General features: G+C 28.8%; 51 protein-coding genes (2 of these 51 running past the window's edge). 7 read left to right on the forward strand and 44 right to left on the reverse strand.

What is annotated here, in order from left to right; translation table 11 throughout:
• The 11 genes from ACZ5TJ_RS10305 to ACZ5TJ_RS10355 all read right to left on the reverse strand — a co-directional run.
• On the reverse strand, positions 1-1,040 hold the beginning of the coding sequence (locus ACZ5TJ_RS10305) for a dynamin family protein (RefSeq protein ID WP_464199414.1). The gene continues 1,198 nt to the left of window position 1, outside the view; the window shows 1,040 of its 2,238 coding nt (coding positions 1-1,040); the start codon lies at positions 1,038-1,040; the stop codon falls past the left edge of the window.
• Complete coding sequence (locus ACZ5TJ_RS10310; RefSeq protein ID WP_464199416.1) at positions 1,030-2,682, reverse strand: dynamin family protein; 1,653 nt, start codon at positions 2,680-2,682, stop codon at positions 1,030-1,032. Before ACZ5TJ_RS10310 ends, ACZ5TJ_RS10305 begins: the two co-directional genes overlap by 11 nt.
• Positions 2,683-2,966: 284 nt before the next feature.
• Positions 2,967-4,160, reverse strand: a complete 1,194-nt coding sequence (locus ACZ5TJ_RS10315; RefSeq protein WP_464199418.1) for a hypothetical protein — start codon at positions 4,158-4,160, stop codon at positions 2,967-2,969.
• Positions 4,161-4,577: 417 nt separating this feature from the next.
• The gene (gene purD / locus ACZ5TJ_RS10320) at positions 4,578-5,828 is read right to left on the reverse strand and encodes a phosphoribosylamine--glycine ligase (protein ID WP_464199419.1); all 1,251 of its coding nucleotides are present in this window, start codon (positions 5,826-5,828) and stop codon (positions 4,578-4,580) included.
• A 168-nt stretch (positions 5,829-5,996) separates the two neighbouring features.
• Complete coding sequence (purH, locus tag ACZ5TJ_RS10325; RefSeq protein ID WP_464199421.1) at positions 5,997-7,499, reverse strand: bifunctional phosphoribosylaminoimidazolecarboxamide formyltransferase/IMP cyclohydrolase; 1,503 nt, start codon at positions 7,497-7,499, stop codon at positions 5,997-5,999.
• 17 nt (positions 7,500-7,516) lie between these two features.
• Positions 7,517-8,128 (reverse strand): phosphoribosylglycinamide formyltransferase, encoded by a 612-nt coding sequence (gene purN, locus ACZ5TJ_RS10330; protein ID WP_464199423.1) that lies wholly within the window; start codon positions 8,126-8,128, stop codon positions 7,517-7,519.
• Positions 8,116-9,117 carry a phosphoribosylformylglycinamidine cyclo-ligase gene (gene purM, locus ACZ5TJ_RS10335; RefSeq protein WP_464199425.1) on the reverse strand — a complete coding sequence of 334 codons (1,002 nt, stop codon included), beginning with the start codon at positions 9,115-9,117 and terminating at the stop codon, positions 8,116-8,118. Before purM ends, purN begins: the two co-directional genes overlap by 13 nt.
• A 12-nt stretch (positions 9,118-9,129) precedes the next feature.
• The gene (gene purF, locus ACZ5TJ_RS10340) at positions 9,130-10,566 is read right to left on the reverse strand and encodes an amidophosphoribosyltransferase (RefSeq protein ID WP_430862114.1); all 1,437 of its coding nucleotides are present in this window, start codon (positions 10,564-10,566) and stop codon (positions 9,130-9,132) included.
• A 3-nt stretch (positions 10,567-10,569) separates the two neighbouring features.
• Positions 10,570-11,283 carry a phosphoribosylaminoimidazolesuccinocarboxamide synthase gene (gene purC, locus ACZ5TJ_RS10345; protein ID WP_045724215.1) on the reverse strand — a complete coding sequence of 238 codons (714 nt, stop codon included), beginning with the start codon at positions 11,281-11,283 and terminating at the stop codon, positions 10,570-10,572.
• Positions 11,283-11,762, reverse strand: a complete 480-nt coding sequence (gene purE / locus ACZ5TJ_RS10350) for a 5-(carboxyamino)imidazole ribonucleotide mutase (protein ID WP_346026031.1) — start codon at positions 11,760-11,762, stop codon at positions 11,283-11,285. Before purE ends, purC begins: the two co-directional genes overlap by 1 nt.
• An 18-nt stretch (positions 11,763-11,780) precedes the next feature.
• Positions 11,781-15,542 carry a phosphoribosylformylglycinamidine synthase gene (locus tag ACZ5TJ_RS10355; RefSeq protein WP_464199430.1) on the reverse strand — a complete coding sequence of 1,254 codons (3,762 nt, stop codon included), beginning with the start codon at positions 15,540-15,542 and terminating at the stop codon, positions 11,781-11,783.
• Positions 15,543-15,932: 390 nt separating this feature from the next.
• Between ACZ5TJ_RS10355 and ACZ5TJ_RS10360 the strand changes: the two genes are divergently transcribed.
• From ACZ5TJ_RS10360 to ACZ5TJ_RS10370, 3 genes are read left to right on the forward strand one after another with little or no spacing between them, the layout of a single operon-like run.
• Positions 15,933-16,850 carry a DUF5685 family protein gene (locus ACZ5TJ_RS10360; RefSeq protein ID WP_464199432.1) on the forward strand — a complete coding sequence of 306 codons (918 nt, stop codon included), beginning with the start codon at positions 15,933-15,935 and terminating at the stop codon, positions 16,848-16,850.
• Positions 16,837-17,448, forward strand: a complete 612-nt coding sequence (locus ACZ5TJ_RS10365; RefSeq protein WP_464199434.1) for a J domain-containing protein — start codon at positions 16,837-16,839, stop codon at positions 17,446-17,448. The genes ACZ5TJ_RS10360 and ACZ5TJ_RS10365 overlap by 14 nt, the downstream gene beginning before the upstream one ends.
• A 22-nt stretch (positions 17,449-17,470) precedes the next feature.
• Positions 17,471-17,971 (forward strand): hypothetical protein, encoded by a 501-nt coding sequence (locus tag ACZ5TJ_RS10370; protein ID WP_464199436.1) that lies wholly within the window; start codon positions 17,471-17,473, stop codon positions 17,969-17,971.
• A 47-nt stretch (positions 17,972-18,018) separates the two neighbouring features.
• On the opposite strand, the gene ACZ5TJ_RS10375 is transcribed toward ACZ5TJ_RS10370, so the two are convergent.
• From ACZ5TJ_RS10375 to ACZ5TJ_RS10415, 9 genes are all read right to left on the reverse strand, one after another.
• On the reverse strand, positions 18,019-18,666 hold the full coding sequence (locus ACZ5TJ_RS10375; RefSeq protein WP_464199438.1) for a hypothetical protein: 648 nt from the start codon (positions 18,664-18,666) through the stop codon (positions 18,019-18,021).
• A 76-nt stretch (positions 18,667-18,742) separates the two neighbouring features.
• Positions 18,743-19,390 carry a hypothetical protein gene (locus ACZ5TJ_RS10380; RefSeq protein WP_464199440.1) on the reverse strand — a complete coding sequence of 216 codons (648 nt, stop codon included), beginning with the start codon at positions 19,388-19,390 and terminating at the stop codon, positions 18,743-18,745.
• A gap of 73 nt (positions 19,391-19,463) precedes the next feature.
• A complete protein-coding gene (locus ACZ5TJ_RS10385; protein WP_464199442.1) occupies positions 19,464-20,111 on the reverse strand; it encodes a hypothetical protein in 648 nt (215 codons plus the stop codon).
• 12 nt (positions 20,112-20,123) lie between these two features.
• On the reverse strand, positions 20,124-23,846 hold the full coding sequence (locus ACZ5TJ_RS10390; RefSeq protein WP_464202315.1) for a VWA domain-containing protein: 3,723 nt from the start codon (positions 23,844-23,846) through the stop codon (positions 20,124-20,126).
• 314 nt (positions 23,847-24,160) lie between these two features.
• Complete coding sequence (locus ACZ5TJ_RS10395) at positions 24,161-24,982, reverse strand: pyridoxamine kinase (protein ID WP_464199444.1); 822 nt, start codon at positions 24,980-24,982, stop codon at positions 24,161-24,163.
• A gap of 18 nt (positions 24,983-25,000) precedes the next feature.
• The gene (locus tag ACZ5TJ_RS10400) at positions 25,001-25,531 is read right to left on the reverse strand and encodes an ECF transporter S component (RefSeq protein WP_055207139.1); all 531 of its coding nucleotides are present in this window, start codon (positions 25,529-25,531) and stop codon (positions 25,001-25,003) included.
• Between the two features lie 162 nt (positions 25,532-25,693).
• Positions 25,694-27,574, reverse strand: a complete 1,881-nt coding sequence (gene tdc / locus ACZ5TJ_RS10405; protein WP_464199447.1) for a tyrosine decarboxylase — start codon at positions 27,572-27,574, stop codon at positions 25,694-25,696.
• A 2-nt stretch (positions 27,575-27,576) separates the two neighbouring features.
• Positions 27,577-28,995 carry a tyrosine-tyramine antiporter gene (gene tyrP / locus ACZ5TJ_RS10410; RefSeq protein WP_464199449.1) on the reverse strand — a complete coding sequence of 473 codons (1,419 nt, stop codon included), beginning with the start codon at positions 28,993-28,995 and terminating at the stop codon, positions 27,577-27,579.
• A gap of 263 nt (positions 28,996-29,258) precedes the next feature.
• Complete coding sequence (locus tag ACZ5TJ_RS10415) at positions 29,259-30,635, reverse strand: peptide MFS transporter (RefSeq protein WP_464199451.1); 1,377 nt, start codon at positions 30,633-30,635, stop codon at positions 29,259-29,261.
• Positions 30,636-31,196: 561 nt separating this feature from the next.
• Here ACZ5TJ_RS10415 and ACZ5TJ_RS10420 point away from each other — a divergent pair.
• Positions 31,197-31,562, forward strand: coding sequence for a single-stranded DNA-binding protein (locus ACZ5TJ_RS10420; RefSeq protein ID WP_464199453.1), 366 nt, complete (start codon positions 31,197-31,199; stop codon positions 31,560-31,562).
• A 46-nt stretch (positions 31,563-31,608) separates the two neighbouring features.
• On the opposite strand, the gene ACZ5TJ_RS10425 is transcribed toward ACZ5TJ_RS10420, so the two are convergent.
• The 11 genes from ACZ5TJ_RS10425 to ACZ5TJ_RS10475 all read right to left on the reverse strand — a co-directional run bounded on the left by ACZ5TJ_RS10425 (position 31,609) and on the right by ACZ5TJ_RS10475 (position 40,278).
• Entirely contained in the window at positions 31,609-32,385 is a 777-nt protein-coding gene (locus tag ACZ5TJ_RS10425) for a nuclease-related domain-containing protein (protein ID WP_464199455.1), read from the reverse strand.
• Between the two features lie 87 nt (positions 32,386-32,472).
• Positions 32,473-34,056: a ClC family H(+)/Cl(-) exchange transporter gene (locus ACZ5TJ_RS10430; protein ID WP_464199457.1), complete on the reverse strand. Its 1,584-nt coding sequence runs from the start codon at positions 34,054-34,056 to the stop codon at positions 32,473-32,475.
• A gap of 234 nt (positions 34,057-34,290) precedes the next feature.
• Positions 34,291-34,896 (reverse strand): DUF3793 family protein, encoded by a 606-nt coding sequence (locus ACZ5TJ_RS10435; RefSeq protein WP_464202317.1) that lies wholly within the window; start codon positions 34,894-34,896, stop codon positions 34,291-34,293.
• A gap of 23 nt (positions 34,897-34,919) precedes the next feature.
• Positions 34,920-35,345: a flavodoxin gene (locus ACZ5TJ_RS10440; RefSeq protein WP_464199458.1), complete on the reverse strand. Its 426-nt coding sequence runs from the start codon at positions 35,343-35,345 to the stop codon at positions 34,920-34,922.
• Between the two features lie 166 nt (positions 35,346-35,511).
• The gene (locus ACZ5TJ_RS10445; protein WP_464199459.1) at positions 35,512-35,934 is read right to left on the reverse strand and encodes a flavodoxin; all 423 of its coding nucleotides are present in this window, start codon (positions 35,932-35,934) and stop codon (positions 35,512-35,514) included.
• A 127-nt stretch (positions 35,935-36,061) separates the two neighbouring features.
• Positions 36,062-36,730, reverse strand: coding sequence for an amino acid ABC transporter ATP-binding protein (locus ACZ5TJ_RS10450; RefSeq protein WP_464199461.1), 669 nt, complete (start codon positions 36,728-36,730; stop codon positions 36,062-36,064).
• An 11-nt stretch (positions 36,731-36,741) separates the two neighbouring features.
• Positions 36,742-37,383, reverse strand: coding sequence for an amino acid ABC transporter permease (locus ACZ5TJ_RS10455; protein ID WP_464199463.1), 642 nt, complete (start codon positions 37,381-37,383; stop codon positions 36,742-36,744).
• Entirely contained in the window at positions 37,383-38,192 is an 810-nt protein-coding gene (locus tag ACZ5TJ_RS10460; protein ID WP_464199465.1) for an amino acid ABC transporter substrate-binding protein, read from the reverse strand. The genes ACZ5TJ_RS10455 and ACZ5TJ_RS10460 overlap by 1 nt, the downstream gene beginning before the upstream one ends.
• Before the next feature lie 87 nt (positions 38,193-38,279).
• Complete coding sequence (locus ACZ5TJ_RS10465) at positions 38,280-38,618, reverse strand: hypothetical protein (protein WP_464199467.1); 339 nt, start codon at positions 38,616-38,618, stop codon at positions 38,280-38,282.
• 278 nt (positions 38,619-38,896) lie between these two features.
• Positions 38,897-39,841, reverse strand: coding sequence for an SPFH domain-containing protein (locus ACZ5TJ_RS10470; protein ID WP_045724192.1), 945 nt, complete (start codon positions 39,839-39,841; stop codon positions 38,897-38,899).
• 2 nt (positions 39,842-39,843) lie between these two features.
• Positions 39,844-40,278, reverse strand: coding sequence for an NfeD family protein (locus ACZ5TJ_RS10475; protein WP_464199470.1), 435 nt, complete (start codon positions 40,276-40,278; stop codon positions 39,844-39,846).
• A gap of 272 nt (positions 40,279-40,550) precedes the next feature.
• Between ACZ5TJ_RS10475 and ACZ5TJ_RS10480 the strand changes: the two genes are divergently transcribed.
• Positions 40,551-42,458 (forward strand): NAD(+) synthase, encoded by a 1,908-nt coding sequence (locus ACZ5TJ_RS10480; RefSeq protein WP_464199472.1) that lies wholly within the window; start codon positions 40,551-40,553, stop codon positions 42,456-42,458.
• A gap of 110 nt (positions 42,459-42,568) precedes the next feature.
• On the opposite strand, the gene lacG is transcribed toward ACZ5TJ_RS10480, so the two are convergent.
• From lacG to ACZ5TJ_RS10500, 4 genes are all read right to left on the reverse strand, one after another.
• Positions 42,569-43,996 carry a 6-phospho-beta-galactosidase gene (gene lacG / locus ACZ5TJ_RS10485; protein ID WP_054200112.1) on the reverse strand — a complete coding sequence of 476 codons (1,428 nt, stop codon included), beginning with the start codon at positions 43,994-43,996 and terminating at the stop codon, positions 42,569-42,571.
• A gap of 51 nt (positions 43,997-44,047) precedes the next feature.
• Positions 44,048-45,700, reverse strand: coding sequence for a PTS lactose transporter subunit IIBC (locus tag ACZ5TJ_RS10490; protein WP_054200113.1), 1,653 nt, complete (start codon positions 45,698-45,700; stop codon positions 44,048-44,050).
• Positions 45,701-45,775: 75 nt separating this feature from the next.
• On the reverse strand, positions 45,776-46,090 hold the full coding sequence (locus ACZ5TJ_RS10495) for a PTS lactose/cellobiose transporter subunit IIA (RefSeq protein ID WP_054200114.1): 315 nt from the start codon (positions 46,088-46,090) through the stop codon (positions 45,776-45,778).
• Between the two features lie 174 nt (positions 46,091-46,264).
• Positions 46,265-47,020 (reverse strand): DeoR/GlpR family DNA-binding transcription regulator, encoded by a 756-nt coding sequence (locus tag ACZ5TJ_RS10500; RefSeq protein ID WP_054200115.1) that lies wholly within the window; start codon positions 47,018-47,020, stop codon positions 46,265-46,267.
• A 499-nt stretch (positions 47,021-47,519) separates the two neighbouring features.
• On the opposite strand from ACZ5TJ_RS10500, the gene ACZ5TJ_RS10505 reads away from it, so the two are divergent.
• A complete protein-coding gene (locus ACZ5TJ_RS10505) occupies positions 47,520-49,085 on the forward strand; it encodes a glycosyl hydrolase 53 family protein (RefSeq protein ID WP_464199476.1) in 1,566 nt (521 codons plus the stop codon).
• 160 nt (positions 49,086-49,245) lie between these two features.
• On the opposite strand, the gene ACZ5TJ_RS10510 is transcribed toward ACZ5TJ_RS10505, so the two are convergent.
• Together ACZ5TJ_RS10510 and ACZ5TJ_RS10515 are read right to left on the reverse strand one after the other, a co-directional pair.
• Positions 49,246-49,623, reverse strand: coding sequence for a PH domain-containing protein (locus ACZ5TJ_RS10510; RefSeq protein ID WP_045724189.1), 378 nt, complete (start codon positions 49,621-49,623; stop codon positions 49,246-49,248).
• Positions 49,624-49,682: 59 nt separating this feature from the next.
• On the reverse strand, positions 49,683-50,339 hold the full coding sequence (locus ACZ5TJ_RS10515) for a deoxynucleoside kinase (RefSeq protein WP_464199478.1): 657 nt from the start codon (positions 50,337-50,339) through the stop codon (positions 49,683-49,685).
• A gap of 269 nt (positions 50,340-50,608) precedes the next feature.
• Between ACZ5TJ_RS10515 and ACZ5TJ_RS10520 the strand changes: the two genes are divergently transcribed.
• Positions 50,609-52,180, forward strand: coding sequence for a DEAD/DEAH box helicase (locus tag ACZ5TJ_RS10520; protein WP_464199480.1), 1,572 nt, complete (start codon positions 50,609-50,611; stop codon positions 52,178-52,180).
• 33 nt (positions 52,181-52,213) lie between these two features.
• Here ACZ5TJ_RS10520 and ACZ5TJ_RS10525 read toward each other — a convergent pair whose 3' ends face one another.
• The 7 genes from ACZ5TJ_RS10525 to ACZ5TJ_RS10555 form a co-directional block, all read right to left on the reverse strand.
• Positions 52,214-53,146 carry an alpha/beta hydrolase gene (locus ACZ5TJ_RS10525; RefSeq protein WP_464199482.1) on the reverse strand — a complete coding sequence of 311 codons (933 nt, stop codon included), beginning with the start codon at positions 53,144-53,146 and terminating at the stop codon, positions 52,214-52,216.
• 113 nt (positions 53,147-53,259) lie between these two features.
• Positions 53,260-53,391 carry a hypothetical protein gene (locus tag ACZ5TJ_RS10530; protein WP_464199484.1) on the reverse strand — a complete coding sequence of 44 codons (132 nt, stop codon included), beginning with the start codon at positions 53,389-53,391 and terminating at the stop codon, positions 53,260-53,262.
• A 96-nt stretch (positions 53,392-53,487) separates the two neighbouring features.
• The gene (locus tag ACZ5TJ_RS10535) at positions 53,488-54,339 is read right to left on the reverse strand and encodes an NAD(P)/FAD-dependent oxidoreductase (protein ID WP_464199486.1); all 852 of its coding nucleotides are present in this window, start codon (positions 54,337-54,339) and stop codon (positions 53,488-53,490) included.
• A 12-nt stretch (positions 54,340-54,351) separates the two neighbouring features.
• Positions 54,352-54,666, reverse strand: a complete 315-nt coding sequence (trxA, locus tag ACZ5TJ_RS10540) for a thioredoxin (protein WP_464199488.1) — start codon at positions 54,664-54,666, stop codon at positions 54,352-54,354.
• A gap of 182 nt (positions 54,667-54,848) precedes the next feature.
• On the reverse strand, positions 54,849-56,561 hold the full coding sequence (locus ACZ5TJ_RS10545; protein WP_464199490.1) for an ABC transporter ATP-binding protein: 1,713 nt from the start codon (positions 56,559-56,561) through the stop codon (positions 54,849-54,851).
• A 10-nt stretch (positions 56,562-56,571) separates the two neighbouring features.
• Positions 56,572-57,243, reverse strand: a complete 672-nt coding sequence (locus ACZ5TJ_RS10550) for an ABC transporter ATP-binding protein (protein WP_464199492.1) — start codon at positions 57,241-57,243, stop codon at positions 56,572-56,574.
• Positions 57,236-57,671: the 3' portion of an ABC transporter permease gene (locus tag ACZ5TJ_RS10555; protein WP_464199494.1), read on the reverse strand. The gene runs 326 nt beyond the window's last position; only the last 436 of its 762 coding nucleotides appear in the window; its start codon lies beyond the right edge, outside the window — the gene reads right to left on this strand; the stop codon is at positions 57,236-57,238. Before ACZ5TJ_RS10555 ends, ACZ5TJ_RS10550 begins: the two co-directional genes overlap by 8 nt.

The following is a 57,671-nucleotide window of genomic DNA, read 5'->3' on the forward strand; positions in this document are numbered from 1 at the left end:
ACTATCTCATTAATATTATCCTCGGCTTGTCTTGAAAAGTTCTTTGCACTTTCTCTAAGTGCTTTTTTTATAGTTGCATTTCTTTCATTATAATCTAGAACTCCTGAATCAAATTTACTTCCTAATAATATAGCCTTTTTAATTCCCTCTTTCGGCAATGTATTTTTCAAAAATTTCATATCCTCTTGCCCTAAAAATTGTCCTGTATAACTTAACATGAAAACTACATCACATTCCATAAGAAATTTCTTAGTTTCTTCACTTCTTGACAATATTGGATCATTTAATCCTGGAGTATCAATAACTTCAATTCCATTTAAAAATTCATTATTTATATGTAGTTCTGTATGTTTAACTATTGGTGTTAACTTGCCTTTACTTCCTATATATTCATCTAAATTTTGCATATATTGCTTATCATTTTCTATTCCTGTAATATATTCAGTTTGATCTAAATATTTATATACATCTATTCCATTTTTTTTAGCCATATCAGTTAACTCTTTACATGATGCATATTCTTTAGGAATTTCACTTCTATATCTTTTCTCTACACCTTCTAATGTTATTTCTTTCTTTCTATAAACTTGTACACTTATAGAATTAAATTTTCTTTTTTCCTCTTCTTCCTTCTTTAATTCTTCAAGCTTTTTCATTAAAAATTCATCATATTTTTCTGAAAGCCTACAAATATTTTCCCAATCATACTTTTTATAGAATACTATTTTAGCTTTCTGCTCTTTACTATATGCTATCTTAGTTAAAGCTGCAGTCATAGGTGTTGCAGCCTTTGGTAAAATATTTTCTCCATCAAAAATCAATGCATTTAAAAAAGAAGACTTACCAGCCTTAACTTCTCCAACTATACCTATTTTTAATGTTCTATTTACTTCAATTATATTATTTAATTGTTCTTTTATATTAAAACATTTATTTTCAAACTCAGTTGCTAATCTATCACCTATTAAGTTCTTGTTCTTTTGTATATCCTTATTTATTTTTTCTATAAGTTCTATAAATTTTTCATTTTTAGTTTTCATCGTTATTCCCCTCGATTGATTTACTTAAATTTGCAATATCCATTTCTAGTTCTTTAGCTAAATCATTATATAAAGTTTCTTTTTCTTGCTTTTTTTCTAATGCTAACTTAAGCCCCTCTTCCTCCACTTGAATATATTCCCCTATTTTTTCTTCCATTTCATTAATTAATTCCTCTGATAATGCCATTAAAGAGTTATCTACTTCACTTTCTAACTTTTTTATTATATTAGGTATAATTTCAGTTCTAACTTTTCCTTTGATTTCATCTTTTTTAGAACTTTCTGCTATTCTACCAAATACATTTAATATATCTGGTAAAAATAATATTATAAGCTCTATCCATGGTGCTACAATCGTAGTTGCAATTGATATACTACCTACAATAGTTTTATAAATCTTATTTCCTTTATCGATAGTTTCAGATATCTTACTTATTTGTCCTTTTGTTTTATGATACTTATCTGAAATATCTCCTGCAACACTTTCATTCCATCTATTTGTAATTAACTCTTCCATATTAATTTCATTCACAAACTCTTCAAAAGATTTTGCTGTATATCGTTTTGTAGAATTTATTAAAATAGGTCTTAATATATCATTTATTATTCTATCAGTATCACCATTATCTAATATACTTGCTGCTATTTTTTCTGAATTAGAACTTAATGCATCTCTTACATCAGATAGTATTAGAGGTTTTACGTTATTTTTTATATCAAAATTTAATTTTCCCTTTTCCTTTAAAATCTTTTCATTTAACTTAATTCTAGCTTTTTGTCTTTCATATATTTCATCTTCAATTTCTTTAGTATCCACGCTTAAATTATCTAACAAACTCTGTAATGTAATAACACATAATTCCCTTGCCTCTTTAACCCTAGTTTCAAAAGCTTGTTCTACTAGTTCTTCAGCATTAAAATTACCTAAAATTCCATCAAAATCATTATCATCATTATATATAGATGTTGTATATAATGGTACCTCTCTATCTAAAACATCCTCTGCTATTTCTTTTATTTTTTCAACAATTTCTTGTACATCCTCTTCGGTCTTCTTATCAATTTTAGATACTACAATAACAATATTATCATGATACATATTGACTTCTTCTAGAAACCTTATTACATTGGGCTTTAAAATACCATCTTCGCAATCTATAAGAACAACATATCCACTTCCCTTATCTACATATCTGAAAATAGCTTTGTTATGCTCATCAATTCCAGAATTAATCCCAGGCATGTCTACAAGTGTAATATCCTTTAAATTTAATACAGCTTCACTATTTACATGATATCTATAAAAATCATAATTCTTTACATCATATTTTTTTATATTTTCTAAATCAACTTGCTCTACCTCATTCCCCTTAATAAGTTCTGCATAATCTTCATAATCATAAACGATTTCAGTAGCTATAGCAGTTTCTCTTTTTTGATCTTCTTTCAAAATATCTTTTTCAATGAACTTATTCAGTAAAGCACTTTTTCCTGCACTAAAGCAACCTACAAATAAAACTCTAACTTTAAACTCTTCAAGTTCTCTGCTTAAAGTATTTATTGTTTCACTTCCTTCTATATTATATTTTTTATAAATATCCTTTAACTCAATAATATTTTCTTCTACTTCTCTTCTCCCCATATTGTCCTCCTAAAAAACTTCCAATATAAATTTACCATATTACCATAAAAATTCAATAAATTCCTTTTAATTATCCTAATGATATTATAATATACTTTTCAACATTTAATAATTTTTGTAAATAATAATAATATAAGTGTTATTTATATTACTAATACTTATAAAATAATTAATAATATAATCGTTAAATTTTAATATTTGTTTCATTACTTATGATACGGTATTTTTGCTTATAAAAATAGTCTTAGGCTAATTATATAAATATCTAAGACTATAAATATTATTTAGTATTCCCACTCCATGTAACTTCTCATTTCCATTTCATAATCCTTTATATTATCTAACCATGAATCACAACTATCAATAAAATGGAAAAGTCCTAATAGATAACTATAGAAATTCTCTACATCAATCTCTTCATCATTAAACTTATATTCATTACTAAATGAACACGGATACCTAAACATATCCCCGTTCTTATCTACACCGCTCAAAGTCTTTATATATCTCTCGGCTAAATCTAGTGTTTCTTCCTCCTGATTGTCTTCTTTCGAATAATGGACCAGCATTGGTTTAATTGAATTCCATAAGTCTTTATATAACAAATGTGAGTTCCTTTTTCTTCGGATAATATGCTCATCAACACCTTGTTCCATCTGTATGTGAAGAAGTCTTTTTAATCCTATCTCAATAGCATTTCTCATTAAGAAAACTATCGGATAGAATAACATTTCATCTTTTGATTCTTTAAACTTTTCGAACAAAAACGTTGCAACATCACTATATCCTGTTACCTGCTTATGGAATCCATCACCCCATGGTGAATCCCATAGATAGCAATTATTTATGCCTGTAATGGCCAGGTGTATAAACTGTGGCTCTTCTTCAAGGTCTAATTCGTCTGCATCAAACCACTCACCAAATATCATTTTATTCAAGGTGCTATAACAATATATAAGTTTATTACCCATATGCCAAACATCTAAGGCCTTATTACCATATTGTTGCATGAAGTCATCTTTAAATGGGTATCTGAAAAGATCTGAACTTGAATCTACTATCTCTATACTACCTAAATACTTCTCTAGCCACATTTCTTCATCTAAATTTAGCTCTTCAATACCGTATCTATCTTTAAATGTGTTATACAACTCCTTTACATTATGTTTATTATCTTTAAATATTGCCTGTAGCTCACTCTTAGTAGCTCCCTTAACAGCTAATCCTGCCTTGAGCAATAATTCTATAGCCTGTCTCATCATATAAACACCAGGCAAAAACCACATGTCATACTTGATATTATCATTGTGTGGAACTTCTATAACCTCTCTTAAGGTGATATAACTTGCGTTCATATACTGTCTAGATAACTCTAAATAGTCTTTATCAGGTTTTTCACTCCATTTTATATGTATTTTCATCTCTTCATTCATTATATCTTTAATATTTTTATCTTTTTCTATCCAAACATATTCCACTTTAAATACCTACTCCCTTTCACACCATTTTCTCCAAGAGTTTTCTAAAAAATATTCACTCATCTCAATATTTTCATTAAGTTAATTAGAATAACCAATCCCTATAAATTCCTATTTTACCTTTAACTATAAACTTATTATAACATGATTTGTAAATATAACCTTGCTTATGATACAGTATTTTCACTTATAAAAATAGCCTTAGGTATGTTATTTCAACGCTTAAGGCTATAAACCTCACTTATTTAAAGGAAACACGCTACTCACATTCGTTCGTAGGTGTAAGTTCGCCTGACCAAATCAAAGATTTGGAGGCTTACTTATGATACGGTTCACCATTAATTATTCTAAACCCCAACAAAAAAAACTGATAAACTAAGAATCTAAATCCTTAGCTTATCAGTTTCTTAAAAATCCTTATTTAGCTATTCCAATATCTTTTCTAAAATAAGCTCCATCAAAACTTACTTTATTAACATTGTTATAAGCATTCTCTCTAGCTTCCTCTACAGTATTACCTCTTCCTATAACAGATAAAACTCTTCCTCCACTAGTTAAAAGCTTACCTTCTGTAAGTTTAGCACCTGCAATGAATAAATTATCAAGAACTCCTTCTTCAAAACTTATCCCCTTATTAGTTTCATAAGAAGCTGGATATCCTTTTGAAGCCATAACAACATTAACGCATACTTCATCTTTAAACTTAACAGTCTTTTCACTTAACTTTCCTTCGATACTAGCTTCAATTAAATCTAAAAGATCTGTTTCCATAAGTGAAAGAACTGATTGAGTTTCAGGGTCACCCATTCTAACATTATATTCAAGAAGCTTTACTCCATCATCTGTAATCATAATTCCAAAGAATATAATTCCTTTAAAATCAAATCCCTCTTCTCTAATTCCAGCTAAAGTTTTGTTCATTATCTCTTCTTCGAATTCTTTTAAAACTTCGTCTGTTACATAAGGATTTGGAGCAACAACTCCCATTCCTCCAGTATTAGGGCCTTTATTATCATCATAAATTTGTTTATGATCTTTTGCTGATATAAAAGGAATTATTGTCTTTCCATCAGTTATTGAAAGAATTGAAGCCTCAACACCTTTTAAAAATTCTTCTATAACAACTTTCTTACCTGCTCCTTTAAATATATCATTAACCATAAATAAATCTATATTTTCTATTGCTTCTTCTTTAGTTTCACATATAACTACCCCTTTACCTGCTGCAAGTCCATCTGCCTTTATTACTATAGGGTATTTACATTCATTTAAATATTCTTTAGCCCTTGTAGCTTCATAGAAAACTTCATATTCAGCAGTAGCTACTCCATACTTTTTCATAAAATCCTTAGAAAAACTTTTACTTCCTTCAAGCATTGCACCATCTTTTTCTGGTCCAAATATTTTAAGTCCTTCTTCTTTAAACCTATTAACTATTCCATTTATTAAAGGTTCTTCTGGTCCAACTACAGTTAAATCTACACTTCTACTCTTTGCAAAATTTAACAATTCTTCTATATCAGTAATTCCAACATTCTCACACTTTTTCTCTATTGCAGTTCCACCATTTCCTGGCGCAACATATATTTTACTAACCCTCTCACTTTTAGAAAGCTTCCAAGCAATTGCATGCTCTCTTCCACCAGAGCCAATTAAAAGTATTTTCATATTCCTATAATCCCCTTTTAAATTTCAAAATTTAACTTCTTATTCTTTAAAACAGTAGTGCAAATGAAAGTGAGAATAATATATTCTATGAACGCCTTGAAAAGCAAAGCTTTTCCGAAGTAAGTAGAGCATATTATCTCACTTTCATATTTGCACGATACTTGTAAACTAGTGTTTGAAATGTCTAAGACCAGTAAACACCATTGCTATTCCATGTTCATTACAAGCATCAATTGATTCTTGATCTCTCATTGAACCACCTGGTTGAATTATTGCTTTTATTCCCCCTTTAAAAGCTTCATCTACTACATCTCTAAATGGGAAGAATGCATCTGATGCAAGTATTGTAGCTCCAGCCCCTCTTTTTAATGCATCTTCTGTTGGCCATATTCTATTAACTTGACCTCCACCAATACCAAGAGCAACTCCATCTTTTGCTACAACTATAGCATTTGATTTAACATACTTAACAACTTTCATTCCGAAGATTAAATCTTTCATTTCTTCTTCAGTTGGATTCTTTTCTGTTACTACTTTTAATTCTTCAATTAACTTTTTATCTTCTTCTTGAACTAATATTCCACCATCAACTGTAACCATGTATTTCTTATCTTGTGGAGTGTTATGACATTTTAATACTCTTAAATTCTTTTTAGTCTTTAATATTTCTAAAGCATCTTCATCATATTCTGGTGCTGCAATTACTTCTAAGAAAATCTTAACCATTTCTTCTGCTGTCTTTTTATCTACCTTTCTATTAAAGGCAACTATACCACCAAATATTGAAGCTTTATCTACTTCATAAGCTTTCATGTAGGCTTCATAAGAATCTTTTCCTATTGCAACTCCACATGGAGTATTATGTTTTAATGCACAACATGTTGGCTCTTCAAATTCTGATACACACTTCCATGCAATATCCATATCTTTAAAATTGTTATATGATAATTCTTTACCATTTAATATATCAAAAGTATTCATAGCTCCATCTACAGTAGTTGATTCATAAAATGCTGCACTTTGGTGTGAGTTTTCTCCATATCTTAATCCTTGTTTCTTTCTGAATGAAACTGAAAGATATTCTGGATATTCTTCATCTTCTAATAAGAAATTTGAAATAGCAGCATCGTAAGCGCTCATTAAGTTAAACACTTTACCTGCAAGCTTCTTTCTAAATTCTAATGAAACTTCACCTTCATTTTCTATTTCTTCCATCACTTTTTTATAATCAGCTTTATCAGATAATACTACAACATCTTTGAAGTTTTTAGCCGCTGCTCTAAGCATTGTTGGGCCACCTATATCTATAAATTCTACCTTTTCATCAAAGCTTAAATCTTCTCTAACTTTCTCAAAAAATGGGTAAAGGTTAACTACTACGTAATCAATAGTGTTTATGTCTCTTCCTTGAATTGTTGCCATATGTTCTTCATTATCTCTTATTGCAAGTATTCCAGCATGAATTATTGGATGAAGTGTCTTTACTCTTCCATCTAACATTTCTGGGAAGTTTGTTACTTCATTTACTTCTATTACTGGTACACCATTTTCTTTTAAGTGCTTGTATGTTCCACCAGTTGAAATTATTTCAACTCCTCTATTATTTAAGAAATTAGCAAGTTCTAATACTCCTTCTTTATCAAATACACTGATTAACGCTCTCTTTTTCATAGAATTTTTACCCTCCATTATTTTAAGATTCTAACTCTTCCATTTACTACTGATACTTTATCTTCTATTAAATACTTAATTGCCTCTGGCAAAAGCTTATGTTCTTCTTTTAATATTCTTTGTTGAAGTGATGAAGCATCATCTTCAAATAAAACTTCAACTGCTTTTTGAAGAATAATTGCTCCTCCATCAACTTCATCATTTACAAAATGTACTGTACATCCTGATAGTTTAACTCCTTTTTCTATTGCAGCTTCATGTACTTTAATACCATACATATTAGGACCACAAAATGAAGGAATTAGTGATGGATGAATATTAATTATTTTATTTTTAAACCTTTTTAAAATTTCTCCATCTAGGATGGAAAGGTATCCTGCAAGTACAATTAAATCAACCTTTCCATCTACAAGTTTTAATACTTCATCTGAGGTATTCTTTCCATACTCTTTTTTTGAAACAACGAAAGTTTTTATACCTGCACTTTTAGCTCTTTCTAATGCGTATATTCCTTCTTTGCTTCCTATAACCATCTCTATTTTACAATTTAAATTCTCATTTTTTATATTATCTATTATTGATTGAAGATTAGACCCTGAGCCTGATGCAAGTACTGCTATTTTAAACAAATACCTTCACCTCCAGATGTAACATGTCCAATTTCATAAGCTACTTCACCCATTTCTAGTAAGTCTTTTAAAATTAGATTAACATCTTCTTCCTTAACGCAAAGTACAAATCCTATACCCATGTTGAAAGTGTTATACATATGATCTCTATCTACTCCTAAAGCTTCCATTTCTTCGAATATTTCAGGTAGTGGATAGCTATCTTTTCTTATAACTGCTGTAAGCTCTCTTCCATTAAACATTCTTGGAACATTTTCTATAAATCCTCCACCAGTTATATGAGCCATACCTTTAATTTCATATTTTTCTAAAAGTGCTAATACTGGCTTAACATATATTTTTGTTGGAGTTAAAAGTGTTTCCCAAATTGGTCTTCCATTAAATTCTCTATCTAAATCTTTAAATACTTTTCTAACTAAAGAGTACCCATTTGAATGAATACCTGATGACTTTATTCCAATAAGTTTATCCCCTTTAGCTATTTTTTCTCCGCTTATTATTTTATCTTTATCAACTATTCCAACTGCAAATCCTGCAATATCATAATCCCCTGCTTTATAAAAGCCTGGCATTTCTGCTGTTTCTCCACCAATTAATGCACAATCTGAATCTAAACATCCATCTGATACACCTTTAACTAAACTAGCTGCAACTTCAGCTTCAAGCTTTCCACATGCAATATAGTCTAAGAAAAATATTGGCTTTGCACCATGGCATAAAATATCATTTACACACATTGCAACACAGTCTATTCCTACTGTATCGTACTTTTTCTTTTTACATGCAATATCAAGTTTAGTTCCAACACCATCTGTTCCTGAAACTAAAACTGGCTTTTTATATCCTTCTGGAAGCTCTAACATTCCGCCAAATGAACCAAGTCCATTTAATACATACTCGCTCATTGTCTTTTTTGCATAATCTTTTATAAGCTTAACTGACTTATAACCTTCTTCTATATTTACTCCTGATTCTTTGTAAGTTAACATAAATTCTTTACCCTACCTTTCAAGATTTTCATTTAAAGCTTCCATAGGTGCTGATACTGGATATACCCCATTAAAACATCCTACACAGAAATTTCTTCTCTTCTCTAAGCTTTCATATATCCCTTCTAAGCTTAAATATCCTAAAGAATCGCACCCAATGTTTTCTCTTATTTCTTCTAGACTTTTATTAGCTCCAATTAATTCACTTCTATATGGAGTATCTATTCCAAAGTAACAAGGATATTTAACAACAGGTGATGCAACTAGGAAGTGTACTTCTGTAGCACCAGCTCTTCTAAGTGATTCTATTAAATGCTTTGATGTAGTTCCTCTAACTATTGAATCATCAATCATTATTACCTTTTTACCACTTACATTAACTTTAAGTGGATTAAGTTTGACTGCAACTGCTCTTTCCCTAAGTTCTTGTGATGGTGATATGAATGTTCTTCCTACATATCTATTTTTAACAAATCCAACATCATAAGGTATTCCTGAAGCTCTTGAATATCCAAGTGCTGCTGGTATTCCTGAGTCTGGAACTGCAATTACAAGATCTGCATCAATTGGATATTCCTTAAATAATTGCTCTCCTTGTCTAACTCTTGCTGTGTGAACATCAATTCCATCCATAACTGAATCTGGTCTTGCAAAGTATATATATTCAAAAGAACATGTTCTACATGTTGTGTTTTCTGAGTAGTTTATTGACTTAATACCATTTTCATCAATTATTACAATTTCACCTGGTCTTACATCACGAATAAGTTCTCCTCCAATTGCATCAATTGCACAACTTTCTGATGAAAGAACATATCCTTCAGCAATTTTCCCAATGCATAAAGGTCTTATTCCATGTGGATCTCTAACTCCTATAAGTTTATCTTTGCTCATTATTACCATAGCAAAAGATCCTCTAACTGCTGATATTGCATCAATTACTGCTCTTTCAATTCCCTTTTTTGACCCTCTTGCAATAAGAGTTGTTATTACTTCTGAATCAACAGTTGTATTAAATACATGTCCACCTTCTTCTAGCAATTCACGAATAACATCATAATTTACTAAGTTGCCATTATGAGCTGTTGCTATTTGACCAAGTTTTGTTGTACTTAAAAGTGGTTGTGAATTTTCAATAGTTTTAGCTCCAGCTGTTGAGTATCTTACATGCCCTATTGCAATATTTCCATTATGCTCTTTAAGAAAATCTAAATTTTCCTTTGTAAAAGCTTCTGTTATAATTCCAAGACCTTTATGAATTTTTACTTCTTCTCCATTTGAAACTGCAATTCCAGTACTTTCTTGACCTCTATGTTGAAGTGCATATAATCCATAATAAGTTACAGATGCAACATCTACAGGTTCATTTGCATATACTCCAAATACTCCACATTCATCTTTGAACTTATCATTTTGTGGATCCATAATATCGAAATTTGCATGTATCATACATTATTCTCCTTTAATTCTATTTAATATCTCGATGTATGCTTCTTCAACGTTGCCCATATCTCTTCTAAATCTATCTTTATCAAGCTTTTCTCCAGTTTTACTATCCCAGAATCTGCATGTATCTGGTGATATTTCGTCAGCTAATATAACTTCTCCATTTTCATCTCTACCAAATTCTATTTTAAAGTCAATCAAATCTATATTTTGTTTCTTAAAGAATTCTTTTAAAAGGTTATTTATCTTATCTGTCATTTCATAAATTTTATTTAATTCTTCAAAAGTTGTTGCTCCAATTCCTACTGCATGATAATCATTTATAAGTGGATCTCCAAGTTCATCATCTTTATAAGATAATTCAAATACTGTAGTTTTAAGCTTGTATCCTTCTTCAAGACCAAGTCTCTTTGCCATACTTCCTGCTGCAACATTTCTTACTATAACTTCAAGTGGTACTATTGAAACTTTTTTACATAATTGATCTCTTTCATTAAGCTTTTCTATAAAGTGAGTTTTAATACCCTCTTTGTTTAGCATTTCAAAAATCATTGATGTAATTGCATTATTTAAAATACCTTTATTATCTATTTGAGCTTTCTTTTCTCCATTAAATGCTGTTGCATCATCTTTATAGTGAACTATAACCTCATTTTCATTTTCAGTTCTAAATATTTGTTTTGCCTTTCCCTCATATAACATCTCAAACTTTTTAACCATTATAAATCCACTCCTTCTCCGTTTTCTTCAATAAATCTTTTCTTCATTCTAATTCTAAAATCTATTAAATCCTTTTTTATTTCTGGATATTTTAATGAAAGCATTTCTACAGCTAACATTCCTGCATTATAACTATTATTTATTCCAACTGTTGCAACTGGAATTCCCTTTGGCATTTGAACTATTGAAAGTAATGCATCCATTCCTTCAATTGCAGCCTTAACTGGAACTCCAATAACAGGAAGTGTTGTTTGACTTGCTATTACACCTGGAAGATGTGCTGCAAGTCCAGCACCTGCAATTATTACTTCACATCCATCTTCTTCTACTTCTTTTAATGTTTCTGTAAGTTTTTCTGGAACTCTATGTGCTGATAATATATAAGCTTTGTAATCTACATTAAATTCTTTTAGTGCATTAGCAGCACCTCTCATAACTTCTATATCTGATTTACTTCCGAAAAATATTGCTACTTTCATATAATTAACACCCCTTTTTTAATCTCTGAAATAATTTACTCCTGCTTTAAATATCTTTTGATCAAAGTTTCCTATAATGTTTTTATAAAGATTTTCTCCAATTCTTTCTGAGTGGCCCATCTTACCAAGTACTCTTCCACATCTGCTTGTTATTCCTTCTATACCAAACATTGATCCATTTGGATTGTATGGCATATCCATACTTACTTCTCCATCAAAATCAACATATTGAGTTGCTACTTGTCCATTCTCTAAAAGTTCTTCTAACAATTCTTTTGGTGCTACAAATCTTCCTTCTCCGTGTGATACAGGAATTGTATGAATATCTCCTAAGTTAACTTCACTAAACCAAGGTGAATTTTTAGATACAATCTTAGTTCTTACCATAGTTGACATATGTCTATTTATATTGTTATAAGTTAGTGTTGCCATGTCTTCTTCTATATCGCATATCTTTCCATAAGGAAGAAGTCCTAGTTTTATAAGTGCTTGGAAGCCGTTACAAATTCCAAGTATTAATCCATCTCTATTTTCTAAAAGATCTGTTACTGCATCTTTTATCATTTCATTTCTAAATATTGTAGCTATAAATTTAGCTGATCCGTCTGGTTCATCCCCTGCTGAGAATCCTCCAGGTATCATTATTATTTGTGATTCATTAATAGCTTCTTTAAGTTCTTTTAATGATTCTAAAAGCATTTCTTTATTTAAGTTTCTAATAAGAACTTCTTTAACTTCTGCTCCTTCACGTCTAAATGCTCTTGCAGAATCTGTTTCACAGTTTGTTCCTGGGAATACTGGTATTACTACTTTTGGTGTTGAAGTTTTAAACTTAGATTTTTTTACTTCCTTATTGTCTTTTAAAACTTCTTCTACATTTTCTTTATTTTTATTAGTAGTCTTTGATTTAAATACTCCTTCTAACTTCTCTTCATAAGCTTCTTCTAATTTATCTATATCAAAATTTAAATCATATTCTTTTGAAGTTATTTTATTACTTCCATTTGTTTTTCCTATAACTTTAAAGTTTAGTCCAGTAAATTCTTCATCTATATTTACATCTTCATTTATTTCTAAAATTAATGATCCATAATTAAATCCAAATAATTCTTCTTTAGAAAGATTATCAAACTCTACCCCAATTTTATTTCCAAGAGCCATCTTAGTTAATCCTTCTGATACTCCACCAAACTTAACTGAATATGCTGAAATTATTTTTCCTTCTAATATAAGTTCATGAACTTTGTTTAAGTTGTTCTTAAACTCATTCATTTCTATTGTTCCATCTTCTAACTTTGTAGATTTAAGTAAAACTACATTTGAATTTTCTTTCTTAAATTCTGGTGATATTATATTTTTAGCTTTCTCTACTCCTACTGCAAATGACACTAATGTAGGTGGTACATCTATATCACCGAAACTTCCGCTCATTGAATCTTTTCCGCCTATTGCTGGTATTTCTAAATCCATTTGAGCTTTATACGCCCCAAGTAATGCTCCAAATGGCTTTCCCCATCTCTTCTCATCCTTTGATAACTTTTCAAAGTATTCTTGGAAAGTAAGTCTAGCCTTCTTGTAATCTCCTCCCATTGCTACAAGTTTTGTAACAGATTCGATTACTGAATAAAATGCCATATGGAATGGACTCCACATTCCAAGATATGGATTAAATCCATAAGTCATTATTGAAGCATCTAAGCTTTCGTTACCTTGTACTGGAATCTTTGCAGCCATACCTTCAGCTGGAGTTTTTTGATACTTTCCTCCAAGTGGCATAAGTACTGTATTACATCCAATAGTTGAATCAAATCTTTCTATTAAACCTTTTTTACTACAAACATTTAATTTTTTAAGATTATCTATCCACTCTTTTTTAACATCAATATCTTTAACTTCGTATGGATATTCTGTTGGTGCTGTTACCTTTACTCTAGTTTCTTGTTCTGCCCCATTTGTATCTAAGAAACTTCTCTTTAAGTCAACAATTGTTTTACCTCTCCAAGTCATTGTAAGTCTTTCGTCATCAGTAACATTTGCAACAATTGTAGCTTCTAAATTTTCTTTCTTTGCAAATTCAATAAACTTTTCTGCATTTTCCTTAGTAACTACTACAGCCATTCTCTCTTGAGATTCTGATACTGCAAGTTCTGTTCCATCAAGTCCATCATACTTTTTAGTAACTTTATCTAAATCTATATTAAGCCCCCTACATAACTCACCAATTGCAACTGATACTCCACCAGCTCCAAAGTCATTACATCTTTTTATCATTATTGCTACTTCTTTTTTTCTAAAAAGTCTTTGAATCTTTCTTTCCGTTGGTGCATTCCCCTTTTGCACCTCTGCCCCACAGTTTTCTATTGATTCTTCTGTATGCTCTTTTGATGAACCTGTTGCTCCACCAACACCATCTCTTCCAGTTCTTCCACCAAGTAAAATTACTACATCCCCAAGACTTGGCTCTTCTCTAACTACATTTTCTTTTGGTGCTGCTGCAATTACTGCCCCAACTTCCATTCTCTTAGCTACATAATTTGGATGATATACTTCATCAACTTGTCCAGTTGCAAGTCCAATTTGATTTCCATAAGAACTATATCCATGTGCTGCCCCAAGTGTTATAGTTCTTTGTGGTAATTTACCTTTTAATGTTTCTTCAATTTCAACTGTTGGATCTGAAGCTCCTGTAACTCTCATAGCTTGATATACATAAGTTCTTCCTGAAAGTGGATCTCTTATTGCTCCGCCTAAACATGTTGCTGCTCCCCCAAATGGTTCTATTTCTGTTGGATGGTTATGAGTTTCATTTTTAAACATTAGTAGGTATTCTTCAACTTTTCCGTCTTCCATTTCAACGTTTATGTTTATTGAACATGCATTTATTTCATCAGAAATATCTAAATCATCTAAAAGACCTCTTTTTCTTAATTCCTTCATAGTAATAACTGCAAGATCCATTAACTTAACTTTTCTATTTGTATCTTTTCCGTACACATATTCTCTTGATTTTAAATAAGCTTCGTAAGCTTTCTTTACTGGAATGTTATATTTATTTTCTTCTATTTCTACTTCTTTTATGGATGTTTCAAATGTAGTATGTCTACAGTGATCTGACCAGTAAGTATCAATAACCTTTATCTCAGTTATTGTAGGATTTCTATTTTCTTCTAGCTTGAAGTAATCTCTTATCATAGTTAAGTCTTCAATACTCATAGCTAGTCCTAATTCTTTATGGAAGTTTTTAATCTCCTCTTCATTCTTGTCAATAAAACCATGTAACACTTCTACATCATTAGGTATGCTAAATTCATTAGATATCTTTTTAGAATAAATATCTACTTCTCTTGAATCTACAGGATTTATATAATATTTCTTTATTTTTTGAACTTCTTCTTCTGAAAGGTTTCCTTTTAAGACAATTATTTTTGACCATTTTACATCTAATTTTTTATCTGCTGTTAATAACATTATGCATTCTGATGCTGAATCAGCTCTTTGATCATACTGTCCTGGTAAAAACTCCACTCCAAAAGCAATATCATCTTTATCTATATCAATCTTCTCTTCATATACTTTATCTACTGGTAATTCTGAGAAAATAGTATGTAGCGCTTTATTATAATATTCATCTGAGATATCTGAAATAAGATATTTGTTTAATACTCTAACTTCCTCTAATGAATCTATTCTTAAATTAGTTCTAAAATCCTCAAGTAAAATTTTCCCCTCAATATTAAAGCCTTCTTTCTTCTCAACGAATACCATTTTAATATTAACCATTCTTTCCCCTCCACTGATTTAGATTCCCTAATTTCCATTATTTGTTTTGGTAATTTCAGAATAGCACTACGCTTTAAAAAAGTCAACATTATTGATTTAATTTATTTTATTATTCGTATATTAACGAATAATAATTGTGTATTTTATTTTTATATTATGTGTTTTGGCGTTTTATGAATATATTCACTATGTAATAATAGTTTTATTTTTCCAGTTGAAATAAAAAAAGCTGGCAAAATTATGCCAGCAAGCTCAAACCTACGCAACCCTTACTTTGAAAGGTCACTATTATTTTATGTAAAGTTTTGTAATTTATACATATACTACTGTTTTAAATAGTAAAGTTATTGTATAATGTCTTTATACTAAAAGTTTAAAGGAGTGTTTTTATTGTTTGGTTATGTAACTCCTCTAAAACCTGAACTAAAGATTAGAGAATATAATCAATTTCAAAGTTATTATTGCGGTGTTTGTCTTGGGATTAAAACTCTTTATGGCGAGCTTCCAAGGATGACTTTAAATTATGATATGACTTTTCTAGCATTATTATTAGATGGTTTATCATCTAATGAAGAACTTAATCTAAAGCTTAAAAGATGTATGGCTCATCCTAATAAAAAGAAGCCTATTCTTCTTAATAATAAGGCAATAAATTATGCTGCAACTATGAATGTATCCCTTACATATTATAAACTTCTTGATGATGTTTATGACGATAATTCATTAAAGAGCAAATTTCTTCTAAATGTTATTAAACATTATAAAAAGAAATTCCCCTCTTCAGTAACTAACATAAATTCCTTAATTGAAGAAAAACTTAAAGAGCTTAGTAATTTAGAAAAGAATAAAAATTTTAAATTTATAGATGAAATATGTGATCCATTCAGTGTAATTGTTGGATCTATTTTAAAAGAATATCCTAATGAATTTAAGGAAGATTCAGAAATTCTTAGAGAAAACTTATATAAATTTGGTTATTCTCTTGGTAAATGGATATATTTAATGGATGCATTAGATGATTTAAAAGAGGATATAGAAAAAAATAAATTTAATCCAATAAATTATCTTTATAATAAAGATAATATTCCATATGAAGAATTATTAAAAGAAATTAAGGGAAGATTAGAATTTAGTATATTTAACTTAGCATATACATGCAAAGAAATACTAAATGAACTCCCATTAGAGAGAAATAAAGAAATACTAGAAAATATAATTAATCTTGGAATGATGGATAAATACGTAAAGGTGACAAGCAATTGTAATTGTAAAGAGAAAGGTAGGAGACTTAAAAATGAATCCATATGAAGTACTTGGTATAAAAGAAGGAGCATCTCAAGAAGAAATTAAAAGCGCTTATAGAAAGCTTGTAAAAAAATATCATCCTGATCAATACGGTGATAATCCACTTAAAGAGTTAGCACAAGAAAAACTTGCTGAAATTAATGCAGCTTATGATACATTAACTAAAGGAAATGCAGGAAATTCAAGCTACTCTAATAGTAATACTAGCGGATATAATGCAAATAGTAGCCAAAATGATCAAATTGTTTTCCAAGAAGTTAGAAGACTTCTTCAAGCAAGAAATATTAGTGCAGCTGAAACTAAGCTTAATAGTATCTCAAATAGAAATGCTGAATGGAATTTCTTAATGGGTATTTGTCATGTTAATAAAGGATGGTTTGATTCAGGACTTAATCATCTTCAAACAGCTGTTAATATGGACCCAAATAATTTTGAATACAGACAGGCACTTAATCAATTAAATTCAAGAGCAACTAGTTATGGAAATCCATATAGAACTACACAAGGTGGTAATGCTGATGCTTGTAACTGTTGTCTTAACCTTTGGTGTTTAGATTCACTTTGTGAATGCTTTGGTGGGGATTTAATAGGTTGTTGTTAATTTCTTATGGAGATGATTATTTATGAATAGTTCTAAATCTAAAAATATAGCACTAGGAGGAATATTAGTTGCACTTACAATTATAACTTTGTATTTAAGTTTACTAATACCAATAAACACTTTTGCTATTTTTACAATTTCATCAATATTTCCAGCTATAGCTATAATGCGAAGTGACGTAAAACTTGGAGTTTTTGTATACTTAGCATCTTCTGTAATAGGATTTTTCATCATTCCATTTGATAAAATACTTCCATTCATCTTATACTTTGGAGTATATGGAATAGTAAAATTCTTTATAGAAAAACTTAAGAATATGCCAGTTGAAATAATTTTAAAATTATTGTTTTCAAATATAATGTTTTTTATAGGAATATATGTATTAAAATCATTTATAACTATAGACATTAAATTCCCTTGGTATATTATTATAATTATAGCTCAAGTTGCATTTTTAATTTACGATTATGCATTAACATTAATAATAACTTTCTATTTAAATAGAATACACAAAAGAATTTAAATAACAAAAGGACTTGATATTACTTATCAAGTCCTTTTTCTATTCCTCTACCAGTCTATATAATCTATTCTTGATGGTAGTCCTAATAATTTCATCCCTATTTCGTACCAGTCCCATATCGCTATAACAGTTCCATCTTCTTCTCCCGGACCAACTTTTGCTTCTTTTGCATGACGTTTTATTCTATCAATAAGATTACCAACAGCATCTTTATCATTATTTAATATAGCTCTTGAAAATGCTACTGGATAAATTTCTTCTTTATCTTTACCAAAATCAATACACTTTTCATATTCTTTCAGGAAAAATAATGTACAAAGATATCTTCCCATGTACACATCTCTATAATAAGGATATTTATTTTCTTCTAAAAGTTGTTCATACATTTCTTTTGCTTCTCTATACACAGCTTTTGCCTCTTCAACTTCTCCTGCCAATCTTAAAAAATTAGCTTTCATATGAATAGCTCTAGATAATTCATTTAAATCATCATCCTCTTTACAAATATCTATTAAATTATCAATCATATATGACGCTTTTTCAAAGTACTCCTTAGCTTTATCCTCTATATCAAGATATAAACTTGCTCTAGCACAAACTTCTGCCCTCCTCCAGTTGGTTACTCCTCTCTTTTCATAACTTTTTATTGCTTCTTCTAAATATTTTCTATTAATCTTCTTTGATGCATACCCCATATGTATCCCCCTTATACATATTAAAATTTTATAAAAGGACTTGATATTACTTACCAAGTCCTTTTTTCTACTCCCTCTACCAGTCTATATAGTCTATCCTTGATGGTAGTCCTAATAATTTCATACCTATTTCATACCAGTCCCATATCGCTATAACAGTTCCATCTTCTTCTCCCGGACCAACTTTTGCTTCTTTTGCATGACGTTTTATTCTATCAATAAGATTACCAACAGCATCCTTATCATTATTTAATATTGCCCTTGAAAATGCTACTGGATAAATTTCTTCTTTATCCTTACCAAAATCAATACACTTTTCATATTCTTTCAGGAAAAATAATGTACAAAGATATCTTTCTATATACATATCCCTATAATAAGGATATTTATTTTCTTCCAAAAGTTGTTCATACATTTCTTTTGCTTCTCTGTACACATCTTTTGCTTCTTCAATTTCTCCTGCCAATCTTAAAAAGTTAGCTTTCTTATGAACTTCCTTTGAAATATCCCCAACTGCACTTCCTAATCTGATTCTTTCTATTAATATATCCTCTAATTCAGCAGCCTTCTTAAATGCATTTATTGATTCTTCTTTCTTATCTAAATACATACAAGCTCTTCCGTAAACTTCACAATCTCCTGTATAAACAAATTTTTTTATTCTTTCAGATTTAATCCTTTCTTCTAAATATTTTTTATTAATCTTCTTTGATGCATACCCCATTTTCTCCCCCTTATACATATTAAAATTTTACAAAAGGACTTGATATTACTTACCAAGTCCTTTTTTATTTCCTCTACCAGTCTATATAGTCTATTCTTGATGGTAGCCCTAATAATTTCATCCCTATTTCATACCAGTCCCATATAGATGTAGTACTTCCACTTTCTTCGCCTGGACCGATTCTTACTTCTTTTGCATGTCTCTTTGTTCTTTCAATCATTTTACCTATTGATTCTTTATCATTATTTAAAATTGCCCTTGATAACCATACTGGATAAGTTTCTTCCCATTCTTCTCCAAAAGTAAGACACTTTTCATACTCTTTTAAAAAGAATAATGTACTTATATACCCTCCTATATACCTATCTCTATAGTAAGGATATTTATTTTCTTCCAAAAGTTGTTCATACATTTCTTTTGCCTCTCTGTACACAGCTTTTGCTTCCTTAACTTCTCCTGATAATCTTAAAAAATTAGCTTTCATATGAATAGCTCTAGATAATTCATATAAAGCATTATCCTCTTTACAAATACCTATTAAAGTATCAATCATATATGACGCTTTTTCAAAGTACTCTTTAGCTTTATCTTCTCTATCAAGATACAAACTTGCTCTAGCACAAACTTCTGCCCTCCCCCAGTTGGTTACTCCTCTCTTTTCATAACTTTCTATTCTTCCTTCTAAATATTTTTTATCTATTTTCTTTGATGCATATCCCATTTTTATCACCTTCTACATATCAAACTTTAACATTTCTATACTACTAGCATTATTTTCATTTAATAATTCTTCTATATAATCTGAAATATTGCTTCCCCAATTAATATTAGAATTTTTAACTCCTCCATATACAACAGAAGCTTTATATTTTCCTTTATTACGAATGATATTATCCATTATATTTAAAGCTTCCTCATAATTCAGACCATGGATTTCACTTAATCCTTGATTAGCTAATTTTTCAAAACTATTCATATATCTTTTATCTGCACCAATACTTAACCATTCTCTTGACAAATATGATACTAATATTTTTTTATTCTCATCATTTTTTAGTTCTGCTGTTAATCTTGTCCCTTTTTTCTTTCCATCAGACATTATTGCTTTTTCTGCATAAGATCCTTTAGCCTCAATAATAAGCACATCGTCACCTTTTTGCATTATTATATCAGGTCCATGTACTCCATTTCTAAGTTTTTTTCTTTGAGCATACACTAATTTATATCCTTCATTTTCATATTTTAATATTGCTCCTTCTGTTGCTGTTGCCTCTGCTAAAACTTTTGGAGATAAATTTTCTCCCCAGAACTTTATAACCCTATTATTTATTATTGCCTTATCAGCTGCACTAAATATTTCATCTGATAATTTACATAATCCTCTTTTACTTAAATCACTTATTACATCAAGCTTATTTGCTTTTTTCGCAAGTTCTAATAAAGTATCGTTATCAACTTTATTAAATGATTTTAAGTCTCCAAGTACCTCTGAATTCTTACATGCAATTGGTAGTATTGACTCACTTACAACTTTATATACCTCTGGTGAATCTTCTAATTCTCTAGTAATATAGGTAACCATTTTAGGAATATTATCAACATTTCTACCTCCAAATTCAACTAAATTACTAGCTATTTTACCTGCATCACCAAATGCAGGAACCAAACCTAATAAGTTAAGAATACTACTAACAACATCTCCATTAGCAACAGATGCTATAAGATCTCTTATATCACCAATTGCAGCTAAACCTGAAGCTATATGTCCACCAATATATCCAAGGGAATTCCATGTATAGTCTTCCATTAATCCCCATGATACTGCAAAATTACCTGCATCTCCCCAAAGTGCTCCTGCTGCTACATCTTTTATATGCTCATACCAAACCTTATCATAGAAGAATGGATCTAACTCTTTTTCATATTCTTCTTTATCATCATATGAATCATTATCGCTATTCCTATTTATAGGGTTATATCCCATATTAACTTCATCACAATCAATTAATCCATCAAAATCACTATCAGGGTCATAAGATTTAGTTCCTAATTCTGATTCATCTAAATCTGATAATCCATCACCATCTGTATCTGCAACAGTTGGATCACTATCCATGTAATAATATTCATTGTATTTATTTGAAAGAATATCCCCGACTTCTTGTCCATCTGTTCTACCATCACCATCTGTATCAGGATTATTTGGATCAGTATAATAAATATTTCCTAAACCATCTCTAATTCCTTCAACCTCAACATTATCTGGTACTCCATCTTCATCAGTATCTACCACTTTCCCAGTCTCATCTTGAATTCTATCAAATACATCTGGTAAATCTTCTGAATTAACTACTGGGAAATACATACCTCCTGTTGATTCTGCCATTTCCTTTAATCTTGCTGAATCTACATATCTGCCTAATCCTATTGTGTATATAATAATTTCATTTTCTATTGCATCCTTTATAGTCTTTGAGCTATATGAGCCACTTCCATCAGTCAATAATATCTGAGCTTTTACAGCATCCTTCCTTCCATTTTTTATAAGCTCGTTATTTGCCATATCAGCACCAGCACCAATATTAGTGCCTCCCCACTCCCAAACTCTATCAATATTCTTTTTAACATCTTCTAAATCTTCAGTTAATGGTGATAATAATTGTGCGTAACTTTCAAATGCTACAACTCCAGCTCTATCCCCTTTTATTAAACCATCTACAAATCTTTTAGCAGCCTCTTTTCTATTACCTTGAGAATCACTTGAGGACATACTACCTGAACAGTCAATGGTAAACATCATGTCTATATATTTTAAATCTGCTTCATCTCTATTTCCTTTATTTAATGGTGCTTGCCATAATGTATACCAATTTGGTACATAGAATAATACAAACGTTGTGAAATGATCTGTTTCACCCCAAACCCTATTATTTTCTTTATCTATTCCTTGTTTTTCTAATGGTACCATTGTCATTAATTCTTCATCAAAATAGAAAATTTGTACATTCTCTATATCATTATTAGGTAACTTAGATGAGTCAACTTCTAAAGATACTGTTGCCTTTTCAAATTCTTTATCTAGCTGAATATCAACAGGCTTTGAAACTAGACAATCTAATTTATTAACTACAGAATCTTCACTTACTTCCTTAATTCTTACATCATTTGATATATCTCCATTTGCAACTATATCTACTTTAGCTCCTGTTTGTGAATCCTCAAATGACTGATTATATTTTTCATCACCATCTAATATTCCATTACCATTAGTATCTGGATTTAATGGATTTGTTCCTAGTTTCTTTTCTTCCCCATCATTTAATTTATCATCATCTGTATCTTTCTTTAATGCATTTGTTCCAAATTTATTTATCTCATCTCCATCTAATAATCCGTCATTATCTGTATCTGGGCTTAATGGATCTAATACAAGTCTTTGTTCATCAATATTTTTTAAACCATCTTTATCTGTATCCTCATCTGCATCTGATATTCCATTATTATCTGTATCTTTTTTAGTTCCATCTGTAGCATTTAATAATTTTAATGCCTCAAAATCATCTAATAATCCATCTTCATCTGTATCTGCCTTGTCTTTATTAAGACCTAATTTATCTTCTAAGAAATCAGGACATCCGTCCTTATCCTTATCAGCCAGCTCTAACTTGATTTCTGTTGGCACTAAATCTTTTAGTCCTTCAAAAACTTTTATATTAAATCTACTTCCTCTATAAACTATATTTTTTGCAATTATTAACCCATTCAAATTAAAATTAGCTGAAGTAATTGTAACAGTTCCATTTGGAGCATATATTAATCCATTCATATTTACATTTGAAGATGATATGTTAATATTCCCCTTTTCAGAATAAAGTACAAATCCTTTTTCACTATTATTACTAGTATTTCGAGATGATAAATTTATATCTTGTGATGCTATTATGTATTTATCACCTTTAAATTCCTTTCCATCAATTTTTATATTTCCATTAACTTTTATTGATGTATCAACTTTTTCCTCATCATTAAATAATTTGTCTTCATCATAAGTTTTAAATCCATCTTCTAACATTTTATTTATATCTTTATCTAGAGATGGAATACTTATTTCCCCGTATTCTTCAAGTTTTTCTTTAATATTAATTTCTGCTCCTGCTGTTGTAATTTTATTTTTAGTTATACAGCTAGCTCCAATATTTAATCTACTTCCAAAGAAGTTAAATGTACCATTTGATAATACATTATTACTGATATTACTTTCTGATCCACTAATATCTAAAGTTTTGTCCCCTGTTGATATTAATGAATAATTGTACAAGCTTGTAAAGTCGTTTACTTTTTCTGTTTTTTGTTTTTCATTCCCCTTTGCTTTTGCATAAATTAGGTTTGTAGGTATTAACTGTATAATTAAAGTGAATATAACTAATAATGCCATAAACCTAGTTTTTCTTTTCATCAAAATTCCCCCTTTTTCCCTTTTATACCTTAATTATACATTTGTTTTTTTAAATTTCGTCTATATCTTTTCTTCGTCAAAATTTCTGTTAATTCTTTAGATATACGATATTAATATAAAATATGCTAAATTAAATTTAATACAATTTAAATTAATATTTATTATTTAGAATGTATTATTTAAATTTATTTGACTAAATAATATTTTAATTAATAATAAATAAATCATAAAAAATGTACCAATTATTAATTCACACTCTCTAATAAAATAAAAAAAGAACTATTTCACTCTATATAAAAGCGAAATAGTTCTTTTTATAATAATTTATATATTTGTTTTTCTAATAATACACCCTCACGAGATGGGTAGTCATATTTCATGCTTTCTTTTATACACTCTTTAACAAATAGTGATGAGTAATTAACTGCTTCCATTATATTAGTTCCTTTTAATATTTCAGTACATAATACAGCAGTAAATATATCCCCTGTTCCACCATAAGATTTCTCAAGTTTTTTATGATGTATAATAGAAGTTTTCTCTCCATCACATACAGCAATTCCTATACAATCTTCCTCTGATGGAACTGATGTGATTATAATATTTTTAGCTCCAATTTTCTTTAGATCTTTTATTATATCTATTATTTCATCTTCAGTGTAATTATCTTTTATCTCTCTGTTAGTTAAATATAAAGCCTCTGTAAAATTAGGTGTAATAACATCACTTAACTTAATTAAATTTTTAAGTTCCTCTACATACTCTAAAGTAAATCCAGAATATAATTTATAATTATCCCCAAATATAGTGTCTACTATAGTTACTCCAGTTACTTCTCTTTTAAGGTATTCTATAGTATCTTTTACTTTATCTATAGTTCCTAAATAACCAATGAAATTCAAATCAAAGTTAATTCCATTTTCATCTAAGCTTTTTGTAGCTTCTTTTATAAAGTTTTTGCTATCTAGCTTTGCTATATCCTGAAATCCACCAGTATGACTTGATAATACTACTGATGGCACTGGACAAACCTCAATTCCTCTAATACTCATAATAGGCATTATATTTGTAAGAGATGCTTTACCTACGCTACAAAGACTATGAATAACTAACGCTCTTTTAATAGGCTTTTTCAAAGTCTTATCTCTCCGTTTCTAATGATTCATTTTTTGTAATAATCCTTTTGTACTTGCTTTAACAGCCATTGATAATGGTATTGCTATAACTAATCCTATAGCTGTTGTTATTATTGATGTTGAAAGTGCAACAACAGCACCTTGCCATCCTTTAAATAGTGCCCAATTAAATATAAAATAACCAACTAATGATACTATTCCTCCACATAAAAAAGCAATAATATTAAGTATTGTACTATTTCCTTCTTTTCCATTCATAAATGCAACTTTACCCGTAACATATCCAGTAAGTCCTTTTATTATAAATGTTGGTATAATCCATAATGCAAAAGCTGGTGTTAATGCATCCATAAGAGCACTTCCAATAGCTGCTGGAATAGCTGCTTTTTCTCCAATTAAAACTGCTACTATAAATATTACTGTTGTGCCTAAGTGTACCATTGAAACTCCACCTCCTATTGGAACTTCAATATGCAAATAAGTACCTAAAAATACTAATGCAGCAAACATTGAATACATAACAAGTCTTGGTGTGTTAACTTTTTTCATATTTTTCTTCTCCTTATATTATCTTCTTTTCTATTAATATTATTCCTTAGTTTTAATTTGTGTCAAATGTACCGTTACAATACTTCCAAATTAAAAGAGTGTCATAAAAATTTTATGGCACTCTTTTTTAGTGTAAGTTATTTATGTAATTTTTATATTCTTTTATCTTTTATTTAATATATTATCTAGCTTTTCAACTATAGCAGCATCCATCTTCTTCATATATTCATCAAATACTTCTTCACAATTTAAGAATGGTGATAATACACAAGCTCTTAATATAGTTACCTTCTTAACCTTTTCCCATTCTTCTGTTGGTATTCCACAGCTTTCAACAAACATACGTGGTGAGTCTCCATAATCTCCAACAGTAAAGTCAGTATGAGAAGTTAAGAAATCATTAACGTATAATGCTTCTTTTACATATGAAGCTTCTTCATAGAAGTCATGGTTTAAGTCATTCATAACCTTTAAGTCTGTGTTGCCATGAACATTAAATACAAAGTCAACCATATTAAAGTCTGGTCTAACTAATGGATAAACATCTACTACTTTATCTCCAACTTGATATGATTTTTGGTTTTCTAATTTCTTGTATAATTTATATGCACCTTCATTACCTGCACCAATTAACTTACCATATCCAGTTATGTTAAGAGGCATTGTTCTATGTGCAGTCCATACTGAAGCAGCAGTAGCGCCAGCTTTTGAACCTTCAAGCATAAATGCTCCAAGAAGTGATGGTATATCTGCTCCTTTTTCAAATACGTAAGTTGCAAAGTATGATATTGAATCTCTCATTCTCTTATCTTTTACAATAATCCCTCCAGCTGAGTATGGAATATATCCCATTTTATGAGGGTCAATTGTAATAGTATCTGCTTTTTCCATTCCTTTAAATGCATTATAAACTTCAGTTGTTGGCCACTTCGTGCTTTCATCTAAAATAGCACCATGTTCTAGCATCTTTTCTTTTAATTTATCTTCTGGTATAAATGAATAATCTTCATCTAAGAATATTGATCTTGCATATCCACCATAAGCTGCATCTACATGTATATAGAAATTAATTCCCTTCTTTGAGAATTCGTCTCTTATTTCAGCAATTTGGTCTATATGGTCAACTGCACCTTCTTCTGTAGATCCAACAACACCAACAACTCCAAGTATAGGAATTTGTTTGCTTGTATATTCTTCTATTGTTTTTCTTAATTCATTCATATCCATTCTGTAGTTGTTATCAACCTTTACAGGAACTACAGATTCAACACCAAGACCAAGAATATCTCCAGCTTTAAGCCATGAATAGTGCTTAGTTTGTGGTATTAACCATTTACCTAACTTACCTATTTTATCTCCCATTCCTCTAGCTGAATGTTCTTTTATTTCATCTAGTTTTTCACCTGCTTTATCCATAAGGTCAAGTATTTCACATACGCTCATATTTAAAAGTTCCCATTCTGACTTTCCTTCTACAAGTTCTGGTGTAACTTCTTTCATTGCAAGAGGTATTGATTTAATATTTCTTGCATACCATAAACCTTCATAGTTAGCTATTGAACCGTCAGCACAAATATGTCCCCAACCATTTTCATTGTAGCCAACTAATTTACAGAAATCTTCTCCAACTTCTTCTTCCATTTGTGATGTTGCAGGAGATGATTCATAAGCTACGTTGTTACCATTGTATAACATAGCTGCAAAGTATCCTAATAAAGCTGGCATTAAAGTTTCTGAGTTCATGTGTCCTAAGAATCTTGGTGAATGCCATGGAACTGAACCTGCTCTTAATTTTGAAGATAATTCAATTAAAACTTCTTTTAATTTATCTTTACTTACAAGGAAACTTTCCTTACGTTCATCTGAAACTTTAATTATAGTTTCATCTTCTGGATGGAAATTCTTTCTCCATTCAGCATGGTCATTAAATAATCTTAATAAACTTTCTTCAAAAAAATCCTCATTTTCTGATTTAGGTCCTAAAAACATTGCTTTTAAGTTAATGTCTTCAGTATCATCTACTTTTTTAATATCATCTTTCATTTCTATTTCTCCTTTGCGTTTGATTTTTTCCAAGAGTCCCTCTTAAAGGCATATATTATTAATGGTGATATAAAGCATATTAATGTTCCAATTACTTGGAATAGAATATACATCATTCGTCCTGATTCTGGGACTGAAATTGGTGGTATAAAACTTACTGCTATTGTTAAAAATACACCGATAAATGCTAATATACATGTTATCCACATACCTGTTTTACCACCTGGTATAGTAAATGCTCTATGTACATCTGGTTTTTTGTATTTTAAAATTAATTCAGCAAGTATTATAAATATGTAAACTATGCTATATAAAATAGTTGTTAATATTAGAACCATAAAGAAACTATTATTAACATCTGGTACTACAACATAAACGATAGCAACTAATGAAACTACTATTGCTTGAATAAGTACAAACGCTACAGGAACATCACGTTTAGTTCTCTTTTGGAACATTGGAGGTAAGTTACCTTCTTCGGCAACTTTAATCATTGCTTTTGAAGGACCAAGTACCCATGCACTTAACTGTGCAAGAACTCCAATTGCAATCATACCTGCTATAACATTTGTAAGCCATGGCATTCCAAGTTCATTGAAATAAATTTGGAATGGTTGAGTTATATTTGATAATTCAATTTTATCTGATGGTATTGTATTAGCTTCTGTAAGTCCTGCAATAAGATTGAATATTATAAGAAGTCCCATTGATAAGAAAACTGATATTGGATAATTCCTCTTTGGATTCTCTATATTATTTGCATGAACTGAAGCAATTTCTAACCCTGAGAATATAAATATTATTCCTGAGAAAAATGACAATTTATCAAATGATGCTAAACTTGGAACTGCTGTATTATAATTAAATGGTCCTAAATATACATTTCCATGTTTGAAAGTCCACCATAGTCCTAACACAACTAAGACTACAAAAGGAATATAAATACCAACTACTGCACCAATACTACCAACTACTTTTCCCATATCAAATCTAAAGTTTAGTAATGTTACTGCCCAATATGAAACAACTATAATAATGAATATAAACACATTATTTTGAGCAAGTTCTGGTCTTCCTATGGCATATGCAAGCATTACACCAACAGTAGAACTTACCATAACCATACCAAAGAATAGTTGAACCCATAAAAGCCAAGCAGTTACAAATCCCCATCTTTCACCTAATGCTTCTTTAACCCAAACTTGAGATCCACCTTCTTCTGTCCATCCTGTTGCAAGTTCTGCTGAAATTAATGAAATAGGTATTGCAAAAAGGACTGCAGCACCTATCATAAAGAAGATTTGTTGCCATCCAACAATTGCTAATGTAGGTACGCTTCTAACGCTACCATAAAAAGCTATACTTATACCTATTAATTGAAATAAGGTAAGCTTTTTATTTCTATTTTCTGAATCTCCCATATTATTTTCACATCCTTTTCTTTTGTTTACTCAATTATATTTTTCTTAAGATTCATTTATCTTTATTTATGTTCACCACCTTTTGGAATTATTAAATTACATTTTCTTTGTAACTAAATTTATTATGTGTTAATTTGCTAAGTTAAATACAAAAAAATCCTACCTTTATTTAAGGTAGGATTTTACAATAATTAAAACCTATTTATTTTCAATGCTTATAAAAAAATGACTGCAAAATTTTGCAGTCATTTTTCTTTATTTCTTTATTTCATCATTTTATTGATTTTCTTACTGAATATTAGTAATATTGCCCCAAGTGATATTACTACTGCTGATATTAATGCAAAGATATCTCCAGCACCTAACTTTTCGATGTTTGATGCTATAAATCCTCCAAGGATATTAGCTATACCATTACTTGCAAGCCATAATCCCATTAGAAGTGTTGCGTATTTAATTGGTGCAAGTTTTGATACCATTGATAATCCTATTGGTGATAAACATAATTCACCTACAGTATTACAGAAGTATGTAATTACAAGCCACCACATACTAGCTTTTGCAACTGGATTTTCTGCTCCACCTATTGAGTGTACAGCAAGTACCATAAATAAGAAACCTGTTCCTAATATAATCATACCTAATCCCATTTTTACTGGAATACTTAAATCACCTTTTTTTCTATTTGCAAGTTTTATCCATAACTTAGCCATTATAGGTGAAAGTATTAAAACGAATACTGGGTTTAATGATTGGAACCATGCAACTGGTACAGTCATTCCCATTACATCTCTGTTAGTTAGCTTTTCAGCAAACATTGTTAATGAACTTCCTGCTTGCTCGAATCCAGTCCAGAAGAATATAACAAATGTTGTTAATATAAGTATTGATGCAACCTTTTTCTTTTCTTCTTTTGTTAATGGTTCATTTTTATATGATTTATTACTGTTTTTATCTATTTTTTTAGCTGCTGGCTCTTCTCCTAAATGTCCTAAATATTTAGGTGAGAATACTATATAAATAATTTCTCCAATTACCATTCCAATAGCAGCTGCTAAGAATCCATATTTAAATCCATATGCTATTTGTCCATTTACAGTGCTTGCAAATAAGTTTTCTGCAAAGTATCCACAAATTAATGGAGCTATAAATGATCCTAAGTTAATTCCCATATAGAATATTGTAAATGCTGAATCTTTTCTTTTATCTTCTGGTTTATAAAGTTGACCAACTATTGTTGATATATTTGGTTTAAAGAAACCATTACCGATTATTAATAAAGCTAAACCAGCAAAAAGACCTACTCTGTTACCAACTAAGAATAATGTTAAGTTTCCAAGGAACATTATTCCTCCACCAATTATAACTGATTTCTTTTGACCTAAGTAATTATCAGCTAAATATCCTCCGATTATTGGTGTAAAATATGTAAAACCTGTGTATGTTCCATATATTAAAGCTGCTGTACTAACGCTAAATCCTAAACCACCTTGAATAAAACTTGTTGTTAAGTATAACATTAGTAATGCTCTTAATCCATAATAACTAAATCTTTCCCACATCTCAGTTAAAAATAAGAGATATAAACCTGGTGGATGTTTTAATCTGCTTACTTGCTGAGCGTCTTTTGTAATTTCCATGTTGTATTCCCCTTTTCATATGTTTATGCTTATTTATTCATTTTTATTTTTGCAATTATATCTTTTTTAAAATTCTTTTGTCTTTATTTTGATTACAATAAAACTATACCACTTAGTCGACTAACATTCAAGGAGTTTTTTGATTTCTTTTAATTTAATTAACATTTTAATATAAAACTATTTATTTTTATCTATATCCAATTATTAATTTGTTAATTTAAGAGCTATTTTATGCGTTTTATTTATCAACTTATCAAAATTCTTATGTATTTCCTAATAATACATTTGCTCTTAATTTAGATACATTTGCAAGTTTTATTGCACGAAGGTTCTATTTTACGCCATTTACAAAGAATTTATTTATAATCATTTATGAATTTTTATAAATACTATTCAATTTTAATTAACACTTTGTTCATATTTATCAGATTTTTTATCCTTTATTACCACATGGAGTTGTTATTGTAATAATTTAGAATAATTTATCGAACATTTGTTCGTATATTTTTTAGATATGTGTCAATACTTAAAATAAACACATATATTTAAGGAGTGATTTTAATGAATAAAGTTTTATTAGTAGGAAATCTTACTAGAAATCCAGAAATTAATTATTCAAAGGATAAAGGAGTGCCTTATACTAGATGTACACTTGCTGTAGATAATAAAATAACAAAAGTAACTAATTTTATTCCTTTTGTTATTTTTGATAAAAGTGCAGAAGCACTTTGTGAATATGCAAAGAAAGGAAGTAAAATTGGTATAACAGGTTACATAAAGACAAATAGTTTTTCTAGAAATGATTCTACTATATATAGTACGGATATAATTGCAGAAACTTTTGAGTTTATTAATTATAGTAAGAAATCATCTACTGAAGAAAGCGAAAAGTTAGAAATGGTTTCAAATGATTCTATTCCATTCTAATATAGAAAGGTGACATAGTACTTCTATGTCACCTTTTTACTTGAATTTATTTACTTATTTTTATTATAATATCCAATACACTTTCAAAATCAACATTATTATTTCCTTTATATCCTTTTATATAGTTAACTAAGTCCATTGCAGTATCTTCGTTAAATATACTTACTTCTTTTTCATCATATTTTATATTAAAATTGATATCTTTATTTGAATAATAAATAATTGATTTTACATCAATTAAAAATCCTTCTCTCTTTAAATATTCTCTTAATCTACTTTCTTGTTTTTTTACTATATTAATTGGATTATCTACTTTTTTCTTTTTACCTTCAAATATTACACTCCACTTATTATCACTTTTATTACCTTTAATATCCCCCATATCATTTCTTATATATATAATAAATACAGCATCTTTGTTTATTACAGCAGTATGTATAAAATTAATACCACCACTATTTTTAAATCTTAAATTCTTAATTATATAATTTTTATCACTTAATGTATGTAATTCTTCTGGAAGTAATATATTACTACTTATATCATCCTCTTCTTTTAATAATTTGATAAAACCTTTTTTAGTATGTTCCTTTATTAAATATCTTCTTTTTAAATATATATATGTAAGTAATAATGATATTAATAAAATAACTAGATCTTCAAACTCTCCAAGTAATCCATCCATTCTAAATAAAGTAAATATAAGTTTCACTATGAATATACTTATTATAAAAGCGATTATTGCAGAGAGTTTATTTAATTTAAACTTTTCTCTTTCTTCATTTAAATTTTTAACTTCATCTACTTTTACTAATATGGCCAAATAAATCACATCCAATGCTTTAATATAAAAGGGTTAGAAACTCTTCTAACCCTCTTAGTATATACCAAATTTTATATAATAATCCTTCTATTCTTTTATTTCTGTAGATAATTTTTGAAGTGCCTCCATTGAACTTGCAGCCTTATCATCATCAACTAGTACAACAAGGAAATCTCCTGCTAATATTTCAGTATCACCATTTGGAATTATTTCCTTTCCACCTCTTTTTATACCTACAAGTAGACATTCCTCTGGCCATTCTATATCTTTTATCAAATGACCTTCAACTGTGCTACCCATAAATACTGAAATTTCTAAAATTGTCTTCTTTGGATATGCCTTATGTTCTCCCTCATCATCTTTGCCATATTTCTTTAAACTTCTTTCAAGTAAACTTTCATAAATAGGTTCTGATTTTAGAATATCTGAAGTTACATAAGAAAATATTACTACTATAGTTAATGCTAATAAATGTTCAAATGATCCTGACATTTCAGTAATTAATACTATTCCTGTTATAGGTGCTTTTACAATAGATGCAAAATGTCCCGCCATTGCAAAAATGACAAAATTAATTATATACATAGTAGGAATATTAGCACTTTTGCAAACTATAATACCAAATATATTCCCAACAATAGCTCCAAGAACTAATAATGGGAAGAAAATACCTCCAGGTGTTCCTGAACCAAAACTTAAAAATGTGAAAATATACTTTACTAATAAAAATAAGAATAACATTGTAATTGTAAATCTACCATTTCCAAGACTCATTATTAATGAATGTCCACCACCTAATAAAATAGGTGCTATAAGTCCAACTAATCCTGCACATAAAAATGGTATCATAACCTTAACTTGAATAGGAACTTTCCTTAACATTCCATATATATCTTGTGTTTTTAGTATTCCCTTACTGAATAATACTCCAGTAAATCCTAAAATAATTCCTAAAATACAAAGTGTCCAGTAATATTTAAGTGGCAGAGCAGATACATCTGAAAAACCAAGTGCTGGATTAAGGCCTAAGAAGTTCTTGCACATAAAATCTGCTGCAATTGATGCTGACATTGCAGATAGTAAAACTAATGGTGAAAAGTTTTTATGAACTTCTTCTAATGCAAATATAACACCTGATAATGGAGCATTAAAAGCTCCTGAAAGCCCAGCACTTGCACCACTTGTAATTAAAAATTTATCTTCTATATTTATTCTTTTACATACCTTTGAGAAACCTTGTCCTATAGCAGCACCCATTTGTACAGAAGGACCTTCACGTCCTACAGATAATCCTGCAATTAACGCTGCTGTTCCTCCAATAAATTTGAATACTAAAACTCTAAGCCAGTTAACTTCAAGCCTTTTCATAAGTATGCCTTCAACTTGTGGTATACCACTACCTGAAATCATAGGATCTTTTTTTACTAAACATCCAACAAAAAAACCCATTAAACCAAGTATTACAAATACTAATAATATAGTTAATGGATGCCCCTTTGAATAAGTATAAAATTTAATAAGTAATGGAGATAATTTTTCAACTAACACTCTATTTGCTACTATAACTAATCCTGTAAGTAATCCAATAAGAGCAGATTCCCATATTAATCTAATCTTTAAATTATTTCTATGGGGAAAAATATCACTTACTCCTTCTTTGCTTTTTTCCATTTTCGTCTCCCCTTAATATATTTATATCTATAATTCATATACATTAAAAACTTAGCATATCAAATTAAAGACCACATAATATTATATAACTTTTCCTCCTCATCTTTTTGAATTTTTTGTAAATTTTTTAATGCAAAACAAAATTTTTTATATAATAAAAAAACTACATTATATAGTTATATATTTTATATAAAAAGGAACTTTTATTATAAAAAGTTCCTTTTACACCATATACTATAGCATTGATATTATTTTTTCCGTTTCATATTCTTCTATTATATAGTTTAAAATACGTTCTTTAGATTCATCATACTTTTTAAATATGTTTAAAGCATTTTCACAGTTATTATAAACTTTCCAGTATCCACATAATAAACATTTTTTATTACTACACTCCATAAAATCTACAACATCTGTTAGTGGTATTCCTAGGAATATCCCAAGTTCATGTGGACAATTATATAATTTATATCTTTCTGAAAGCTTATCTAAATAACTTTCTAACTTAGAACTTACTTCATATCCAAGTTTCATTAAAAATTGTTTTATTTCTTTATCTTCTAGACATTTACTTAAATTGCTACTTGAATAAATAAGTAAAATCATTGCTCTATCATCTTCTCTTAAAACTTTATATTTTAAATTTACTTTATTTAAAAATATATCCTTATGATTATTCCATATAAAGTATTCTTTACTATCTTTCTTTAAAGTGATAGTTGAAGATGGTTTAAAACCACTTAAAACTGGTGCTAGTAAAAACAACATAAATTTTTCAAAATATTCAACACCGTTCATTTCCTTTAATTTTTCCATAAATTTTTTAAGCTTCGTCTCCATCTTCAAATCACTACTCCTAATTTTTAATATTTAGATATTTTTAATCCTATATCTATTAATTTCTTTTCATCATCACCTTCTGGTGCTTCATTTACTATAACTTCTCTTTCAATAAGTTCTGCTCCTAGACTTTCCATTCTTTCTTCCCATATATTCATCCATTCACCTGTTCCCCAACCATATGATCCGAATAGAACTAATTTTTTCCCTGAAACTTCTCCTGCTATTTCTTCAATAAATGGTTCCATTTCGCCTTCTTCTATAACTTCATCTCCCATAGCTGGAGAACCTAGTAATAATACATCGCAATTTTTAACGTCTTCAATTGAAGCTTCTGATACTTCTTTAAGAGTTACATCTCCATTACCTTCAGTAATACCTTTTGCTAAAAGCTCTGCCATAGTTTTAGTATTTCCTGTTCCACTCCAAAATATTATATTTGCTTTCATATTAAAACCTCTTTTCTAATTGATATTGATTATCATTATTTATTAATACTATATTATTGTTTTCTATTCTTGTCAATATTTTTTAGTAAAAAAATAGCAAGTTAACCTTAAAATTAACTTGCTAATGTATTTAAAACTTTTGGGGAATTGTTTATGATATAAATTTTTATTTTGCGATTCTCTTTCCTAGTTCAATTAACTTTTCTACATCGTCACCTTCTGGTGCTTCTTGAACAACAACTTCTTTTTCTAAAAGTTCTGCTCCGTTTTCTTCCATTCTATTTTCCCATTCTGTCATGTAAGCACCGCCGCCCCATCCGAATGATCCAAATAGAACCATCTTCTTACCAGATACTTCGCCTTCTATTGATTCTACAAAAGGTTCTACTTCTGACTCTTCTAAATTTTCAGCACCCATTGCAGGTCCTCCTAATAAAACTACATCACAGTTTTTAACATCATCTACTGACGCTTCACCAAATGTCATTAGGTTTACTTCTGCACCTTCTTCTTTAGCTCCTTTTGCAATTAAATTTGCCATTTCTTCTGTATTTCCTGTACTTGAATAGTATATTATATTAATTTTCATATTAATCTCTCTCCCTTTTCTAATGGATAATTATTATTTGTTAATAATATACCTCTAATACATTCTTATGTCAATAGATTTTACAAAATAATTCTTAGTATTTTTATAAGATTTTTTAAAAGTTATTTTAGCTTACTTTTAAATTACCATCTTCTAATTTTAATACTCTATCTGCAACATTATTTGCAAAAGCTATATCATGTGTAATTATCATAATTGCAATTCCTTTTTTACTTAAATCTTTTATTATATTTGAAACTTCAATAGTTGTTTTTGGATCTAGTGCAGATGTAGGTTCATCAAAACATAATACCCTAGGTTCCATCGCAAGAGCTCTTGCTATAGCAACCCTCTGTTTCTGTCCTCCTGATAATTCATTTGGATAGTTGTTCATTTTATCAGCTATAGATAAATTTTCTAAAATTTTAATAGCTCTATTTTTAGCATCTTCTTTTCTCATTTTTAACACCTTTATAGGTGCTTCTATTATATTTTCTAATACAGTCATGTGCGGAAATAAGTTAAAGCTTTGAAATACAACACCAATATCTTTTCTAATATTTTTTAGTTCTTTTCCTTCTTTATATATTCCATTATTACAAAGTTCTTTATTATTTATTTTTATTTGTCCATCATCACATTTTTCAAGTGCAGTTATACATCTTAAAAGAGTTGTTTTTCCTTCTCCTGATTTTCCAACAACAACAATAACTTCACCCTTATCTATAGTTAAATTTAAATTTTCAAATATACTATTATCTCCAAAACACTTTTTTAATCCTAAAACCTCTAGCATAATTTCTCCTCCTATCTATAATAACTAAATTTCTTTTCAAATTTTTTAAATAAAAATGTAAGCACTATAATTATTAAAAGATATATAACTCCAACCAAAAGTAATGGAATAAGAGATGCATCCCTATTTGTAGCTATTTTTCCAACCATTAATATATCTTGAAGTCCTACTATATAAACTAATGCAGTATCTTTAACTAAACTTATAACTTCATTACCAATTGGCGGTATAACTTTTTTAATTGCCTGAGGCAAAATTATTCTTATATAAATATCCCATTCAGATAAGCCAAGCATTTCACATGCTTCAAACTGACCATTATCAACAGCCTCAATTCCACCTCTAAATATTTCTGCAAAATATGCTCCATAATTTAATACAAAAGCAAAAATTGCAGCTGTAAATCTTCCAAATCTAACTCCAACTAAAGGAAGACCAAAGAATATAAAGATTATTTGTAGTAAAAGAGGTGTTCCTCTCATTATTAATATATAAAAATCTATTATTCTCTTTGTAATTACATTACCTTTTATTCTTAAAATTGAAGCTATCATTCCAAGAGGTATTGACATAATTAATGTTAATATAAAAACTGATAGTGTTATTTTTAATCCTCCAAGTAATTGAAATGTTATGACTCTAATATTCTCCATTATTCTTCCCCCTTAATTACAATATCTTTTCCAAACCATTTTTCTGATATTTTTTTAGCTTCCCCATCATCTATAACTTCTTTTAATCCTTTATTTATTTCATTCTTTAATTTAGTATCACCTTTTCTTATACCAATTCCAAAATACTCTCTTCCAAAGTCATCTTTTAAAACTCTGTATTTATCATTTCCTCTTTTATTCATATAATATCTTGCAAGAACTTCATCAGCTACTACTCCATCAATTCTTCCTGAATCTAAGTCCATTAACGCATCATTATTTGACTGATACTCAATTACTCCACCATTACTTAAACTATCTACAAACTTTTTATCTTTCATTAAAGCATCTGAAGCACTAGAAGCAGCTTGTACACCTATCTTCTTTCCTTTAAAATCATTCTTACAATTTATTTTTGAATTACTTCTAACTATTATTACTTGCCTATCACTTATATACGGATTAGAAAAATCAATTTGTTTTTCTCTTTCCTTTGTAATTGAATATCCATTCCAGATTAAATCTATATTTTTATTTCTAAGTTCTGTTTCTTTCATAGTCCAATCAATTGCTCTAAATACTATTTTTTTATTTATCTTCTTTGAAATAGCTTTCGCTAAATCTATATCAAATCCAACAACTTGTCCATCATTATTCACAAACCCCATAGGAACAAATGTATCATCATAACCTACAGTGATTATTTCATCATTTTGCTCTTTATTATTTTCATTTAAGAAATGTACTATTATAAATCCAATAAAAATTATTATTATCCATACTAATAAGTTCATAAAATTCTTCTTCACAGTATCCCCTCCTCACTTTATTACTTTATCATGCTAAAGTAATAAAGTCAATAAAATAGCTTCAAGTTTTTCCCTTGAAGCTTTAAATTATTTACCAAGTATTTCTTTAAGGCTACCACTAATTTGGTCTACATGCCCTTCAACCGTATTTCTATCTTTTAATATTACATTATCTATACTCTCTTTATCTTCTTCTAAATCATGCTTTAAATTTTTATATTCTTTAACTAAATCACTAATGTCTTCTGTACTATCTTTTATATCTTTATCACTTATTTCAGGTAATTTAAAATTAACTGAAACATTCTCATCTTTTGTGTCACTTTTTTTGCTATTTTCTTGCTTTGAAATATTATCTTGAGTACAGCCTATTAATCCAATAGCAAAAATACTTATCATAGTAACAACTAGTACAAGTTTTTTCATATATACCTCCTTAATAAATGAGATATATCTATATTACGATTTTATTTCTCAGTATTTCAACCTTATTTATAAACTTTTACATATTGTTAATATAAAGAATACCTATAAAAAGCAAATTTATAGATTGTATTGAAATACTTTCCACTGCAAGTGTTTTGATACATTTATTCATTCTAAGCAATTAAATGTATTATTTATATCTATTAAATATACTAAAAAATAATATAGGCCATATCAAAATTAATATGACTTAAATTTTGATACAGCCTTTTATATTTTTATTCTTTATTTCCTTTAAGCATTTCAGCAATAGCTGCTATACTTCCAAGTGATGATAATGTTTCATTTGGCAGAATAAGCTTATTAGCTGGATTATTAGCCATTTCTTTTAATGCTTCAATTTGTTTTAATGCTATTACAGTTTCATTTGTTCCTGATTGTATAATAGCTTCATTTACTTTTCTAATAGCTTCTGCTTCTGCTTCTGCAATTTTTGCTATAGCTTTAGCTTTACCTTCAGCTTCAAGTAATTGAGATTCTTTAAGACCTTCAGCTCTTCTAATATTAGCTTCTTTTTCAGCTTCAGCTGTTAATATTTGTGATTGCTTTTCACCTTCTGCCTTTTCAATTTGAGATTGTCTGCTACCTTCAGCTTGAAGTATCATAGCTCTCTTATCTCTTTCAGCCTTCATTTGCTTTTCCATTGCATTTTGAATTTCTGATGGTGGTATTATATTTTTAATTTCTACTGATAATATTTTAATACCATAAGCATCTGTAATTTCATCAATTATAATAAGTAATTCTTGGTTTATTTTATCTCTTCCTGATAATACTTCATCTAATGTCATATTACCAATTATATTTCTTATATTAGTTGTTGCTGAATATACTATACCAGCTCTATAATCTTCAATGTTATAAACTGCATCTTGTGCATTTAAAAGTTTATAGAAGATAACATTATCTACTGATATATTAACATTATCCTTTGTTATAACTGTTTGAGGTGGTACGTCAATAATTTGTTGTTTTGTTGAAACTTTCTTTCTAACAAAATCAGCAAATGGTATTGTAACATGCCAACCTGGTTCTAAAACTCTGTGGAATTGACCAAACCTTTCTACTACATATAAGTATCCTGTGTTTACTATCTTTATTGATGATAAAATAATTATCAATATTAATAGTACAATTACTATAGCAATTATTAATCCTGCCATTATTATTCCTCTCCTTTATACTTTTTTATTTTTAATTTACTACCTACTATACCTGTGATTATTAACTTATCACCCTTTAGTATCTCTTCCCCCTCATTCACTACGGCCCAGTATATTCCAGAAACCTTTAATCTACCTTCTTCTTTTATGTTCTCTTCGGAGTTAAAAATTCTTCCTATATACGTTTCTTCCATTAATGGTTTTGATTTTATATCTGTTTTAAATTTTTTTCTTGCAAATGGTACTCCAACCGCTATTGCTATTACACTTACTATTCCAGCAATAATCACTTGAATTATAAAACTAGCCCCTACTAAATTAGCTATCATCGCTAAAAATGTTCCTATTGCAATAAAACAGAATAAGAATGCACTAGTTAGAATATCAATAGCAATTAAAATTATTGTAAGCACTATCCAAAATATTGTTAAGGTCATATAATCCCCCTCCTATTACACTTATTACCATTATATCATTTTCTAATTTTTTTATCCCTCATTTCTATGATTTAATTATATATTTACAATTATCATTTTACAATTCCTTTTTTATCTCTTTAAGTAGTATTCATTACCTTTTAAAGTGTATTTAATAATCTTTTCTTCCATTTCCATTGATTTTCTAATATTTTCATCTTATTATTGTTATATATAGGATAGAAAGTTGTAATACTATTTATAACAACAATACGTACGGGAGATGATAAATTATGGATTTTATAAAAATAGCATCAGCCTGTCCTAAAACCAAGGTAGCAGATGTTAAATATAATGTAGGAGAAATCTTAAAATGTATAGATGATGCTGAGATTAAAGGATCTAAAGCAATTGCCTTTCCTGAGCTTTGCGTAACATCTTATACTTGTGGAGATTTATTTCTTCAAAGTAGATTACTTGATGATGCGCTAAAAGGTATAGTATCAATTGCTGTAGAAACATCTAATATTGATATGCTTATAATGGTTGGAGCACCTCTTTTAAAAGGTTGTAGCCTTTATAATTGCTCATTTGTTCTATTTAAAGGTAAAATACTTGGAATAGTTCCTAAATCATATATTCCAAATTATAGTGAATTTTATGAAAAGAGATGGTTCACTGAAGGTGCAGCTATAGTTGATGAAAAAGTTGATCTTCCATTCCAAAAAGATATTCCATTTGGAACTAATTTAATATTTAAATGCGATGATTTCTCTTTTGGATGTGAAATATGTGAAGATCTTTGGGTAACAATTCCACCTAGTTCATATTTAGCACTTGAAGGTGCAAATATTATATTTAACCTTTCAGCCTCAAACGAATTAGTATCTAAAGCTGATTATAGAAGAAGCTTAGTTTCAAACCAAAGTGCACGTTCATTATGTGCTTATGTTTATTCTTCTGCTGGAGTACATGAATCAAGTACTGATTTACTTTTTAGTGGACATTTATTAATAAGCGAAAATGGAACAATGCTTAAAGAAAATGAAAGATTCCAAAGAGAGAATGAAATTATATATGCTGATATAGATGTATTTAGATTAAATTCTGAAAGAATGAAAAATTTAAGCTTTAGAGATTCTTCAAGACTCTCTCCATTTAAAGCTAAATTTATAGAATTTAATTATGATTCATTAACATTAGATCATTTTGATAGATATGTTGATAAGCATCCTTTTGTTCCTTCAAGAAAAGAAGAAATGACTTTAAGATGCAAAGAAATATTTAATATTCAAGCTGCAGCACTTGCAAAAAGACTTGAACATGTTGGTCTTAAAAAAGCTGTTATTGGAATATCTGGTGGTTTAGACTCAACTCTTGCATTACTTGTTATAGTAAAAACATTTAAACTTCTAAATATAGATAATAAAAATATTATAACTATAACTATGCCTGGGTTTGGAACTACAGATAGAACTTACAATAACGCATTAACTCTTTGCAAAGAGTTAAACTGTGATTTAAGAGAAATAAATATAGTAAAGGCATCCCTTCAACATTTTGAAGATATAGGTCACGATAAAGATATTCATGATGTTACTTATGAAAATGTTCAAGCAAGAGAAAGAACTCAAATTCTTATGGATATTGCAAATAAAGAAGGTGGCTTACTAATTGGTACAGGAGATTTATCAGAACTTGCACTTGGTTGGTGTACATATAATGGTGACCATATGTCAATGTACTCAGTAAATCCATCAATTCCTAAAACTTTAGTTAGATATTTAGTTAATTACGTTGCAGAAAATGAATCATCAGAAGCTGCTAAATTAACTTTACTTGATATATTAGATACTCCAGTAAGCCCTGAGCTTCTACCAAAAGATGAAAAGACAGGAGAAATATCTCAAAAGACTGAAGATATCGTAGGACCTTATGAATTACATGATTTCTTCTTATATCATTTTATTAAACATGGTTCTTCTAAGGAAAGAATTTTATTCTTAGCTAAAAAAGCATTCAAAGATGAATACTCAGAAGAAACAATTGAAAAATGGCTTGATAAATTCTTATGGAGATTCTTCTCTCAACAATTTAAGAGAAGTGCTCTTCCTGATGGACCAAAGGTTGGATCAATTTCTTTAAGTCCACGTGGAGACTTTAGGATGCCATCTGATGCATCAGTAAATTCTTTTAGATAAATATTTTAAATTATAATAAAAACAACCGCACATTAATTAATGTACGGTTGTTATTTTTTAGTCTTTAAAGAAGTTTATATTTTTTTATAAATATACTTATAAGACCTATTCTAATAATCTATAACATTTTCATCATATAAAATTTTGTCTTCTGAAATCTTTTTAAACCAATAAGCACTCTTCTTTGGATATCTCTTTTGGTTTTCAAAGTCTACATAGAACAACCCATAACGTTTATTATATCCATTACTCCATGATAAAACATCCATAAGTGACCATACGAAATAACCTTTGATTTCAACGCCTTCGTTTTTTGCCATTAAAATAGCTTCTAAATGCTTCTTTATATAATCTATACGAGGATTATCTTCTATTTTTCCATCTACAAAATCATCTTTATACCCCATACCATTTTCTGTAATATAAATCTTTTTATAGTTTGGATATTCATTCTTTATTCTTATAAGCATATCATAAAGTCCTTTTGGATAAATAGGCCAATCCCAATCAGTAGTTTCAACTTCAGGATTATTAACTCTCTCTCCTATCCCCTTCAATGCAAAAATACTTGTACCCTTTTCACCTGTACCATTATGATGAATTCTACTTTCTCCATTATAAGCTTTTAAAAAGTGGCTAGAATAATAATTCATTCCTAAGAAATCTATTTTTTGTGCTGCTAATTTTATAACTTCTTCGTCACCTTCATAAATTTTTAATTCACCATTATTTTTATTAAGAATATCATTTATAATTTCTAATGTCTCTTTATCATATTTTCCCTTAAAGCAAGCGTCTAACATAAAACCATTTGAAATAGTATAGTCTAATTTAGCTGCTAATTTATCTTCTTCTGAATTTGTTATTGGATATTTTCCTTCAAGTGTATGAACTATTCCAATTTCTCCATTTAAATTCATACTCTTATAAAGTTCAATTACTTTTGCATGAGCTACCATCATGTTGTGCATAGATTGAACTGCTTTTTCAATATCATACTTTATACTTGGTGGAAAATTCCCAGCTATATATCCATTTTGAGCAACAGCCCAAGCTTCATTAAATGTTATCCATTTTGTAACCTTATCTCCAAAATTCTCAAAACAAACTTTAGCAAAATTAACGAAGTGATCTATATTTTTTCTATCTAGCCAATCCCCATTTTTAAATAAATCAAGTGGTGAATCAAAATGATGTAATGTTACAAAAGGTTCTACTCCTCTTTCTATACATTCATTTATAAGATTTTTATAAAACTCTATCCCCTTTTTATTTACTCCTTCAACACCGTTTGGGATAATTCTGCTCCAAGATATAGATATTCTAATGCCATTTACTCCAAATTCATTTGATAATTTTAGATCTTCACTATATTTATGATAAAAATCACTTGCAATATCTCCATTAAAATTGCTTTCTGGTCTATTTAAATATTCATCCCAAATACAAGGTCCTCTTCCATCTTCTCTAGCTGCACCTTCTGCTTGATATGCGGCTGTAGCTCCACCAAAAATAAAATCATTATCGAATTTATACATACTCATATTCTCCTCTATCTCTTATATACAGTAATTTAAAATTATAAAAGTTTAACTATTTATAATATCTAATGCAAACTTTAAAGCTCCATCTGAATCCCTTGTTAATTTTACATATTGTACTCCAGATGTTGTTGCAGACTTCGTTCCCTTTGCTTCGCAATCTTTTTGAAGTTCATTGTACATTGAAGCCATTTGAGGTGCTAAAATAATTAAGTCAAAATCAGAAATTATTTCTTTATGTTGCCCATAAGCCATTGCTGTAGATTCTAAGTTGATATTGTTTTCTTTTGCACCTTTTGATATTGCATTTGCTAACATACTACTTGTAGCTCCACTTGCACAAAGTACTAAAACATTTAAATCTTTATCATTTTTAGCCTCTATTTTTATATCTTTAACCTCAATAGGTTCTTCTTTTACTTCTAAGTTATTATTTTTAAGCTCTTCCTCAGCTAATTGTGCGTCATATACTTTAAAGAATGGATAATACATTATAAAGTCTACTACAAGTAATAATGGTGCTAAAACAAATGATAGTGTAGCAAAGCCTGTACCTAAAATTAATCCAATAGGTGCTGGAGTTGTCCATGGAAGAGTATATACAAATCCATTCATACCTAGATTTTCAATAAAGAATTTAAATATCCAAACATTGGCTATTGGAGTTAATATAAATGGTACAAAGAATATTGGATTTAATACAATTGGTGCTCCAAATAATACTGGTTCATTTACAGCACATGCAACTGGAATAATAGATGTTTTTCCTAAAGCCTTTAACTGTTTAGACTTAGCCATAAATGCAAACATTACTGTCAACATTAAAGTTGCACCAGTTCCTCCTATTGTAGCAACAAAATATGATGTTCCATGAGTTAGTACATTAGTTGCTTGTTCACCTGATTGGAATAATAATAAATTTGCTTCAACATTAGCTATATATATAGCTGTTACTGCTGGTTCAACGATTGATGGTCCATGAATTCCAACAAACCAGAACATTGCCATAGAACCATAAATTATAGCTAAACCTAAGTATCCGTCAGCTGCAGTAAATAGTGGTTTTAATACTTCTAAGATCCATGCACTGAAACACATTCCTGAAAATTTAACGAATAAGATATCAAATATCCAGAAGAATAAAACTGAAATAGCAAGTGGAATTAAATCTGCAAAAGTTTGAGAAATGTTTTTAGGAACTTCATCTGGCATTTTTATAGTTATATTATTTTTTACACAGAACTTATATATATTAGGAACAATAAATGCAACTATAAATCCTGCTAAAAGTCCCTTAGTTCCCATATAAGTACTTGAGAAACCACCTTCAATTTCTTCAACACTTATTAATAGGAAACATATTATTGATACAATCATTACTGAAACAATATTTATTTGCCTTATCTTTGTTAATTTAGCATTAAAGTTTTCAGCTAAGCTTTTTGCAATTGTAGCAACCATTAATACTGCTAATATTCCCATGGAATAGTTATAAGCTTTCCATAGAGTAGCCTCTATATTAGCTGGCCAGTAATACCCAAGTATGTTAGGAACGCAAGCTACTAATATAAATATACTTGAAAATAATACCACAGGAATACAGCTTACGAATCCATCTCTAATTGCTCTTAAATAAGGGTTTTTAGATACCTTCTCAAAAAATGGTTTCATTTTTTCTACTAACTTAATTAACTTTCCCATCTTAAAATAAACCTCCTCTATTTTAAATAGGAATAAAATTTTTATTTATCCCTATTTTATATACTTTTAATAGCACTAATTGATTTTCTTATATATTTTTATAAAGTTATTAACAATATCTCTTAAAAGCATTACTGTCATTAAATGATCTTGAGCATGTGCTAATAAGAAACTCATATCTACGCTTTCACCTGATGCTTCCATTTGAATCATTTTTGTTTGTGTTTTATGAGCTTCATCTATAAATTCTGATGCTTCTTTAATTAATTTTTCAGCTTCATCAAAATTACCTTCATTTGCGAAATCTAAAGCTTGTATATATTTTGATCTAGCATCACCTGCATAAGCCACTATTTCTAATGTTATAAATTCTAACTCTTGTTTTGTCATTTTTAATTCCTCCTAAATATTAAATAATTTTATTTTTATATAAAAATTTTACTAATCTTGATATTCTCTACTATTTAATTTATGGCATGTCCATAGCTATTTGGTAACCTTTACATAGAGAGTAGTATTTTACATGTTCCTTTAAACTAAAATGTTCTAAAAATATAATCTATTTTATTCACTAATAATTTTGCAATATTTTGAATACTTTTCTCTTAAATCATCATCTAAATTAGACTCTGTTACAAGAGCAGTTATATCATCTAATTTATATAATGTATAAAAATCTTCTTTTTCAAATTTTGTATAATCGCAAATTAAATATCTCTCTATAGAATTATTCATTATTATCTTTTGACATTGTCCCTCTTCTTCATTTGATGTCATAATATTATTATCTGAAATACCATTAGCTCCAATAAAGGTTTTATTTACCCTTATCTTACTTAGTAGTTCGTTAGCAAAACTTCCTACAAAAGTATTTGTTTTTGGTCTTAATCTACCACCAATTAATATAGATTCAAATTGATTATTATCTTTACATTTTTCAAATATGCTGAGACAATTTGTTATTATTTTAATGTTATCTGCTTTTATATAATCACATATATGTTCTGTTGTTGTTCCAGGTCCAATATAAATATTATCGTTATTTTTTATTAATGATGCTGCTACTTTAGCAATCTCAATTTTGTTAGAAATATTTATATTTCTTTTTTCAGTTTGTGAAAGTTCTTCAAATTTGGCTTTATCAACACTTCTAGCTCCTCCATGGATTCTAATTAGTAAGCCTCTATCTTCTAAAAACCTTAAATCACGTCTTATTGTCATTTCAGTTGCTTTAAGTTTTTCCGTTAAATCTGTCACTTTTATTATTCCAAATTTATCTAAAGCTTCTAATATGATTTCATGTCGTTGCTCCTTTAACATACTATCCTCCCCCGTACCTAATATATTTTGTTATTTACCTTTTAGGTTTAATTTTTATCCCTTTTTTTTGCTTTTGTTTATATTTATATTACATCTTTGTTAATATATTTTCTGATTTTCTGTTTACGTTTGGTTTTTATCTTTTTTTTTTGTTTTTGTTTATATCCATATTGTACCTTCTCAAAATAACAGCTTCAACATCCATTTTAATCCATCTATTCTTATCTAACCATATTATTACTATTTTTCTTTATTTTTCTTTTATTTTCTTTAATTTAACATTTTATTGCCATTTTTCTTTTTGTTTGTTTCTAACATAAATTAACATTTATGTATTTACACAGCAATTCGTTGTTGATATACTCTTTTTAAAGACGTCTTTATTTTTATTAACTTTTAGAAAAATTACTTCTAAAAACTAAAGATAAAAAATATTTTTAAATATAATCTCTAAACCTTTTAATTTTAATATTAAAACTTTATTTTTGGAGGTAAATTTATGTTAAAAAAATTAAAATCTATTATTTTTTCTGTTTTATCTTGCTCATTATTGTTTTCTACAAATATTAATAATAGTTTAGTTACTGCAAATGCAACAACTAATTCTAATATTGCTAAAGGATCTGATATAGGATGGGTTAGTCAATTAGAAGATATGGGGATAAGCTGGGTAGACGATAACGGAACTACTGCTGATCCTATAAAAATTCTTAAAGATAAAGGAATTGACTCTGTCAGATTAAGAGTTTTTGTTGATCCTCCTAAAGATTATAAATGGACTAAAAAAGATGGGACAACTTGCCTTTTAGGTTACTCAGATAAGGAAAATGTTGTAGCTATGGCTAAAAGAGCAAAAGAACTTGGTATGAAAGTAATGATTGATTTTCATTATAGTGATCATTTTGCTGATCCAGCATATCAAGATAAACCAAAAGCTTGGGAGAACCACAGCTTTGATGAGTTAAAAAAAGATGTATATAATCATACATTAGATGTTATGACTGCTTTAAAGGATGCTAATATTTCTCCTGATTGGGTTCAAATAGGAAATGAAACTAATTCTGGTATGTTATGGCCTGATGCTAATATATGGACTGGAGGTAGTACCCCAGATGTTAGTAAATGGTCTGAATTAATTAATCAAGGTTATGCTGCAGTAAAACAAGTTAGTAACTCTTCAAAGGTCATACTTCATTTAGCTCATGGATATGATAATTCATTGTTCAGAAATGTGTTTGATGCTTTAGAAAAAGCAAATACTAATTATGATGTAATAGGAATGTCTTACTATCCTTATTGGGAAGGATCCGATTATACTCAAAGTATTAATGAAATATCTTATAATTTAAATGATATGGCTTCTCGATATAATAAAGAGGTAATGATTTGTGAAGTAGGTGGCCTAGAAGATGAGGCTACTGAAACATATAATTTAATTAAAGCTACTATACAAGCAGTTGAAAACGTTCCTAATGGCAAGGGTATTGGCGTATTTTATTGGGAACCTGCTGTTACTTCTTCTGTTCTACCAGATGAATATCCTTTAGGTGCTTGTACGGAGGTTTCAAATAATGTTTTAAAATTTACAACAGCAATGGATGCTTTTAAAGATTCTGCATTTAATAAATTTCCAAATACTAATGCAACTTATAAAATAATAAATCGTATTAGTGGAAAAGCACTAAATGTATCTGGTGGCTCAAAAGAAAACGGTGCAACTATAGAACAATACACTTATTACGGATGGGATAGCCAAAAATGGAAATTAATTGACTTAAATAATGGATATTATAAAATTATGAATGTAGGAAGTGGTAAAATTCTTGATACATCAGCTTCTTCCTTAGATAATGGAGCCTCAACTATCCAATGGTCAGACAATAACGGATGGAATCAACAATGGAAATTCTATACTACAAACGATAATTATTATAAGATACAAAATAGAAATAGTTCAAAAATATTAGATATTGAAGCTTCTTCTAAAGAAGAATGTGCACCTAATATTCAATGGACTGATAACGGTGGATGGAATCAAATGTGGGTATTGGTTGAAGTAGATTAGTATATATTTTTTACTATAACTATTAAATCTTTAACGTAAAGTGATATCCATATCAAGAAGTTAAAAATTAGTAAACTATAAAAAAGAACCTATATAAAATAGATAACTTTTTTAGTTATCTATTTTATAGGTTCTATCTTTTATAAAAATCTCTTTTTTTCTATCTACAAACTAATTGTGCTAATATAGACTGTATTTCATATATATCTACACCTTTAGTAAATTGCTTTTGTATTGGTTCTGCTGTACTTGAAATCCATATCTTTAATTCTGAATCTAAATCAAAATGTCCTGCTGACTCTATTGAAAAATGAGTTATACTTTTATAAGGTATACTGTGATATTCAGTTTTCTTTCCTGTAGCACCTTGAACATCTATCATTATAAGCCTTTTATCAGTGAAGATCATTGTATCTCTTATAAGCTTGTATGCTTTTAATACCTCTTCACCATTCCAAAGTAACTTTCCAAAATCTTTAACAACAGAATCTCTTGAAATTTCTGAAGCATTTCCTAATATTCCACCAAATAACCCCATCCTTATTCATCTCCCTTTATAAAATAATTATATATTATTATACCATATATTAATTATTCTTATTTTATTTCTCTTACTTCTTCAAGTTTTTCTTTAACTAATCTAACTAATTCTTTTTCATCTTCTTTATTATTTACAACATCCATCTTGTCCATATCTATTATTAATACTTCTGATGCTTTATAATGATTTTGTACCCAATCATCATAATCTTTCCATAAGAATTCATAGTAATCTTTTAAATCATCATCAACTTCAAAGTCTCTTCCTCTAAGTTTTATTCTATTTAAAACTGTTTCAAAAGAACCTTTTAAATAAACCATAACATCTGGAGACTTCTTAGGTAATTCTTCAAGTTCTTCCATCATGTTATTTAAAAGATTTTCATATATAGACATTTCAAGATCAGATATTCTTCCAAGTTCCATATTCTTCTTTGCAAAATACCAATCTTCATAAATTGATCTATCTAAAACATTATTATCATTAACTAATGCTTCTTTTATACTTTTAAATCTAGTATTTAAAAAGTATAGTTGTAATAAAAATGGATATCTTTTTTTGTTTATCTCTTCTTCTGTTTCACTATAAAATAAAGGAAGTATTGGATTATCATCAACACTCTCATAAAATACATCTGAATTTAAATATTCCCCTAATATTTTGGCAACTGAACTTTTACCAAGCCCTATCATACCACCAACTACTATCACCATATCTCACCTATCCTCTTTGTATATTCTAAGTATGTCAATTGAAAATTGCTTAATATTAAGGATACAAATTATTTCATTTTTAGTCAATACTATCTTTAATTTTACACAAAAATTTCTTTTTCTTAAATATTACTTTTAATGTAATAGATTACTTGATTAAATGTGTGAATGTGCCTTTACAATTACCCTCAATATACTATATACTTAATAAGTTGATAAAAATTATTATAGATTGTACGGTACAAATATAAACATGAAGGGAAATTTGAATGAATAATATAAAATTTGAAAATTTAAACTTAAGAGAAAATATCTTAAAGGCAATAACTGATTTAGGATATGAAGCACCTTCTGCTATACAAGCAGAAAGTATACCACTAGCTACTGAAGGATATGATATTATAGGGCAAGCACAAACAGGAACTGGAAAAACTGCTGCTTTTGGTTGTTCTATTCTTAATACATTTGAAAAATCAAAACACGTTGGAGCGTTAATACTTACACCAACTAGAGAACTTGCAATCCAAGTTTATGAAGAATTTAATAAACTTACTAAATACGAAAAGATTTCTGTTCTTCCTGTATACGGGGGAGACTCAATAACAAAGCAAATAAAAGCTTTAAACAATCATGTTGATATAGTTGTTGGTACTCCAGGAAGAGTTCTTGACTTAATTAGAAGAAAAAAACTTATATTAGATCATGCTAATTATCTAGTACTAGACGAAGCAGACGAAATGCTTAATATGGGATTCATTGATGATATAGAAAGCGTAATAAATGAACTTCCTGAAGATCGTCAAACTCTTTTATTCTCTGCAACAATGCCACCTCAAATTAAAAAATTAGCAAAAAAATACATGAAACCTGACCTTAAGCATATTGAAATTAAAAAGGTTGCTATGACTGTTTCAAAGATTAAGCAAACATACTTTGAAGTTAATCATAGAAATAAATTTGAAGCATTATGTAGAGTTTTAGATTTTGATACACCTGAAATAGCTATAATCTTCTGTAAGACTAAAAAAGGTGTTGACGAACTAGTAGAACAAATGCAAAGCAAAAACTATGTTGTTGAAGGAATGCACGGAGATATGTCACAACAACATAGAATGAAGACTTTAAAGAGATTTAAAGATGGTTCATTAAACTTCTTAGTTGCTACTGATGTTGCTGCTAGAGGAATTGACGTTGATGGTGTTACTCACGTTATAAACTATGATTTAACTCAAGACGTTGAAAGCTATGTTCATAGAATAGGAAGAACTGGTAGAGCTAACAGAGAAGGTACTGCTTACTCATTCGTTACTCCAAGAGAAAATTCTATGATGAGAGAAATTAAAAGAGTTACTAAAGGTAATATAGAAAAAGCTCAATTACCTACAGTTGAGGAAATATTAGATAAAAAGCTTAAAGATAAATACTCAAGTATAGAAGGCGTTCTACAAAAGAAAGCATACAAGAAGTATTTACCACTAGCTGAAGAAATATTAGAAAATTTCGATCCTGCTGATGCTTTAGCTGCACTTTTAAAAATGCAATTTGATAATGAAATGTCATTTGATTACAAAGAAAATGCATTAGGTACACCTAAATCAGAAGACGTTAGATTATTCTTCTCAATAGGTAAGAGAGAAAAATTATCACCAAAGAAATTTGTTCAATTCATTACTGAAAAAGCTAAAGTTAAAGGATCAAAAATCAATAAAATTGATATCCTTGAAAACTTCTCATTCGTTTCAGTTGAACCTGATATAACTGAAAAAGTTATAGCTAAATGTTCAGGAATTAAGCTTAACGGTAGAAGAGTTAACGTTGAAGTAGCTACTAAAAGAAAATAATTAGTATATTAAAAGCATTAAGGAAACATTTCCTTAATGCTTTTTTAAATCTTCTGCTTCTTTTAAAAAGTTATGTAACATAGTTTTATAGTTATCTTTTTCTTTTGCCAAACAAACCATATGTTCTGCATCTTTAACTTCAAGAAATTTATCAAAACTTTTATTTCTGCTCTCATACATTTCCTTGCTCATTCTAAAGGGAACTTTTGTATCTAATGTTCCATGAACAAAAAATATCGGTATATTTAAATATTTTATATCTTTAATCGGTGATATTTCATCGAAGCTAAAGTTACATTTTCTTTTTAACTTCTTATTTAATAAATAATAAATTATATTAAATGGTGCTTTAGCTTTCTCATGTATTTGATATTTCATAAGCTCTTTTCCATCTGAGTAACCACAATCTGCAACTATAAAATCTACATTTTCTTTATAAGCACCGTACATAAGACAAGTTGCTGCTCCCATTGATTGCCCATGTAGACCTATAAATGCTCCTTCTTTGAGTTTTGATTTTAATATTTCATGCCATATACTTAAGTCTTCCTTTTCGTGCATTCCATAACTTACATATTTTCCTTCACTATTTCCATGACTTCTCATATCTATTAAAAGAACATTAAATCCTTCATCTAAAAACAGCTTTACAAATGGACTATGTATTATATGATTTGCTGTATATCCATGAACTAGTATAACTCCTTTATCACCATTTTTATATTTTTCATAATAATATCCTTTAAGTTTATATCCATCTTTTGATACGCATTCTATTTCTTCATAATTAGATTTTTCTAAAATATTTTCTAATTCACTATTATATAAATTTCTATTTTTTAATACTTCTATTGCTATCTCATCTGTCTTTCTATCTGCCATGATAGCATTTTTATATGTATATTCTACTAATATAATTACACTTAATAATATAATAATGCATGCTACTAATATTACCTTTACCATTTATTCCTCCTAAGATTTTTTACTATATATAAATTAAAAAGAGCAGCAAATATAATAAATATTACGCTACTCTCTTTAAATAAAATATTCTACAAGCATAAATTAATCCTTTCTTATTTTGAAGTAAGCTCTTCTGATAACTTTTTAAGCTCTTCAAAATTTAATAATGAAAGACTTTCTCTTGTATATTCTTTTTCTGAAGCTTCTTTAATTCTTGATATAAGTACTTCTCTATGATCTTTCATTTTAATTCCCCCCTTAAATTATACGTTTAAAAATATATTATAATGTATATTATATCCTTGTCAACAAAAAAAGTGTCAGAAATTCTGACACTTTTTTTATCCTAAATATGATGTTGCACTAAGTGCTGCAATATTGCCTTCTCCAGCTGATTTTATATACTGATAAGGCTTACCTACGCAGTCTCCTGCTGCAAAACAACCTTTAATATTTGTCTGCATAAGTCTATCTACCTTTATGTGTCCATCTTCAATTTCAAGTCCTGGTACTAATTGAGTAGGTGGAACAGCATTTTTAAGTAAAAATACTCCATCTGTTTGTATTTCACTATCTGTAAATACTACTTTTTCTACGTGGCTTTCGCCCACAATTTCTAAAGGCTTATCATTTATTACTTTTATATTATCATTTAATTTATATTCACCTTTATATAGTGGTACATAGAATACTTCCTCTGCAAGCTCGCTTACAAAATTAGCTTCTTCTTCTCCCTCTTCCATATAACTAATTATAGTTACTCTCTTACCTTTATAAAGAGGTGCATCACAAGTTGCACAGTATCCTACACCTTTTCCAATAAACTGCTCTTCACCTTTTAATGGTTTTGTGTATTCTATTCCTGTTGCTAAAATAACTGATCTTGCTTCATACATCTTTTGATTGACCATTAAAGCAAAATAATCTCCCATAGAATAAATATTGTTTATTCTTTCTTTAGTTATTTCTATTCCCATCTTAGTTATGTGTTCTTTAAAATTATCTGAAAGGTCTTTTCCTGTACCACCGCAAAACCCTAAATAATTATTGATTTTAGGTGCTCTTTCTAACTTCTCACTAAAGTTATCACTTCCAAATATTATAAAGGATTTATTTCTAATCTTTGCATTAAGGGCCGCAGATAGTCCAGCAGGTCCGCTACCTACTATTGCAATATCATATCTTTCATTCATAGAATCATCCTCTTACATATTCTTTTCTATTAAAGCTTTTATTTGCTCCTTTGGTAAGAAACCTACAACAGTATCAACATTTTCTCCATCTTTAAATACTTTTAATGTTGGTATACTTTGTATTCCGTATCTTGTTGCTACTTCTGGACTTTCATCAACGTCAACCTTTACGAATTTAACGTCTCCCATTTCAGTTTCTAATTCATCTATAATTGGAGCAATCATCTTACATGGTCCACACCAAGTTGCAAAAAAGTCAACTAGTACTACTCCTTTATTTTCTAAAACTTCTGTATTAAAATTATTATCCCCGATATGTCTTGGCATAATAAACTCCTCCTTCTCAATATACCCCTAAGGGGTATTTTATCTTTTTTATTAATTCTAATACTTTTTATCTTAATAGTCAATACTATTTTTAACTATTATTCTTTTATTATTCTTATGCAGTTTTAAAAAGGACAAAAAGTTAATTGACTCTTTGTCCTTTTATATAAAATCTTATTAAATTAGCTTAATTTCATTGATGAATCATATAATTTTTTGTAAACTCCATCTTTTTGCATAAGTTCTTTATGACTACCTATTTCTTCAATTCCATTATCAGTTAATACAACTATTTCATCTGCATTTCTTATTGTTGATAATCTATGCGCTACCACAATAGTAGTTCTACCTTTGCAAAGTTTCTCTAAGGATTTTTGTATCATATATTCTGTAGTATTATCTAAAGCTGACGTTGCTTCATCTAATATTAATATCTTAGGATTTTTTAAGAATACTCTTGCAATAGATATTCTTTGCTTTTGCCCACCAGATAACTTAACTCCTCTTTCTCCAATGAAAGTATCATATCCATCCTTTTGTTCCATTATAAAGTCATGAATATTTGCCATTTTACAAGCATTTATAACTTCTTCATCTGTTGCATTCATATTACCATAAAGAATATTTTCTTTTATTGTTCCTGTAAATAAAAATACATCTTGTTGAACCATACCTATATTATTTCTAAGTGACTCTAGTTTTACGTCATAGATACTTTGTCCATCTATTTTAATGTCACCACTGTCTATATCATAAAACCTTGGAATAAGATTACAAAATGTTGTCTTACCACCACCTGATGGTCCAACTAAGGCAAACATCTTTCCTGAATCAATTTTAAGTGATATTCCTTCTAATATCTTTTTATCTTCATAACTAAAGTGTACATCTTTAAATTCTATTGTGCCCTTAACATCTTTTAGTTCTACACTATTTTCATTGTTTTCTTCAGGCTTTATTGAAAGTGTATTTATGAATCTATGGAAACCACTCATTCCATTTTGATATTGTTCCATAAAGTTTATAAGTTTCTTTATTGGATCTGTAAACATCTTTATATATAAAACATATGCCATAAAATCTCCTATGGAAATCTTATCGTATAATGTAAATATTCCCCCTGCAATTAAGGCAACATAGTTTAATATATCAACAGCTAAATTAGCTCCTGAAAAATACTGTGCCATAACTTTATAAGCTTTTTCTCTTGCAAGTTTAAATCTGCTATTCCCAACTTCAAACTTTTCTATTTCCTGTTCTTCTGTTACAAAAGCTTTTGAAACTTTAATTCCTGAAATGCTATTTTGTAACGTTGCATTTACAAAGCCAGTTTCTTCTCTAGTCTTTAAAAAAGCTTTATGCATTCTCTTTCTTTGAATGAAAGTAAATATAACTATTACTGGAATAAAAGCAAATATTATAAGTGTTAAAGTAACATCAATATTTACAAGTATTAAAAATGATCCAATTAACATTATTAATGAAATAAATAAATCTTCAGGTCCATGGTGTGCAAGTTCTGAAATATCATTTAAATCATTAACTATTCTAGACATTATATCCCCAGTTTTATTGTTATCAAAATAGCTATTTGGAAGTTTTTGAAGATGAGTAAACAAATCTCTTCTCATATCTCCTTGCATTCTAACTCCAACAACATGTCCCCAATATTGCATAAAATATCCGCATATTGCTTTTACAATAAATATTCCAATTAAAACTATTCCGAATATAACTATCATCCTAACATTTTTATTAGGAATAGTAATATTTATAAGCTCTTTTGTCATATATGGATAAACTAAATCACATACAGCTGCTATAAGTGCTACAAATATATCTAAGAAAAATAATTTCTTATACGGTTTATAATAATTAATAAATTTTTTAATCATGCGCTCCTCCCTACAATAAATTTATAATTTCTTCTTTATGTTTTTCTAAGTTCTCATTAAATATTCCCTTAATACCTAATGGAGTACCTGAAACTACAATAACCTTCCCCATAAAATATATACATTCATCTACATCATGGGTTACGAAAACTACTATTCTATGATCATTTAAAAATATATTTTTAAATTCTTTCATTATAGAGTACTTTGTTTTATAATCTAAAGATTTAAATGGTTCGTCCATAAGTATTATATCTGAAGGCTTTCCAAGTGCTCTTGCTATATTTACTCTTTGTCTCATACCTCCACTTAACTTTCCTGGATAAACATCTTTCCAATCCTCACCATTAACTTTTTTGAGTACATAATCTATTTTTTCTTTTAATTCATCTTTACTATAATATTTACATAATGCTAGTTCAATATTTTCATATACAGTAAGCCATGGTAATAATCTATCTTCTTGAAATATATAACTTACCCTTTCTTTACTAGCACCTATTATCTCTCCGCCATCTGGTTTTAAAAGTCCTGATATTAAATTTAAAATTGTACTTTTTCCTCTTCCAGACTCTCCTATTAAGCAATTTATCTTACAATTATCTAATTCTAAATTAAAATCTTTAAGTATATTTTTATCTCCAAAACTCTTATTTATATTTTTTAAAATTAATTTATGCATCTTCTTGCCACCTATAATACTTTCCAGTCAAAATTTTATTTAATAATTCAAATAATATTGATATTATTGCAATTATAACTATCCATGCAAATATACCTGGTGTATTAAAATTCATCTTTTCTAATTGAACTGCTGTACCAATTCCATACTTAGGTTGACCATGTACTTCTCCAGCTATTACAACTTTAAAAGCTAACGATAAACTTGGAACTAATACTTTCAATATATAAAATATTATATTTGGAATATACACTTTTCTGACTCTCTTTTTAACTGGTACTTCATATATTTCTAGCATTTCTTCTATCTTTTTATCTTTTTTAGTAAGAGTATTTACTATTCCATCATATAAAATAGGAAATACTATTGCAGTACCAACTACAAACGGTGCACTATTTTTATTAAACCATATAAGTGCTAATACAACT

Source organism: Clostridium budayi (assembly GCF_055396605.1).

Coding starts and splice junctions, on each gene's coding strand:
- ACZ5TJ_RS10310 (WP_464199416.1), bottom strand. CDS start 2,682: ATGGGGAGAAGAGAAGTAGAAGAAAATATTATTGAGTTAAAGGATATT.
- purD (WP_464199419.1), bottom strand. CDS start 5,828: ATGAAAATACTTTTAATTGGCTCTGGTGGAAGAGAGCATGCAATTGCT.
- purH (WP_464199421.1), bottom strand. CDS start 7,499: ATGAAAAAGAGAGCGTTAATCAGTGTATTTGATAAAGAAGGAGTATTA.
- purM (WP_464199425.1), bottom strand. CDS start 9,117: ATGTTAACTTACAAAGAATCAGGAGTAAATATAGAAGAAGGTTATAAG.
- purF (WP_430862114.1), bottom strand. CDS start 10,566: ATGATACATGCAAATTTCGATATTATGGATCCACAAAATGATAAGTTC.
- purC (WP_045724215.1), bottom strand. CDS start 11,283: ATGGTTAAAAAGTTTGAGATGTTATATGAGGGAAAGGCAAAACAAATA.
- purE (WP_346026031.1), bottom strand. CDS start 11,762: ATGAAAGTAGCAATATTTTTCGGAAGTAAATCAGATATAGAAGTTATG.
- ACZ5TJ_RS10355 (WP_464199430.1), bottom strand. CDS start 15,542: ATGGTTAATATTAAAATGGTATTCGTTGAGAAGAAAGAAGGCTTTAAT.
- ACZ5TJ_RS10365 (WP_464199434.1), top strand. CDS start 16,837: ATGAATCCATATGAAGTACTTGGTATAAAAGAAGGAGCATCTCAAGAA.
- ACZ5TJ_RS10370 (WP_464199436.1), top strand. CDS start 17,471: ATGAATAGTTCTAAATCTAAAAATATAGCACTAGGAGGAATATTAGTT.
- ACZ5TJ_RS10375 (WP_464199438.1), bottom strand. CDS start 18,666: ATGGGGTATGCATCAAAGAAGATTAATAGAAAATATTTAGAAGAAGCA.
- ACZ5TJ_RS10380 (WP_464199440.1), bottom strand. CDS start 19,390: ATGGGGTATGCATCAAAGAAGATTAATAAAAAATATTTAGAAGAAAGG.
- ACZ5TJ_RS10385 (WP_464199442.1), bottom strand. CDS start 20,111: ATGGGATATGCATCAAAGAAAATAGATAAAAAATATTTAGAAGGAAGA.
- ACZ5TJ_RS10390 (WP_464202315.1), bottom strand. CDS start 23,846: ATGAAAAGAAAAACTAGGTTTATGGCATTATTAGTTATATTCACTTTA.
- ACZ5TJ_RS10400 (WP_055207139.1), bottom strand. CDS start 25,531: ATGAAAAAAGTTAACACACCAAGACTTGTTATGTATTCAATGTTTGCT.
- tdc (WP_464199447.1), bottom strand. CDS start 27,574: ATGAAAGATGATATTAAAAAAGTAGATGATACTGAAGACATTAACTTA.
- tyrP (WP_464199449.1), bottom strand. CDS start 28,995: ATGGGAGATTCAGAAAATAGAAATAAAAAGCTTACCTTATTTCAATTA.
- ACZ5TJ_RS10415 (WP_464199451.1), bottom strand. CDS start 30,635: ATGGAAATTACAAAAGACGCTCAGCAAGTAAGCAGATTAAAACATCCA.
- ACZ5TJ_RS10420 (WP_464199453.1), top strand. CDS start 31,197: ATGAATAAAGTTTTATTAGTAGGAAATCTTACTAGAAATCCAGAAATT.
- ACZ5TJ_RS10430 (WP_464199457.1), bottom strand. CDS start 34,056: ATGGAAAAAAGCAAAGAAGGAGTAAGTGATATTTTTCCCCATAGAAAT.
- ACZ5TJ_RS10435 (WP_464202317.1), bottom strand. CDS start 34,896: ATGGAGACGAAGCTTAAAAAATTTATGGAAAAATTAAAGGAAATGAAC.
- ACZ5TJ_RS10440 (WP_464199458.1), bottom strand. CDS start 35,345: ATGAAAGCAAATATAATATTTTGGAGTGGAACAGGAAATACTAAAACT.
- ACZ5TJ_RS10445 (WP_464199459.1), bottom strand. CDS start 35,934: ATGAAAATTAATATAATATACTATTCAAGTACAGGAAATACAGAAGAA.
- ACZ5TJ_RS10450 (WP_464199461.1), bottom strand. CDS start 36,730: ATGCTAGAGGTTTTAGGATTAAAAAAGTGTTTTGGAGATAATAGTATA.
- ACZ5TJ_RS10455 (WP_464199463.1), bottom strand. CDS start 37,383: ATGGAGAATATTAGAGTCATAACATTTCAATTACTTGGAGGATTAAAA.
- ACZ5TJ_RS10465 (WP_464199467.1), bottom strand. CDS start 38,618: ATGAAAAAACTTGTACTAGTTGTTACTATGATAAGTATTTTTGCTATT.
- ACZ5TJ_RS10470 (WP_045724192.1), bottom strand. CDS start 39,841: ATGGCAGGATTAATAATTGCTATAGTAATTGTACTATTAATATTGATA.
- ACZ5TJ_RS10475 (WP_464199470.1), bottom strand. CDS start 40,278: ATGACCTTAACAATATTTTGGATAGTGCTTACAATAATTTTAATTGCT.
- ACZ5TJ_RS10480 (WP_464199472.1), top strand. CDS start 40,551: ATGGATTTTATAAAAATAGCATCAGCCTGTCCTAAAACCAAGGTAGCA.
- lacG (WP_054200112.1), bottom strand. CDS start 43,996: ATGTATAAATTCGATAATGATTTTATTTTTGGTGGAGCTACAGCCGCA.
- ACZ5TJ_RS10490 (WP_054200113.1), bottom strand. CDS start 45,700: ATGGGAAAGTTAATTAAGTTAGTAGAAAAAATGAAACCATTTTTTGAG.
- ACZ5TJ_RS10495 (WP_054200114.1), bottom strand. CDS start 46,090: ATGACAAAACAAGAGTTAGAATTTATAACATTAGAAATAGTGGCTTAT.
- ACZ5TJ_RS10500 (WP_054200115.1), bottom strand. CDS start 47,020: ATGTTAAAGGAGCAACGACATGAAATCATATTAGAAGCTTTAGATAAA.
- ACZ5TJ_RS10505 (WP_464199476.1), top strand. CDS start 47,520: ATGTTAAAAAAATTAAAATCTATTATTTTTTCTGTTTTATCTTGCTCA.
- ACZ5TJ_RS10510 (WP_045724189.1), bottom strand. CDS start 49,623: ATGGGGTTATTTGGTGGAATATTAGGAAATGCTTCAGAAATTTCAAGA.
- ACZ5TJ_RS10515 (WP_464199478.1), bottom strand. CDS start 50,339: ATGGTGATAGTAGTTGGTGGTATGATAGGGCTTGGTAAAAGTTCAGTT.
- ACZ5TJ_RS10520 (WP_464199480.1), top strand. CDS start 50,609: ATGAATAATATAAAATTTGAAAATTTAAACTTAAGAGAAAATATCTTA.
- ACZ5TJ_RS10525 (WP_464199482.1), bottom strand. CDS start 53,146: ATGGTAAAGGTAATATTAGTAGCATGCATTATTATATTATTAAGTGTA.
- ACZ5TJ_RS10530 (WP_464199484.1), bottom strand. CDS start 53,391: ATGAAAGATCATAGAGAAGTACTTATATCAAGAATTAAAGAAGCTTCA.
- ACZ5TJ_RS10535 (WP_464199486.1), bottom strand. CDS start 54,339: ATGAATGAAAGATATGATATTGCAATAGTAGGTAGCGGACCTGCTGGA.
- trxA (WP_464199488.1), bottom strand. CDS start 54,666: ATGCCAAGACATATCGGGGATAATAATTTTAATACAGAAGTTTTAGAA.
- ACZ5TJ_RS10545 (WP_464199490.1), bottom strand. CDS start 56,561: ATGATTAAAAAATTTATTAATTATTATAAACCGTATAAGAAATTATTT.
- ACZ5TJ_RS10550 (WP_464199492.1), bottom strand. CDS start 57,243: ATGCATAAATTAATTTTAAAAAATATAAATAAGAGTTTTGGAGATAAA.